51 protein-coding genes are annotated in these 50,744 nt (G+C 63.8%); 30 read left to right on the top strand and 21 right to left on the bottom strand.

Annotation, left to right across the window (positions count from 1 at the left end; all coding sequences use genetic code 11):
- From GM668_RS27925 to GM668_RS27935, 3 genes are all read right to left on the bottom strand, one after another.
- The coding region (locus GM668_RS27925) for a CHASE domain-containing protein (protein WP_155442258.1) at window positions 1-3,138 on the bottom strand (3,138 nt) is incomplete at its 3' end.
- Between the two features lie 5 nt (window positions 3,139-3,143).
- Window positions 3,144-4,079, bottom strand: a complete 936-nt coding sequence (locus GM668_RS27930) for a GGDEF domain-containing response regulator (protein WP_155442259.1) — start codon at window positions 4,077-4,079, stop codon at window positions 3,144-3,146.
- Entirely contained in the window at window positions 4,076-4,693 is a 618-nt protein-coding gene (locus tag GM668_RS27935) for an Hpt domain-containing protein (RefSeq protein ID WP_170305889.1), read from the bottom strand. The genes GM668_RS27930 and GM668_RS27935 overlap by 4 nt, the downstream gene beginning before the upstream one ends.
- A gap of 350 nt (window positions 4,694-5,043) precedes the next feature.
- Here GM668_RS27935 and GM668_RS27940 point away from each other — a divergent pair, with 350 nt between their 5' ends.
- The 6 genes from GM668_RS27940 to GM668_RS27965 all read left to right on the top strand — a co-directional run bounded on the left by GM668_RS27940 (window position 5,044) and on the right by GM668_RS27965 (window position 10,105).
- Window positions 5,044-5,400, top strand: coding sequence for a CidA/LrgA family protein (locus tag GM668_RS27940; protein ID WP_155442261.1), 357 nt, complete (start codon window positions 5,044-5,046; stop codon window positions 5,398-5,400).
- Window positions 5,393-6,136 carry an LrgB family protein gene (locus GM668_RS27945; RefSeq protein WP_155442262.1) on the top strand — a complete coding sequence of 248 codons (744 nt, stop codon included), beginning with the start codon at window positions 5,393-5,395 and terminating at the stop codon, window positions 6,134-6,136. Before GM668_RS27940 ends, GM668_RS27945 begins: the two co-directional genes overlap by 8 nt.
- A 93-nt stretch (window positions 6,137-6,229) precedes the next feature.
- Window positions 6,230-9,100 carry an insulinase family protein gene (locus GM668_RS27950; RefSeq protein ID WP_155442263.1) on the top strand — a complete coding sequence of 957 codons (2,871 nt, stop codon included), beginning with the start codon at window positions 6,230-6,232 and terminating at the stop codon, window positions 9,098-9,100.
- Between the two features lie 77 nt (window positions 9,101-9,177).
- The gene (locus GM668_RS27955) at window positions 9,178-9,567 is read left to right on the top strand and encodes a hypothetical protein (RefSeq protein WP_155442264.1); all 390 of its coding nucleotides are present in this window, start codon (window positions 9,178-9,180) and stop codon (window positions 9,565-9,567) included.
- A 2-nt stretch (window positions 9,568-9,569) separates the two neighbouring features.
- The gene (locus GM668_RS27960) at window positions 9,570-9,833 is read left to right on the top strand and encodes a DUF5985 family protein (RefSeq protein WP_155442265.1); all 264 of its coding nucleotides are present in this window, start codon (window positions 9,570-9,572) and stop codon (window positions 9,831-9,833) included.
- Window positions 9,833-10,105 carry a DUF5985 family protein gene (locus tag GM668_RS27965; protein ID WP_155442266.1) on the top strand — a complete coding sequence of 91 codons (273 nt, stop codon included), beginning with the start codon at window positions 9,833-9,835 and terminating at the stop codon, window positions 10,103-10,105. Before GM668_RS27960 ends, GM668_RS27965 begins: the two co-directional genes overlap by 1 nt.
- Window positions 10,106-10,166: 61 nt before the next feature.
- Here the strand turns inward: GM668_RS27965 and xth are convergent, their stop codons facing one another.
- Together xth and GM668_RS27975 are read right to left on the bottom strand one after the other, a co-directional pair.
- The gene (xth, locus tag GM668_RS27970; protein ID WP_155442267.1) at window positions 10,167-10,937 is read right to left on the bottom strand and encodes an exodeoxyribonuclease III; all 771 of its coding nucleotides are present in this window, start codon (window positions 10,935-10,937) and stop codon (window positions 10,167-10,169) included.
- 58 nt (window positions 10,938-10,995) lie between these two features.
- Entirely contained in the window at window positions 10,996-11,166 is a 171-nt protein-coding gene (locus GM668_RS27975; protein ID WP_155442268.1) for a hypothetical protein, read from the bottom strand.
- Between the two features lie 252 nt (window positions 11,167-11,418).
- Here GM668_RS27975 and GM668_RS27980 point away from each other — a divergent pair, with 252 nt between their 5' ends.
- From GM668_RS27980 to GM668_RS27995, 4 genes are all read left to right on the top strand, one after another.
- Window positions 11,419-11,712, top strand: coding sequence for a hypothetical protein (locus GM668_RS27980; RefSeq protein ID WP_155442269.1), 294 nt, complete (start codon window positions 11,419-11,421; stop codon window positions 11,710-11,712).
- 70 nt (window positions 11,713-11,782) lie between these two features.
- A complete protein-coding gene (locus GM668_RS27985) occupies window positions 11,783-12,178 on the top strand; it encodes a hypothetical protein (protein ID WP_155442270.1) in 396 nt (131 codons plus the stop codon).
- 1 nt (window position 12,179) lies between these two features.
- Window positions 12,180-13,535 carry a TolC family protein gene (locus GM668_RS27990; protein ID WP_155442271.1) on the top strand — a complete coding sequence of 452 codons (1,356 nt, stop codon included), beginning with the start codon at window positions 12,180-12,182 and terminating at the stop codon, window positions 13,533-13,535.
- Window positions 13,532-14,938, top strand: coding sequence for a multicopper oxidase family protein (locus GM668_RS27995; RefSeq protein WP_155442272.1), 1,407 nt, complete (start codon window positions 13,532-13,534; stop codon window positions 14,936-14,938). Before GM668_RS27990 ends, GM668_RS27995 begins: the two co-directional genes overlap by 4 nt.
- 29 nt (window positions 14,939-14,967) lie before the next feature.
- Here GM668_RS27995 and GM668_RS28000 read toward each other — a convergent pair whose 3' ends face one another.
- From GM668_RS28000 to GM668_RS28030, 7 genes are all read right to left on the bottom strand, one after another.
- The gene (locus tag GM668_RS28000; protein ID WP_155442273.1) at window positions 14,968-15,387 is read right to left on the bottom strand and encodes a cupin domain-containing protein; all 420 of its coding nucleotides are present in this window, start codon (window positions 15,385-15,387) and stop codon (window positions 14,968-14,970) included.
- Between the two features lie 92 nt (window positions 15,388-15,479).
- On the bottom strand, window positions 15,480-15,926 hold the full coding sequence (locus tag GM668_RS28005) for a hypothetical protein (RefSeq protein WP_155442274.1): 447 nt from the start codon (window positions 15,924-15,926) through the stop codon (window positions 15,480-15,482).
- Window positions 15,927-16,016: 90 nt separating this feature from the next.
- Window positions 16,017-16,841 carry a hypothetical protein gene (locus GM668_RS28010; protein ID WP_229500021.1) on the bottom strand — a complete coding sequence of 275 codons (825 nt, stop codon included), beginning with the start codon at window positions 16,839-16,841 and terminating at the stop codon, window positions 16,017-16,019.
- 5 nt (window positions 16,842-16,846) lie between these two features.
- Window positions 16,847-19,522, bottom strand: coding sequence for a TonB-dependent receptor plug domain-containing protein (locus GM668_RS28015; RefSeq protein WP_155442276.1), 2,676 nt, complete (start codon window positions 19,520-19,522; stop codon window positions 16,847-16,849).
- Between the two features lie 136 nt (window positions 19,523-19,658).
- Entirely contained in the window at window positions 19,659-20,564 is a 906-nt protein-coding gene (locus GM668_RS28020; RefSeq protein ID WP_155442277.1) for a helix-turn-helix domain-containing protein, read from the bottom strand.
- 101 nt (window positions 20,565-20,665) lie between these two features.
- Window positions 20,666-21,586, bottom strand: coding sequence for a delta(1)-pyrroline-2-carboxylate reductase family protein (locus tag GM668_RS28025; RefSeq protein ID WP_155442278.1), 921 nt, complete (start codon window positions 21,584-21,586; stop codon window positions 20,666-20,668).
- Window positions 21,573-22,388 carry an AraC family transcriptional regulator gene (locus tag GM668_RS28030; protein WP_155442279.1) on the bottom strand — a complete coding sequence of 272 codons (816 nt, stop codon included), beginning with the start codon at window positions 22,386-22,388 and terminating at the stop codon, window positions 21,573-21,575. The genes GM668_RS28025 and GM668_RS28030 overlap by 14 nt, the downstream gene beginning before the upstream one ends.
- Before the next feature lie 98 nt (window positions 22,389-22,486).
- Between GM668_RS28030 and GM668_RS28035 the strand changes: the two genes are divergently transcribed.
- The 4 genes from GM668_RS28035 (at window position 22,487) to GM668_RS28050 (ending at window position 25,639) form a co-directional block, all read left to right on the top strand.
- Window positions 22,487-23,413: a DMT family transporter gene (locus GM668_RS28035; RefSeq protein ID WP_170305890.1), complete on the top strand. Its 927-nt coding sequence runs from the start codon at window positions 22,487-22,489 to the stop codon at window positions 23,411-23,413.
- An 88-nt stretch (window positions 23,414-23,501) separates the two neighbouring features.
- Window positions 23,502-24,233 (top strand): tetratricopeptide repeat protein, encoded by a 732-nt coding sequence (locus GM668_RS28040; RefSeq protein WP_155442280.1) that lies wholly within the window; start codon window positions 23,502-23,504, stop codon window positions 24,231-24,233.
- A 9-nt stretch (window positions 24,234-24,242) separates the two neighbouring features.
- Window positions 24,243-24,809 carry a carbapenem self-resistance protein CarG family protein gene (locus GM668_RS28045; protein ID WP_155442281.1) on the top strand — a complete coding sequence of 189 codons (567 nt, stop codon included), beginning with the start codon at window positions 24,243-24,245 and terminating at the stop codon, window positions 24,807-24,809.
- 2 nt (window positions 24,810-24,811) lie between these two features.
- Complete coding sequence (locus tag GM668_RS28050; protein ID WP_155442282.1) at window positions 24,812-25,639, top strand: CHASE2 domain-containing protein; 828 nt, start codon at window positions 24,812-24,814, stop codon at window positions 25,637-25,639.
- A 55-nt stretch (window positions 25,640-25,694) separates the two neighbouring features.
- Here the strand turns inward: GM668_RS28050 and GM668_RS28055 are convergent, their stop codons facing one another.
- Complete coding sequence (locus GM668_RS28055) at window positions 25,695-26,033, bottom strand: hypothetical protein (RefSeq protein WP_155442283.1); 339 nt, start codon at window positions 26,031-26,033, stop codon at window positions 25,695-25,697.
- Window positions 26,034-26,262: 229 nt separating this feature from the next.
- Here GM668_RS28055 and GM668_RS28060 point away from each other — a divergent pair, with 229 nt between their 5' ends.
- Window positions 26,263-27,423 (top strand): zinc-dependent alcohol dehydrogenase, encoded by a 1,161-nt coding sequence (locus tag GM668_RS28060; RefSeq protein WP_155442284.1) that lies wholly within the window; start codon window positions 26,263-26,265, stop codon window positions 27,421-27,423.
- A 7-nt stretch (window positions 27,424-27,430) separates the two neighbouring features.
- Here GM668_RS28060 and GM668_RS28065 read toward each other — a convergent pair whose 3' ends face one another.
- The 4 genes from GM668_RS28065 to GM668_RS28080 are packed head-to-tail and all read right to left on the bottom strand — an operon-like array spanning window position 27,431 to window position 31,060.
- Window positions 27,431-28,063: a response regulator gene (locus GM668_RS28065; protein ID WP_155442285.1), complete on the bottom strand. Its 633-nt coding sequence runs from the start codon at window positions 28,061-28,063 to the stop codon at window positions 27,431-27,433.
- Window positions 28,060-29,160, bottom strand: a complete 1,101-nt coding sequence (locus tag GM668_RS28070; RefSeq protein WP_229500024.1) for a hybrid sensor histidine kinase/response regulator — start codon at window positions 29,158-29,160, stop codon at window positions 28,060-28,062. The genes GM668_RS28065 and GM668_RS28070 overlap by 4 nt, the downstream gene beginning before the upstream one ends.
- A complete protein-coding gene (locus GM668_RS28075) occupies window positions 29,157-29,570 on the bottom strand; it encodes a response regulator (RefSeq protein ID WP_155442286.1) in 414 nt (137 codons plus the stop codon). Before GM668_RS28075 ends, GM668_RS28070 begins: the two co-directional genes overlap by 4 nt.
- Window positions 29,567-31,060: a sensor histidine kinase gene (locus tag GM668_RS28080; RefSeq protein ID WP_155442287.1), complete on the bottom strand. Its 1,494-nt coding sequence runs from the start codon at window positions 31,058-31,060 to the stop codon at window positions 29,567-29,569. Before GM668_RS28080 ends, GM668_RS28075 begins: the two co-directional genes overlap by 4 nt.
- A gap of 226 nt (window positions 31,061-31,286) precedes the next feature.
- On the opposite strand from GM668_RS28080, the gene GM668_RS28085 reads away from it, so the two are divergent.
- On the top strand, window positions 31,287-33,890 hold the full coding sequence (locus GM668_RS28085) for a putative bifunctional diguanylate cyclase/phosphodiesterase (protein ID WP_155442288.1): 2,604 nt from the start codon (window positions 31,287-31,289) through the stop codon (window positions 33,888-33,890).
- A gap of 24 nt (window positions 33,891-33,914) precedes the next feature.
- On the opposite strand, the gene GM668_RS28090 is transcribed toward GM668_RS28085, so the two are convergent.
- Window positions 33,915-34,658 carry a helix-turn-helix domain-containing protein gene (locus GM668_RS28090; RefSeq protein ID WP_155442289.1) on the bottom strand — a complete coding sequence of 248 codons (744 nt, stop codon included), beginning with the start codon at window positions 34,656-34,658 and terminating at the stop codon, window positions 33,915-33,917.
- A 230-nt stretch (window positions 34,659-34,888) separates the two neighbouring features.
- On the opposite strand from GM668_RS28090, the gene GM668_RS28095 reads away from it, so the two are divergent.
- Window positions 34,889-35,725 (top strand): universal stress protein, encoded by an 837-nt coding sequence (locus GM668_RS28095; RefSeq protein ID WP_155442290.1) that lies wholly within the window; start codon window positions 34,889-34,891, stop codon window positions 35,723-35,725.
- A 74-nt stretch (window positions 35,726-35,799) separates the two neighbouring features.
- On the opposite strand, the gene fnr is transcribed toward GM668_RS28095, so the two are convergent.
- From fnr to chrA, 3 genes are all read right to left on the bottom strand, one after another.
- Entirely contained in the window at window positions 35,800-36,606 is an 807-nt protein-coding gene (gene fnr / locus GM668_RS28100) for a fumarate/nitrate reduction transcriptional regulator Fnr (protein WP_155442291.1), read from the bottom strand.
- 136 nt (window positions 36,607-36,742) lie between these two features.
- Window positions 36,743-38,098: an MBL fold metallo-hydrolase RNA specificity domain-containing protein gene (locus GM668_RS28105; RefSeq protein ID WP_155442292.1), complete on the bottom strand. Its 1,356-nt coding sequence runs from the start codon at window positions 38,096-38,098 to the stop codon at window positions 36,743-36,745.
- Window positions 38,099-38,198: 100 nt separating this feature from the next.
- Window positions 38,199-39,539, bottom strand: a complete 1,341-nt coding sequence (gene chrA, locus GM668_RS28110; RefSeq protein WP_155442293.1) for a chromate efflux transporter — start codon at window positions 39,537-39,539, stop codon at window positions 38,199-38,201.
- Between the two features lie 319 nt (window positions 39,540-39,858).
- Here chrA and GM668_RS28115 point away from each other — a divergent pair, with 319 nt between their 5' ends.
- The 13 genes from GM668_RS28115 to fliF all read left to right on the top strand — a co-directional run.
- Complete coding sequence (locus GM668_RS28115) at window positions 39,859-40,098, top strand: flagellar biosynthetic protein FliQ (RefSeq protein ID WP_155442294.1); 240 nt, start codon at window positions 39,859-39,861, stop codon at window positions 40,096-40,098.
- A gap of 5 nt (window positions 40,099-40,103) precedes the next feature.
- A complete protein-coding gene (fliR, locus tag GM668_RS28120) occupies window positions 40,104-40,865 on the top strand; it encodes a flagellar biosynthetic protein FliR (protein ID WP_155442295.1) in 762 nt (253 codons plus the stop codon).
- Complete coding sequence (locus GM668_RS28125) at window positions 40,865-41,944, top strand: EscU/YscU/HrcU family type III secretion system export apparatus switch protein (protein WP_155442296.1); 1,080 nt, start codon at window positions 40,865-40,867, stop codon at window positions 41,942-41,944. Before fliR ends, GM668_RS28125 begins: the two co-directional genes overlap by 1 nt.
- Window positions 41,941-44,040: a flagellar biosynthesis protein FlhA gene (locus GM668_RS28130; protein WP_155442297.1), complete on the top strand. Its 2,100-nt coding sequence runs from the start codon at window positions 41,941-41,943 to the stop codon at window positions 44,038-44,040. The genes GM668_RS28125 and GM668_RS28130 overlap by 4 nt, the downstream gene beginning before the upstream one ends.
- Entirely contained in the window at window positions 44,033-44,773 is a 741-nt protein-coding gene (locus GM668_RS28135; protein ID WP_155442298.1) for a flagellar hook-basal body protein, read from the top strand. The genes GM668_RS28130 and GM668_RS28135 overlap by 8 nt, the downstream gene beginning before the upstream one ends.
- Window positions 44,774-44,781: 8 nt before the next feature.
- Window positions 44,782-45,549, top strand: a complete 768-nt coding sequence (gene flgG / locus GM668_RS28140) for a flagellar basal-body rod protein FlgG (RefSeq protein ID WP_155442299.1) — start codon at window positions 44,782-44,784, stop codon at window positions 45,547-45,549.
- An 8-nt stretch (window positions 45,550-45,557) separates the two neighbouring features.
- Window positions 45,558-46,574 (top strand): flagellar basal body P-ring formation chaperone FlgA, encoded by a 1,017-nt coding sequence (flgA, locus tag GM668_RS28145; RefSeq protein WP_155442300.1) that lies wholly within the window; start codon window positions 45,558-45,560, stop codon window positions 46,572-46,574.
- Window positions 46,575-46,576: 2 nt separating this feature from the next.
- Complete coding sequence (locus tag GM668_RS28150; RefSeq protein WP_229500027.1) at window positions 46,577-47,185, top strand: flagellar basal body L-ring protein FlgH; 609 nt, start codon at window positions 46,577-46,579, stop codon at window positions 47,183-47,185.
- Window positions 47,185-48,324, top strand: coding sequence for a flagellar basal body P-ring protein FlgI (locus tag GM668_RS28155; protein ID WP_211923468.1), 1,140 nt, complete (start codon window positions 47,185-47,187; stop codon window positions 48,322-48,324). The genes GM668_RS28150 and GM668_RS28155 overlap by 1 nt, the downstream gene beginning before the upstream one ends.
- A gap of 17 nt (window positions 48,325-48,341) precedes the next feature.
- Entirely contained in the window at window positions 48,342-48,725 is a 384-nt protein-coding gene (locus GM668_RS28160; RefSeq protein ID WP_155442301.1) for a flagellar basal body rod protein FlgB, read from the top strand.
- Window positions 48,725-49,165: a flagellar basal body rod protein FlgC gene (gene flgC / locus GM668_RS28165; protein ID WP_155442302.1), complete on the top strand. Its 441-nt coding sequence runs from the start codon at window positions 48,725-48,727 to the stop codon at window positions 49,163-49,165. Before GM668_RS28160 ends, flgC begins: the two co-directional genes overlap by 1 nt.
- Entirely contained in the window at window positions 49,162-49,464 is a 303-nt protein-coding gene (gene fliE / locus GM668_RS28170; RefSeq protein ID WP_155442303.1) for a flagellar hook-basal body complex protein FliE, read from the top strand. Before flgC ends, fliE begins: the two co-directional genes overlap by 4 nt.
- 10 nt (window positions 49,465-49,474) lie before the next feature.
- A partial coding sequence (fliF, locus tag GM668_RS28175) for a flagellar basal-body MS-ring/collar protein FliF (protein ID WP_155442304.1) occupies window positions 49,475-50,744 on the top strand: 1,270 nt, incomplete at its 3' end.

Here is a 50,744-nt window from a genome sequence, read left to right on the forward strand (position 1 = left end):
GGCAGGACTGTGCAGCACGGCCGCGTGCTCCAGCCCGCCCGGCAGCGGCTGCGCCATGGCGCCAAAGCCCAGCACCATGCGCACGGCAAACGGCGCATGGGCCGGACCGGACGCGCGCGCCAGCAACGGCAGCAGCGGCAGCAGGCTTGAAGGGCTGAACGCCGCTCCTGCCACGAAACCTGCATAGCGCACACCGGCCGTGCCGTCGAGCAGCCGCAGCGCCTCGTCCACACTGGACGCGCGGCCAAAACGCCAGCCCCATGGCGACGCCGCATGGACCAGCGCCTGCCCTGTCTCGTCATCATCTTCGAGCAACAGCACGGCCAGCCCGCACAGGGCCGGTGGCGGATGCACGGGCGGCATCGATGCCGCAGCGAGGCCGTAGGGCACCGTCACGGTAAAAGTGCTGCCCGTGCCTGGCGTACTGTCGACGGCAATGCCGCCGCCCATTAACCTGGCGAGGCGCTGCGCAATGGCCAGTCCCAGTCCGGTGCCGCCATGGCGCCGGCTCATCGATGAATCAGCCTGCACGAACGGTGAAAACAGGCGCGGCAGCAATTCCGGCGTGATGCCCGGCCCCGTATCCGACACCGCGAAGCGCAGCGCCGGCTGTTCGCCGCCGCGCGGCGCCATGCCGATGCGCAGCGCAACCTTGCCCTGCTGCGTAAACTTCAGCGCATTGCCCGTCAAGTTGATGAGGATTTGTTCCAGCCGCATGGCATCGAGCCGCACGCAAGCTGGCACGCCCGGATCGACATCAATCACCATGCGGATCGGCTTGTCGCCGACGGCGACCGCCATCACGGCGCTGACCGCATGCGCGACGTCATCGATACTGACGTCGGTTTCCGCCAATTCCAGGCGGCCCGCTTCGACTTTGGAAAAGTCCAGGATATCGTTCAGCACAGTCAGCAGCGTGCGGCCAGACGCAGCAATCATACCCAGGTAATTCTGCTGTTCCGCTGTCAGCTCGGTACGGCCCAGTAAATTGGACAGGCCCAGTACCGCATTCATCGGCGTGCGCAATTCGTGGCTCATGTTGGCCACGAAAGCGCTTTTCGCCTGGCTGGCCGACTCCGCGCGCTCCTTCGCCCCCAGTAATTCTTCGGCAGCCTGGCGCGCTTCCCATTCCGATTTTTCCAGCACGGCATTCTTTTCATGCAATTCGTGCGTCATGCGTTCGGCCAGCGCCAGCGCTTCCAGCCGCGTGGACGACAGCGAGCGCACCATTTCAAACACGAGGATGCTGACCAGCGCCCCCAGCACCAGCACGATCAGCGCTTTTTCACGGTCGATACCCGCTTCATAGCCGGGCGTCGAGGCCACCTGCACGCGCCAGTGGCGGCCTGTCTGGCCCACGGGCACGGACTTTTCCAATACATAGCGGCGCGCGAACATCGTGTCCTGCTGTTGCGGCGGACTGCTGCGATACAGCAGCGGCCCATCGCTGTCTTCATACACATCGAGGCGCACTTCCGGCAACGTACCGAGCGCCATGCTGCCGAATAAATCCTGGATGCGGAACGCGCTGTGGATGAAGCCCATCAAGTCTTGCATGCGCTGCGCTTCCGTGCCCGGATCGCCGCCGCGGTAGACCGGGTGATACATGATAAAGCCGGGCGGCGGCGCGGCTTCGCGCTCGCTGACCAGTGTCACATGGGAAGTGGCGGCGATGCGGCCGCTGCGCGCCGCTTCCATCAGCGCGGCACGGCGCACCGGTTCAGACAGCACGTTGTAGCCCCATACGCGCCGGTTGCTGGCGTTGAACGGTTCCAGGTATTGCGCAATGGCGAAGTGGCCGTCCACGCTTTGCTTCGGCCATACGCGGAACGCAGGATCTTCGGCCCGCATGGCTTTTTCGTACGGTTCCACCATGTCGTCGTCGAGCCAGGCCACATAGCCGACACTGGCGGAACCAGGAAAGCTTTGTTCGATTTCCAGGCCCGCCACGAAACGCGCCCATTCGCTGCGCTCGACCGAGTGCGACGCGGCAAAATACGTGGCGCTGATTTTCAGCAGCCGTTCATAATCCGTCAGCCTGCCTTCGACACGCTGCCATACATTGTTGGCGATGTGGTGGAAATTGTCGGCGGCGCGCTGCTCCGTATATTCCGCCACCAGCTGCCACGAAACAGCCGTCACGCCCAGCCCGGCATACAGTACGCGCAGCGGCAGCAGCGGCGGCCACTCGATCTTGCTGCGCCGGCCATCGCGCGCATGCCGTTCCGCATCGGCGCCCGCCATCATCGTGGTGATGGCGGCCAGTCCGATATATATCCCCAGCGCCAGCACGGTACCCTGCTGCGTCCCCACGGCAAACGCGGGGACGCCGGCGGCGGACGCCAGCCAGGCAGCCAGCGTGATCAGCATGACGATGGCCGTGCTGCAGCGCTGGCCGAAACGCCAGGCGGCCCAGCCGGCGCAAGGCAGCAGCAGGAAGGCGGCAATGGGCGGCGCACCCTGCCCGGACAATGGCAAGCCAAATGCCCCGGCCAGCAGCAGCGCCGTCACCGTGGCATGCAGCACGGCTTCGCGTCCCCGGCCGGCCGGATCCAATGCGATGGGGCTATCGCAGGCAAACGCCAGCAGCAGCGGCGCCACCACCAGCAATCCCAGCACGTCGCCCATCCACCAGGCTGCCGCAACGGACGGCAAGTCAGCCGTACCGATATCGCCTCGCGCGAGCAAGGCCGCCGCCCCTGCCAGCGCGACGGGCAGCGACGCCGCGGCGGCGGCCGCACAGTACAAATAAACCTGGCGCAGGCGCCGGAACTGGTAGCTGCCGGCAAAGATGCGCTCCATCCAAGCGGCGGCCAGCATCACGGACGCCACATTGGCCACGGCAATCGCGGCGCAGGCAGCGCCGCCGGCCAGCGTCAATGCGCCATGGCGCGACTCGATGTGCAGGTTGGCCAGCAAGGCGCCCAGCAGCACCGCATAAGCCATGCGGCGGCCGCACAGCAGCACGGCCGCCAGGCCCAGGCCGGCAGGCAGCCAGACCGGTACGGCATTGCCTTTTGCGATGGCCAGCATTTGGCCCAGTGCGGCGAGCGCCGCATACAGCAGCGCACATAAAAGGATGGCTGAAATTTGCCGCGCACGCGGCTGGCTGTTGAGGTTCCAGTCGCGCCGCATCATCGCCGTCAGGGCCCGTGGCTGCCGGCCCCCTCAGCTGCGACCCGGTAGCAGTTGCGGCCCTGCTGCTTGGCCAGGTAAAGGGCGCGGTCGGCCTGGCCCAGGAACATTTCAATGGAACTCCCCGGTTCCGGCAGGATAGCGCTCAAGCCGGCGCTGATGCTGACGTGGGGCGCTGTCAGCGATGCCGCGTGCGGCAATTGCAGCGCCGCTACCCGGCCGCAGATCCACGCGCCGTAATGTTCCAGCGCAGCCCAGTCGGAATTGGGCAGCAGTACGACGAATTCTTCGCCGCCATACCGCGCGACAATTTCCGCAGGCCGCCGCGTGCCGCTGCCGATGGCTTCCGCCACGGCCTTCAGGCACGTGTCACCCATTTGGTGGCCGTAGTGGTCGTTGTACAGCTTGAAGTGGTCGACGTCAATCAGCGCTACGCCCATCAAATCGCGCTGGCGCTGGTGGCGCGCGAATTCTTCCGCCATGCGCTCGTCGAAGAAACGGCGGTTATACAAGCCGGTCAGGCCATCGCGGCTGGCCTGGCCCTGCAAGCTTTGTAACGCGGCCTGCAGGCGCAGGTGGGTACGCACGCGGGCCTGCACCACGGGAGCGATCAGCGGCTTCGTGATGAAGTCGACGGCGCCGGCTGCCAGGCCGGCCAGTTCGCTTTCGGTGCTGTCATGGGCGGTCACGAAGATCACGGGGCTGTGCGGCAAGTCGGGGTCGGCGGCAATGCGGCGGCACACTTCAAAGCCATCCATATGGTGCATTTCCACGTCCAGCAAAATCAATTGCGGGCGCTGGCGGCGCGCCATTTCCAGGCCGGCGGCGCCGTCCATGGCAAAGATGATTTTGCCCTGGTCGCGCACCATGGCGGCCAGCAGCTGGATGGTTTCCGCGTTGTCGTCGATGATGAGGATCGTGCTTTCGCCGCCTTGCGCGCTCATGGCTGTTCTCCCAGCACATGCAGCACAGCGGCGAAATCCAGCCGCGCCATCGCGACATCAATGGCGGCGGCGCGGGTTTGCCCCAGCTTCGCCAACGCGGGTTTCATTTGCTGGTATTGGGCGACTGCGTCGATGTTGCGTTCGGCCAGCAGGGTTTTCCACTCTTGCAGTGCGCTGCTATCCAGGGCAATCCCGGCGTGGCCGGCGCCCTGCGCACGCGGCTGGCGCGCCAGCCACGCCAGCGCGGCATCGACGGAAGCCAGCAATTGCTGCCTGGCCTGGTCGAACTGCGGCTGCGTGGCTCGCCCGTCCTTGACGGCCGCTTCCAGTACACGCGACGTATCCGAAAAGACCGTGGCGCCCAGGGTGCCAATGGTGCCGCGCAGCGAATGAATTCGCGCAGCCGACTCGGATAGCTGCCCTTCCCGCCACGCGACCCAGGCCGCTTCCAAATCGCGCGCCGCGACGCTGCAGACTTTATCCATCAGCGCCAGCAGCGCCTCGCGCTGGACCGGCTGGGCAGCGGCGGCCGCCATCAGGCGCTCCACATCAAATACACCGCGAATAAAACCCTGCCCATTTTCTTGCAAGCCACTAGTCGTTCCGATAGTCATTATTAGTCGCTCTCCGCTATTTGCCGGGACGCACGTCATGCTAGCGATCATACTCGCATTCAGCCCATCAGCGCAGCGCAAGTAACACGCCTGCCGTGGGGTCAGGCGTGCATTCATGCATATTCCCCGTGGGGTCAGACGTGCATTCGTGCGTCAATTACACCCCGGAGGCCGCATTACCCGTACGGGCTGGGCGCGGGCTGTCCGGCGCAGGGCCCTGGTTGATGCGTTTCGAACCGCCCTGGGCGGCCCGGCCGCCAGCGCCGCCGGCGCAACAGCGCTAGAATTGCACGATTGCACGTCTGACCCCACGGCTGGAATGCACGAATGCACGTCTGACCCCACTGTTTATGCTGACGACTTTTTCTATTTTGCTGCTGTTCCAGTGCCTGGGCGAAGGGCTGGCTTATGCGTTTGGGCTGCCGGTGCCGGGGCCTGTGATCGGGATGCTGTTGCTGCTGGCGGCGCTGGCGGCATCGCCCCGGCTGCTCGATGCGATGGAAGCTACGGCAACGGAATTGCTGCGCCACTTGTCGCTGCTGTTCGTGCCGGCCGGCGTCGGCATCATGGTGTCGGCTTCCGTGCTGCGCGGCCACTGGCTGGCCATCGTGGTGTCCGTGATTGCCAGTACCGCTCTGACGCTGGGCGTCACGGCGCTGGTCATGCGCGCCGTTGCTTCCGGCCCGAAGGACGGCCCCGATGCATGACGCCGCCCTGCCCGAATTCAACCGCATCTGGGTCTACCTGGCCGCGACGCCCCTATTGGGCCTGACCTTGACGCTGTGCGCCTATGCGCTGGCCCACCACCTGTACACGCGCTGCAAATTCTCGCCGCTGGCCAACCCCGTCGCCATCGCCGTGGCCCTGATTTGCGCTGTCCTGGCCATCAGCGGCATGCCCTACCGCGATTACTTTGCCGGCGCCCAGTTCGTGCATTTCCTGCTGGGCCCCGCCACGGTGGCGCTGGCCGTCCCGCTGGCGCGCGCCCTGCCGCGCGTCAGGAAGGCATTCATTCCCATGGCGTGCGCGCTGCTGGCCGGCAGCGTGACAGCCATCATCTCCGCCGTGGGCCTGGTGCTGGCGCTGGGCGGTACCCGGCAACTGGCCGCCAGTATCGGACCCAAATCCGCGACGTCGCCCATCGCCATGGCGGTATCGGACAAACTGGGCGGCCTGCCCGCCCTGACCGCCGTCCTCGTCATCACGACCGGCATCTTCGGCGCCGTCGCAGGCCGCGCCATTTTCAACGCCTTGCGTATTCATCAACCCGAGTGGCGCGGCTTCGCACTGGGCGTGGCGTCGCACGGCATCGGCACGGCCCGGGCCTTCCAGGTCAGCGCGGAAATGGGCGCTTTCGCGGGACTTGGCATGGGCTTGAATGGCGTCTTGACGGCTCTGCTGGCGCCACAGCTGGTGCCCTGGCTGGTGGGCTGGCTGGGCTGAATTCCCATGGATTTGTCGGCGTAACGCTACAGTCTGCATGGAAATACGGATTCCGCTTACACTGGAGTCCTGCCTGACAACCGGGGACCGCCCATGATCCAGTTTAACCACCTCCGCAGCCACACCATCCCCACCATGCAGGCCACCGTCGACGAATACGTGGAACCCGCCTCCGGCGCCGTCCATATCCACGTCGCGACGACCCAGCCCGACCTGGCATTCCTTGTCGGCTTCCCCACGGTCCCGGACACCAGCGACGGCCGCGCCCACATCCTGGAACACCTGGCGCTGTGCGGCTCCGGCCGCTACCCCGTGCGCGACCCGTTCTTTTCCATGCTGCGCCGCTCCACGGCAACGTTCATGAATGCCATGACGTATGCGGACCGCACCGTGTATCCGTTCGCCAGCACGGACCGCACCGACTTCTTCAACTTGCTGGATGTATACCTGGACGCCGCGTTTTTCCCCAACCTCGATTACCTGAATTTCCTGCAGGAAGGCTGGCGCCACACGCTGGAAGAAGGCAAGCTTGGCTACCAGGGCGTCGTGTTCAATGAAATGAAAGGCGCGTTTGCCGACCCGATGCGCGCGCTGTACAACGGCATCGGCGCCGCCATGCTGCCGGATACGACCTATGAAGTCATTTCCGGCGGCGACCCGCTGGACATCCCCGCCCTGACGCACCAGATGCTGAAGGATTTCCACGCCAGCCATTACCATCCGTCGCAAGCCGTGTTCATGACGGCCGGCCCGATCGACCCGCGCGATATCCAGCGCCACATTGCCGACAAGGTGCTGGCCCGCCTGCCCGGCGGCACGCCGCGCCGCGTGCCGCAGCTGGCCAAGCCCTTCGTGGCGCCGCGCGACCATGCGATCCGCATCCCGTCGCAATCCGGCAAACCCGATGAATACGGCTTCCAGCTGACGTGGCTGATGGGCGAATCGGCCGACGCCTTTGTCCATTACCACGCAAACCTGCTGTCGGCCGGCCTGCTGGGCGACGCTTCCGCACCGCTGAAGAAAGCCATGGAATCGGCCGGCTTCGGCCGCCCGTCGCGCCTCAACGGCCATGACCCGAGCGCGCGCCAGATGCTGTTCCACGTCGGCATGGAAGGCTTGACGGAAGACCAGTTGCCGGCCGCCCGCACCCGCATGTGGGATGCGCTGGAATATGCGGCGCAGCATGGCGTGCCGCACGATATGCTGGCGGCCGCCCTGCGCGACATCCGCTACAGCCAGCGCGACACGGCCAGCGGCCGCATGCCCAATGTGCTGGGCCGCATGCTGCACGCGCTGCCCGTCGCCATGCGCGGCGGCGACGTGATGACCGCCTTCGACAGCGACAGCGTGCTGGCGCAATTGGAACAGGACATTGCAGATCCCGCTTTCTTCAAGGGCCTGGTTAAAGACATGCTGGCCTCGCCGTCGCGCCTCGAAGTCACCGTGGTGCCTGATCCCGCCTACTTTTCCGGGCGCGCGGCGCAGGAAGAAGCCGCACTGGCCGCGCGCGAAGCAGCGCTGACGGAAAAAGAGCGCACCCGCATCCTCGATGATGCCGCCGCCCTCGACGCGCACCAGCGCCGCGTCGTCGATAACAGCGTGCTGCCCCGCATCCTGCCGTCCGACGTGGGCAAGGAACCGCGCCGCCTGCCCGACATCCCCGCTGCCGTCGATGGCGCCTACCGCTTCGATATCGCATCCAACGGCATTTCGTATGCACGCGTGCATTACGACGTGTCGGACATGCCGGCGGAAGATTGGCCATGGCTGCAGCTGTACACGGACTTGCGCCGCGACCTGGGCGTGGCCGGCATGAATTACGAACAAGCCGGTGCGTGGCGCCAGCGCATGGCCGCCACGTTTGGCGTGAACTTCGACGCCATCATGCGCGAAAACGGCAGCATGCTGCTCGACGTCAGCTTTGCCGCCAGCGGCTTGCGCGAAGAACACCAGAACCTGGGCGACGTGCTGGCGGCCCACATTGCCAGCCCCCGGTTTGACGAACATGAGCGCATTGCATTCCTCGTCGAACGCATGGTGCGCAACCGTATCAATGGCCTCGCGCAGTCGGGCAACCGCTATGCGGCCCTGACGGCTGCCGCGCCGCTGTCGGCGCTGCGCCATATTGAAGACGTGGCCAGCGGCACGTCGGTGCTGCCCTTCATGGCGCAATTGCAGCGCATGGCGCATACGCCGGAAGGCGTGGCGGCCATTGCGCTGCGCCTGTCGGCACTGCACGACCGTATCGTAGCCGGCCCCGCCTCGGTGCTGTGCGCCGGTGCGGGCGATGACGCCAACGCGCTGGCAGCGGCCATCCGCCTACCGGCCGCCACGGCGCAGGCAGCCGCACCATCCATTCCAACTGCCGTTCCCGCGCAGCCGCCGGCCAATGCGGCGCTGTTTGCGCCCGGCCAGGTCAACCACTGCAGCATTGCATGGCCGGCCCCACGCCAGGCGCATGCCGATGCCGCGCCGCTGGCCGTGGCTGCGGAACTGTTGACGCACCAGGTCTTGCACCAGGCGCTGAGGGAGCAAGGCGGCGCCTATGGCGGATCAGCCGGCTATGCGGGCAATGCCGGCGTGTTTTCCATGATGTCGTACCGCGACCCGCGCCTGGCCGGCACCTATGCGGACTTCCATGCCGCCATCGACAAAGTGCTGGCCACGGATTTCACGCAAGAGCAAATCGAGGAAGCCATTATTTGCGTCGTGCGGGGACTGGACCGCCCGGATTCGCCGTACGATGCGGTGCTGGCGGCGTGGACCTTGCACCGGCGCGGCATCACGATGGATGTGCGGCGCAACTTCCGCCATGGCGTGCTCCATTGCACGCAGGACGCCATCAAGGCTGCCGTGCGCACGTGGCTGAAAGATGTCCGGCCCAGCCGCGCCGCCTTCGTTGGCAACACGGAGCAAGACCTGGCGGGACTGGACGTGGTGGACATGCTGGCGCTGGTGTCCTGAACGCATTTCCAATCGTACACACCTGTTGTCGCTTTTCGTGGGACCATGATGGCAAGAAATTTCTTTGATTTGCCGCCATGGCCCCACATGCAATTCCCGATGACATCCGCCGCTTCATTATGCTGCGGATTCCTTCGATTCCCTACCTGGAAGCGCTGCTGCTGATGCGGGAAAATCCCAGCCAGGCGTGGAACAGCCATGGCCTGGCGCAGCGGCTATATCTGCCGATACCGGACTGCGACGCGCTGCTCGAACAGTTGCACAAGGCGGGCGTCGCGGCGCCGGCGCCGGGCATGGCCGGCAGTTGCCGCTATGCGCCGGCCGAACCCCGGCTGGCTGGCATGCTGGACCAGCTGGCGCGCGTCTATGCGCGCAACCTGGTCGAAGTCAGCACCCTCATTCACTCAAAAACCAACAAGAAGGCGCAACTGTTTGCGGACGCCTTCGTGTGGCGAAAGGACAAATAATCATGGCCACTGTGATTTATTTGCTGTGCGCCGCCACCGCCTTCGCATGCGCGTGGCTGCTGCTGCGCAGCTACCGGCGCACGCGCCACCGGCTGCTGCTATGGAGCGGGCTGTGTTTTTCCGGCCTCGTCGTCAACAATATCCTGCTGATCCTGGACCGCATCGTGTTTCCCGAACCGGAAATGGATTTGACCACGTGGCGCCTGGCCTCCGCGCTGCTGGCGCTGCTGCCGCTGCTGTATGGGCTGATTTGGGAGGATGACTGATGCCCATCAACGCCATCCTGGCCGGCGCCATCGTCATGGCGGCCGGCGTTATCGCGCTGTTTTTCCTGCGCTACTGGCGCCAGACGCGCGACCGCTTTTTCCTGTACTTCGCGCTGGCCTTTGTACTGGAAGGCAGCCAGCGCCTGCTGGCCGCCCTGCGCCCGGTTGACGCGCCCGATGAGCCCCAGTATTACGTGATCCGGCTGGCCGCCTATGGCTTGATCCTGATTGCCATCATCGGTAAAAACCGGCGCCCGCCGCCGGATACCTGACGGGCAGCTTGCCAGGCGGGCATGGCGTGGCGGCGCGCGGGGGCGTCCTGCGTAGGCCAGCTTAGGCCAGCTCGATCCACACCGGCGCATGGTCGGACGGCTTATCCCGCGCCCGCACGTCCCGGTCCACGCCCGCTGCTTTCAGCCTGCGCGCCAACGCGGGGCTGAGCAGCAAATGGTCGATACGGATCCCCGCGTCGCGCCCAAACGCATTGCGGAAATAATCCCAGAACGTGTAAATCCGTTCGCCCGGATGGGTAGCGCGCAGCGCATCAGTCCAGCCCTGCTCCATCAAACGGTGGAACGCGGCGCGGCTCTCCGGCCGGAACAGCGCATCATCGAGCCACCGTTCCGGCTTGTAGACATCGAGTTCCGTCGGCATCACGTTATAGTCGCCCGCCATGACGACCGGGGCGCCCGTCGCCATGAGTTCCGCGCCGCGCGCAATCAGCCGTTCGAACCAGCGCAATTTGTAATCGAATTTGGGGCCCGGAGCGGGATTCCCGTTGGGCAGATACAGGCACGCAATCACGATGCCATCGACCAGGGCTTCCAGGTAGCGGCTTTGCACATCGTCGTCTTCACCCGCCAGCGCGCGGCCGATTTCATGGGGCGGTTCGCCGCGCGACAAGATCGCCACGCCATTCCAGCTTTTCTGGCCATGCCACAGCGCGTGATAACCGGCCGCCTCGATGGCGGCGGCGGGGAATTTTTCCTGGGGAGCTTTGAGTTCTTGCAGGCAGGCGACGTCGGGACGCGTCTCTTCCAGCCATTGCAGCAATGCGCTCAAACGCGCATTGATACCGTTGATATTGAAGGTGGCGATCCGCATGACTTTATTGTGCAGCAGATCGTATCGGCGCGCCGCACAGCAGGCCGCGCAGCGCCTGTCAGTTCAGCACAATGCGGCGCCGGCCCTGGCCCAATACCCGCTCGATCACAGTTTCCGGCACATCGAAACTGCGCATATAAGAGATAGCCAATTGCCTGCCCATCGTATCGTTCAGCATGACGCCGTGTTCCACGATGGCCGCCATGTGCGTATTTGTTCTTCTCTGCATGGCAGAGTTACCGCCTGTCATCCGATTCCTCCCACTGTGACTTCTTGTCAGTAAAGGTATCACAATTGCGCAGAATAAACTAGTAAATTTGCAATAATATTTTCTATATGGCAAATACCTGCGGGCAGGCGCAAGGGCTGTCCGGATGCGCCGCTTGACCTTCCCCCCATGGCAAGGTTTATAGTGTCGCCCTGAACCATACCCCTTTCCGACCCGATGCGATTCTTCGTGCGCTGCCTGCTGTGGATACTGATGGCTGCCCTGCCCGTGCAAAGCGGCGCGGCAGTGTTGGCCACGTGCGCCACCCTGGCGCCGGCGGCGGCACACAACTGCCACGAGCCGTCTGCGATGGACAGCAAACAGGATGTGAAATTCCATGGCAAATGCAGCACGTGCGCCAGTTGCTGCACGGCGGCCACCGCGCCGCCCCATGCTTTCGTGATGCCCGCGCCTTTTCCCCGCGCGGCCCGCACTGCGCTGGCGCCTGAGCCGGCAATCGCCACAGTTTTCCCTGCAGGACTGGAACGCCCGCCCAGGGCTGCGTGAATCGTTTTCAATGGCCGCCGCGGCGTCATGCCGCGCCCGCCGGACTCCGGCACGTCACAAGGAACATCACATGAAATCGTTGTACGCCCTGCTGTTTGCAGCAGCCGGTGTGCCGCTGGCCGCATACGCACAATCGCCAGCGCCCACCTACCGTTCCGCCTTTGCCGGCTACCAAAGTACGCCGGAAACCACGCAGTCGCCAGACCAGGCTTGGCGGCAAGCCAACCGCGACGTGGCTGCATCGGGCCACGCCGTGGACCATATGCATCACGGCGCCATGGGACATGAAACCCAGGCCGGTGGCCCTGCGGGCCCCGGCAAGATGGAGCACGGCATGATGAAACATGGCCAGGCGCAGCAAGGAACCATGAACCACGCTGAGTCTTCCTCCGCACACAGGGACCACGGCAAGGAAGCCAAACCGGCCGCTCCGCAGCCCCAGCAGCACGAGCACAAGGACCACTGACATGGCATTACATCCCATCACCCGTACCGCCATCGCGGCGGCCATCGCGGCGGCGCTGGCCGGCTGCGCGTCCGTGCCGGCCGACGGCGGCGCCGGCAATGCTGCCGCGCTGGCGGCAGAACGCATCGGCCAACCCGCCCCGCTATCGATGGCGGCGCCGGACGATACCGCGCACAGCGAAATCCAGTCGCTGCTGGCGCAGCCATTGACGCCGGACTCCGCGGCGCGCATTGCCTTGCTCAACAGCCCGTCGTTAAAGGCATCGCTGGCAGAATTGGGCATGACGGCAGCGGAAACCGCGCAAGCCGGCCGCCTGCGCAATCCCGGCTTTTCTTTTGGCCGCGTGCGGGGCGGCGGCGAATCGGAGATCGACCGCAGCGTCACGTTCGATATCGCTGGATTGCTGACGATGCCCGTGCGCAGCGGCATCGCACGCCGCCAGCTTGAACGCGCGCAGTTTGCAGCGGCGGGACAAGCCGTGCAGCTGGTCTTTGAAACGCGCCGCGCGTGGTACACGGCCGTGGCGGCGGCGCAAAGCGCCGCCTTCGCGGAACAAGTGCGGCAAGCCGCCGAAGCAGGCGCCCTGCTGGCCGACCGCATGCGCAAGAGCGGCAACTGGAGCCGCCTGGACCAGGCCCGCGAACGGGCGTTCTATGATGACGCCATCACGCGGCAGGCGCGCACGGCCCACGATGCGCTGGCTGCGCGCGAACAGCTGGCCCGTTTGCTGGGCCTGGAGCACAGCGAAGGCTTGCAATTGCCGGAGCGCTTGCCGGACTTGCCGGCAGCGGCACAGGAACCGCAGCACGCTGAACGCGATGCGCTGGAACACCGCCTCGACGTGCTGGCTGCGCGGCGCGAAGCGGAAAGCGTTGCCGCCAACCTGGGGCTGACAAAAGCCACGCGTTTTATTAATGTGTTCGACGTGGGCTACGCCAGCAAGAGCACAACCGGCATGCCGCGCCAAAACGGTTACGAAGTGTCGCTGGAATTGCCGCTGTTTGACTGGGGCGGCGCCAACGTCGCCCGTGCCGAAGCGCTATACCTGCAGGCCGTGCACCGCACGGCGGATGCAGCGGTCAAGGCGCGGTCGGATGTCCGGGTTGCCTATTCCAGCTACCGGACTGCTTACGACATCGCGCGCCACTACCGCGACCACGTGGTGCCGCAGCGTAAAAAGATTTCCGACGAAGTTCTGCTGCGCTATAACGGCATGCTCGCTTCCGTCTTTGAATTGCTGGCTGATGCGCGCGAACAGCGCAACAGCGTCAACGAATCCATTGAAGCCCAGCGCGATTTCTGGATCGCCGATACCCAACTACAGGCCGCGCAACACGGCGCGGGAGCCCAGCCATGACCACACGCCGCCATTTCCTTTTCAATACAGGCGCCACGGCAGTTGCCGCAGCCGCCGTCAGCAAAGCCGGCGCTGCCACGCTGCCGGAAGCGCCCACGATGAACAGCGCCGAAACGCACGTGCCGCCACCGCCGCCCAATGGCCGCCCATACAGCCCCGTGGTGACGCTGAACGGATGGTCGCTGCCCTGGCGCATGCATAACGGCGTCAAGGAATTCCACCTGGTGGCCGAACCCGTGGTGCGCGAACTGGCGCCCGGCATGAAGGCCAACCTGTGGGGCTATAACGGCCAATCGCCCGGCCCCACGATAGAAGTGGTGGAAGGCGACCGTGTCCGCATCTTCGTCACGAATAAACTGCCGGAACACACGAGCATGCACTGGCACGGCCAGCGCCTGCCCAATGGCATGGATGGCGTCACGGGTTTGACGCAGCCTGGTATCGCACCCGGCAAGACGTTTGTGTATGAATTCGTGGCGCGCAGGCCCGGCACCTTCATGTACCACCCGCATGCGGATGAAATGACGCAAATGGCCATGGGCATGATGGGCTTCTGGGTCACGCACCCGAAAGACCCGTCGCTGCACGCCGTGGACCGCGACTTCGTGTTCTTGCTGAACGCGTATGACATCGAACCGGGCAGCTATACGCCGAAGACCAACACGATGCTGGACTTTAACCTGTGGACGTTCAACAGCCGCGTCTTCCCCGGCATTGAATCGCTGAATGTGCGCCAGAACGACAGGGTGCGCATTCGCGTCGGCAACCTGACGATGACGAACCACCCGATCCACATTCACGGCCATGAATTCGTTGTAGCAGGTACGGATGGCGGCTGGGTGCCGCCGTCGGCGCGCTGGCCGGAAGTCACAACCGACGTCGCTGTAGGCCAGATGCGCGCCATCGAGTTTGTCGCCAATGAGCCAGGCGACTGGGCATTCCACTGCCACAAGTCGCACCACACGATGAATGCGATGGGCCATAACGTGCCTAACCTGATCGGCGTGGACCATGGCGGCATTGCGGAAAAGATCAACAAGATCGTGCCGGGCTATATGGTCATGGGCGACAAAGGAGGTTCGATGGGCGGCATGGACATGCCGCTGCCGGAAAATACGTTGCCGATGATGACGGGCGAAGGCCCGTTTGGCGGCGTGGAAATGGGCGGCATGTTTACCGTCATGAAGGTGCGCAAGGACCAGAAGCGCGGCGATTATTCGGATCCGGGCTGGTACCAGCACCCTAAGGGGACGCTGGCTTACGAGTGGACGGGAGAATTGCCGGCGCCGGCGCGCAGCGCGGATGCGGGCAAGGCGCTGATCGTGCCGGAACATGGGCAGCATGGACAGGATGTCGAGCTGACGGTGCGCAAGCCGTCGTCAGGCAACCACGCCGGCCATTGAGCCCGCCAGCAGTCCGGCCCGCAAGGCGTTTAAGTGCAGGCTGGCGGCACACCGGGCGGATGTTCTTGGAACCAGTCGCTGATGCCTGGCATGGCTGGCTCAAATCCGCCCGGCGTGGAGAAATTCAGCACGCCGCAGCGATTTGCCGTGCGGTTTTCAAAATCATGGGTGACGCCGCCCGGCACCAGCACAAATGAACCGGCCGGGGCATCGACCCACCGGTCGCCGACCAGGAAACTCATGGTCCCTTCCAGCACATAAAACACGTCGTCTTCGGGATGCGAATGGGGACCGGGGCCGGTGCTGCGGCCCTCCAGCCACCATTCAGAAATCGAATACTGGTTGGCCGATTCGTCGCCGTCGGCTTTAAACAGCGCGGATATGCGGCCCATCGGATAGCTTCTGCCTCCACCGGGAGGCAGCACAACTGGCTGGCGTGGCATGGTCATGGCGGCTCCTTTTCCTGTCACCTGCCAGTATAAGGCCATGCTTGAAGACCTTGTACACCAGTTACGTACGAAACCCCGGACGCCAACCGTCGCTATTCTGCAAAGCTATCTTTCGTATAATTAAACCTGTTTTCGAAAAGCACGTAGATATTTTTGGGAATCTTCCCGTCCATATAAGACTTCCTCATATTTGCGTAATGCTTTTCCTGATAGTTATGCGGTGCATGTAAAACAATAAGAACAGCGGCTTCCAACAAGGAATTGAAAAATGCATCGTTATCAGGCCATCCGCATTGACTTACGATTTCGTCTAACACACGTTGATTTTCCCTGTCTTGATTGCGCAATTCCTGCTGGAAGCTTGATTCACTTCCTTTTAACTGATGCTGACTTCTCAGCAACTGGTCACGTGTAAGCAGGCTATTACCCTTTTCGTACAGCGCCTTCGAAGAACAGTCGCTGGCACCTTGGCAGGTGAACGAAAGCGCACAAAATGACAGGCCCAAAAAAACCACTGAAATTCTCTTTCCGTTTTTCATGGATTACGCTCGCCAGCCAACTATCAAAGTCCCTCATCAGGCCGATCCAATTTCTCACGCCTTATCGCAATCGTTTGAATCGGCCTACCACTACACTGGCGGCCGGCTATACTTGAGCAATTGCTCCCGCATATACTTCACCTTCGCCGCCAGCCGCGCATCCGCCAGCGCATACAAATCCAGCCGCGCGGCATAGTCCGGCGTCATCATCCACCCGAAGGTTTCCGCCTTATCTTCTTCCTGCCCATAGCCGGAATACATGCTGACCAGCCCATCCTTCACATGGCCCAGGTCTTGCAAATTCTTGCCATAGAAAGTCGAACCGCCTTTCCCGTATTGCAGCCCTTCAGGATTCATGGCCAGCCACGTGGGATCGGCATGGTAGTAATCGTTGTATTCCCGGTGGTCGATGAAGTGATAGAACTCGTGGTGCACACGCATTTCCATGCCGGCCGGGCACAAGACCTTGGCGCCATTGTCCGCATAGGCCACGCCGTCGGTTTCCGCCATCGGCATGGCCAGGCGGCGCTGGCCGCCGACTGCCAGCTCCTTCACCAGCACGATGTTTTTCAACCGCACGTTGGCAAAGAACCCGGCGGGATAACGCTCCAGCCCCGGCAAGACCACGCTGAGCAAACGCTGCAGGCGCGCCCGGTCTTCAGGGCTGTCTGTGAACGCTTCCGCCGTCACCCCCTCCTGCTCCAGCGTCCACGCGGCCGTCAGCTGCAAGGCCGCGAGGCGGCGCGTGGCCACTTCGCGCAACTGCCCGACACTGGCGTCAGCCGGCGCCACGGATGGGTACTTCAAGTCCCAGTGGCACTCCAGGCGCAGCGCGTCATTGTTATGGTCGATCGGCGGCACCGTGCTGCACGCCGACAGCAGCACGGCACCCGCTCCCGCAAATAATCGTCGCAACGGAATCATTTGAATTTATAGCTCGCGGTCAGTTGATAATAGCGGCCCAGCTGGCTGTGGTACGACGGCGAATAGCCTTGCAGGTAAGCGATCTGGCTGGCGTCGAACGGCGCTTCCTTGTTGGCGATGTTTTGCACCGAGAACGACAGCTCCAGGTTGCGGAAGCCCTTATAGCTGACGTACGCATCGGCCGTCAGTGCAGCGTGGATGTCGCAATACCACGGCGTGGCGGCCTGGAACGAGCACGTGGCGTCCGGCGACGACTTCATCGAATAGCCGCCCACATAATTCCAGTTGACGCTGGCGTCCCACGGACCGCGGTCCCACGCGACACCCAGGCGGCCACGGTTTTTCGGTACGCCGTAATAACCCGCGTATTCCGTCAGCGGATCTTCCGGCGTGCTGGCGCTCAGGTAGCTCTGCGTGCGGTTGTAGCTGGCCGTCAAGGTCAGCTTGCCCCAATTGCCCAGCGGCGCCACGCCGCGCGCATCGACGTCGAGGCCGCGCGTCTTGGTGGACGACAGGTTGGCGGTAATCAGGCTCAAATGATCCAGCTTGCCGCTGACGCGGTTACGCTCGATGCGGTCGGCAAATTTCGCTTCGTTTTCCAGCAGGTAGCTGGCGCTGATGGTCGACAGTTCATTGCGGCGCTTGATGTCGTACGCGTCCACCGACAGCGACCAGCGCGGAATCGGCTCCACCACGAAGCCCACCGTGAAGCTCTTGGATTTCTCAGCCTTGATGTCAGGGTTGGCGCCCGTCGTGTAAGCGACATAGCGTTCGCAATTGTCATTGGCCGTATCGAATACCGGGCACAGTTTCAAGTCCTGCACTTTGGTATAGCCATTCGTGTTACCCGAATGAAGTTCCGGCAGCGATGGTGCGCGGAAGCCTTCCGCATACGTGCCACGCAGCGCAAATTGCGGCATCGGGCTCCATTTCACGCCGGCCTTCGGTGTGAAGGCGGAACCGAAATCGCTGTAGCGGTCGGTGCGCGCCGCCAGGCTCAGCTCCACCGACTTCAGCACCGGCGCCGACAGCTCGCCATAAAACGCCGACACGGTACGCGAACCATTGGACCCCGTCATGCCGATCAACTGGATCGAGCCATCGGTAAAGCGCGTATCGGGATTCGCGTCAAACGCTTCGCGGCGGAATTCCGTCCCCAGCGAAATGCTGAGCGGACCGCCCGGCAATGCGAACAGTTCGCGGTTCGCGTGCAAGTCGACGCTGCTGGTGTTCGTGTCCGCGTGGTTGTTCAACATCGGATACAGCCGTGCCAGCAGCGCCGGATCATTGGCGCTGGGATTGCGCAGCGTGAAGGAATTGCGCACCATGCCGTTCGCATCCAGCACATCGTTGATCAGCACACTGTCTTGCAGATAGCCGCGATAGCGCGTATCCGTCAGCGAGCGCGAATACATGGCGGCGCCTTCCACGTCCCATTTGCCCACGGCGCCGCGCGCGCCCAGTGTATAGCGCATGTTGCGGCTTTCGCTGGCAATCGTGGTCGGCACGTCGTTGAACAGGTAGCGTACCGCCACGGTCTGGCCCCAGCGGTTTTGCGGGTGCGTTGCCGGCAGCGGCAGGTAGCTGATCGTCGTACCCGGTGCGTTGCCCCACAGCCCGTTCTTGTCGAGCAAGTCATTGGTGTACAGGCCATAGGCGTTGGTGCCATAGCTGTACATGGTCGAACCCTGGCGGCTGCGGCTCAGCGACGCGTCGCCAAACATTTCCCATCCGCCGCTCAGCGCATACGTCAGCGCGCTGTACACGTTGTCGCGCTGCGCTTTCGATTGCAAGGTCACGGACCTCGTGTTGTCGTTGATGCAGCGGCCATTGAGCGCAGGCGACGCGGGGTCATTCAGCGCCGGGCAATCGCCAACGATGCCAAGGAAGGTACCGCCATAAATGCCGCTGGCCGTGTACGCATTGCTGGAATACGGCGAACGGCGGTCCGGCAAGCCGAAACGGCGGAAGTCCGCATCCTTGGTGCGGGGACGGGAATTGACCAGTACCGGCCTGGTGTCACGGTGCGACAGGCTCACCAGCCAGTTATAGCCATCGTCTTCCACCCGGCCCTGGCCATACGTGAGGCTAACTCCGCCGGTATTCCCGTCGTGATACGTGGACGTGCCGCCATTGAGCTTGGCCTGCAAGCCTTCGAAATTCTTGCGCAAGATGATGTTGATCACACCGCCGATGGCATCGGCGCCGTAAATCGCCGAGGCGCCGTCCAGCAGCACTTCAATGCGCTCGATGGCTTCAACGGGAATCGCATTGGTATCGACAAACGAGGCGGAGCCAAAGCCAAACGGCGCCACGCGGCGGCCGTTAATCAGCGTCAGCGTCGCGCCCGCGCCCAGGCCGCGCAGCGAAATACCGGCCGAGCCGAATGACTGCGATGGCGTGCCTTCCGTCGTGTAGGCGCCGGAATTCCCGGCCGGGACGTTGCGCAGCACATCGGTGACGGTGTTGGCGCCGGAACGGGCAATCTCTTCCGCGCTGATCACTTGCACTGCCGACGCGGTTTCGGCGGCCACGCGCTTGATGCGGGAACCGGTGATTTCCACACGCACGGGCGCATCGCCCGGTGGCTGTTGCTGCGCCTCGGCGCACAGCGGCGCCACACCGGCGCACAGCAGCGCGACAGCACGAACGATAGGACGAATCTCAAACATGCAAACTCCGTATTGATGACAGGTTGATGAAATACACTGTCCGGAGTGTGGTTGTTCCGTGACTTCAGGTCACGGAACGGAATGCTGTTTTTGTACAAAACTGCTGGCTTTATATTTGCAAGCCATTACTTGTCGGTCAGACGCCACGCTGCTGGCGGAAGCGTGCAGGCGGCATGCCGTAGTGGCGGGCAAAGGTGCGGGACAAATGGCTGGCGTCGTGGAAGCCGCACGTATCGGCAATGTCGGCCATCGCATGGCCGCCGGCTTCCACCATCTCGCGGGCTTTTTCCAGGCGCATGTTCATCAGGTAGCGGTGCGGCGGCAAGCCCAGCGCGGCATGGAATTCGCGCGAAAAATGCGCGGAACTCATCAGGCACAAGTCCGCCAGTTGCTGATTCGTGATGGCGTCAGGCAGATGCTGTTCCATATACGCCAGCACACGCCGCAAACGCGCGCCGCCCAGCGTGCTGGCTTGCGCGGCTTCCAGCGGCTGGCTGTAATGTTCCAGCAAATACGTCAGCAGCGCCACCATCAAGCCATCGCAGTATTGCGCCTGCAATGGCCCTGCCATCAGGTTCGCATTGAGCATGCGCCGCACGGTTTCCATCACATAGTGGTCGGACGTGAACTGGCCGGCGCCCAGCGCCAGCGGCACCGACGTTTCACGCAGGCCGCTGAGACTGTCAACCAGCGACACGGGCACGAACAAATTCACGATGTCGCAACTGCTCAAGCGGCTCCACTGGTTCGCAGCGCTGGGCGGACAGATCCGGAACCGTTCCGCGGCAATGACGCCGCCCCACACAGGCCGCCCGTGCTGCCAGATGCGCGCATCGACCGGCTCCATCATGATGGCAATGCGGTAATCGTTCAGGTGCGGACTGACGGTCTGGATCATCGTGTCGGGCTGGTCGCTGGTCCAGCGCACAATCGATGCGCGGGAATTCGGCAGCGGGCCGATGCACGTGTGTAAAGGGTCGTGGACGCCGCTGCGGTGGAACCAGTCTTTGAGCACTTCCGGGGTGTCGATGGCGGCATTCATGGGCGGCAGCTGATGAGTTGAGGAATGTTAAATATCTTAGCATTCACTCAACGAAATTTCGTAGTCCATTTGGACTAGGTGCACAGACTTTGTATGGCGAATCAACTTAAAACACCATGAAATTTTGAAGATACGCGGGCAGCAGCCAAATCCCATGCGGCCTGGCCGACAGTCTTGAATACCGGCGTCCGCGCAGGCCGCGACACGTTTCCGGCCAGGATGTCGCCCAGCGCCCGCACGCCCGCCCAGTCCACACCGGCCTGTATCAAGTCCCCTGCTTCATGCCGCGCCCCGCCGGCGTCATCGACGACGATTTCGCGCGCATGCAATAGCGCCGGCGGGAATTCCGCCATATTGCGTTTGAATGCGCCCACGCCGATAGCCAGCGTGTTTTCCGGCAGCCGTTCCGGAATCACGGGGACGGTGGACGTTGTCAGCGCAATGACGATCGCGGTCTGCGGCGCCTGCTCCGGCGCCGCATACGCGCACGCGGCAACGCCGGGATGCCGCCCGCGCAGCGCATCAGCAAAGGCTTGCGCACGCGCGAGCGAACTGCCCGCCACGTGGAATTCGCGCACGTTGAAATGCTCGATCAGCGCTTGCGCGTGCGCCGCTGCCTGCGCGCCCGTGCCGATCAACAGGACCGATGCGGGCCGCTGCGGCGCCAGTGTCTCGATGCCCAATAACGTCATGGCGGCGGTGCGGCGCGCCGTCACGGTGGGCCCATCCAGCAGCGCGAGGCGGCGCCCCGTTGCCGTATCAAACACAATGACTTCGCCCTGGATCGCGGGCAGCCCGTGCCGCGCATTGTTGCCATGCACGGTAATGAGCTTGGTCACGCTGATATCGGCCGCCACGGCGGGCATGCACAGCAACACACTGTCGGCATCGATGGTGACGACTTTGCGCTCCGGCGCCGTGATGGCGCCGCGCGACAAGTCGATTGCAGCCTGCTTCACGGCAGGCACCAGCAGTGAATAAGGCAAGGCGGCAGCCGTGCCGGCCGCGTCAAGGATGTGCATGTTGTTTTCCTATCGAACCGGCGCGCTTGCGGTATTCGTCCGGAGTTTCGTTGGTCAGGCGGCGGAACATGGCAATAAAAGCCGATGCGCTGGCATAGCCCAGGTCCAGCGCCACGGCTTCCACGGTTTGCCCCGCTTCCAGCAAGGTCATGGCGCGCACCACGCGCAGCCGCTGGCGCCAGTCCGCCAGCGTCATGCCCAGTTCGCGCTGGCAGCGCCGCATCAGCGTGCGTTCCGTCGTATTGGCCGCCCGCGCCAGTTCCGCTACGGAACGGTTGTCCGACGGGTCGGCTTCCAGCATGCCCAGTACGATGGACAGCAAGGGGTCGTCCGACATCGGCAGATAGCTGCCGACGCTGCGCGCCGTGGCCAGCTGATCGACCAGCACTCTTAATAAACGTTCATCGCTGTCGCTGCGGGGGTTGCCAGGCGGGTGCTGGCGCAAATGTTCAAGGATCGCGCGCACCAGCGGGCTGACGGCCAGTGCACACGTGGCCGCGGGCAGCGCGCCGCACAATTCTTCCGCGATATACAGCGAACTGTGTTCCGCCGCCAGCCGGTTCTGGCCAATGTGCTCGACCCGCGCAGGCAGCCAGATGCCATATTGCGGCGGCGCCAGGTAATGGCTGTTTGCCAATTTTACTTCCATCACGCCGCTGAACGAATACACGAATTCACCCCATTGATGGCAGTGCCACGGGTAGATCGTGTCCGCAGGCAGCTGCACGGCGCGGAAAAATATCGGCGCGGGCAAGGTGTCCGTGAAGGGCGGCATCCGTACGTGCCGGGGCGTATTGGTCATGGTTGGCGGGCTGGCGCTATGGACTGTCGGTTTTAAACTATATCAAGCAAAGCAGCCAGGCGCATAATGGAACTTAGTTTATTGATGAAGGATTCGCCGTGGAAACGCGCAAAACACTGGATGGGCAGGCTATCGGCATGATGGCGCTGCTGTGCCTGACCTGGAGCTTGCAGCAGGTCGCGCTGAAAGCCACGGCGCAGGATGTGTCGCCGCTGCTGCAGATTTCACTGCGCTCCGGTACTGCGGCCGTGCTGGTGGCGGCCTTGATGTGGTGGCGGCGCGAAAAATTCACGCCAGGCGGACTGCGGCCCGGCATGCTGGCGGGCCTCCTGTTTGCGCTGGAATACCTGCTGATTGGTGAAGCGCTGCGCCACACGACGGCCGGCCACACCGTCGTGCTGCTGTATACGGGTCCGATCTTTGCAGCGCTGGGGCTGCACTGGAAGTTGCCGTCGGAACGCCTGGCGCCAGGCCAGTGGGCGGGCATCGCGCTGGCCTTTTTCGGCATCGGCATCACATTCATCGGCCGCCAGGGTCCGGCCCGCGACATGGCCGGCATGCTGGCGGGCGATTTGCTGTGCGTGGCGGCCGGTGCGGCGTGGGGCGCCACCACGGTGGTGATCCGCTGCTCCAAGCTGTCATCCGCGCCCGCCACGGAAACGCTGCTCTACCAGCTGGTGGCCGCACCTGTACTGCTGCTGCCTGCCGCGTTCGCCCTAGGCCAGTTGACGTTCACGGCCACGCCGCTGGCCATCGGCAGCCTGGCGTTCCAGTCCGTGGTGGCGTCGTTTGCCAGCTATCTCGCATGGTTCGCCATGCTGCGGCGCTACCTGGCGTCCCGCCTCGGCGTGTTTTCATTCCTGACGCCGCTGTTTGCCATCGGTTTAGGCGGCTATCTGCTGGGCGAGCACATCGAGCCGAACTTCATTATCGGCGCGCTGCTGGTCTTGGCAGGCATTGTGCTGGTCAGCGGCTACAGCTGGATTGCGCAGAGCGTTCAAACCTTGCGGCGCTTGGCCGCATGAGTTTTCGCCGCGTGCAATGTGACAATGCGCGTACTTTTCAGCCCCCTTCAGGCGCGATAATGCTGGCTTTTCATTCACCAGCATTATCATGCCTATCTTTGGTCTTGGAATTCACATCCTCATTGCACTGCTGTTCGCCGTGCACGTGGTACGGACGCACCAGCAACTGTACTGGCTGCTGATCCTTTTCTCTTTCCCGATGCTAGGCAGCATCGTCTACTTCTTCGCGATTTATTTGCCGAATTCCCGGCTCGAGCATGGGGCGCGCAAAGCCGTGGCGGCAGCGGCGCGCACCTTGGACCCGGGCCGCGAACTGCGCGAAGCACAGGCTGCATTTGAATTGACGCCGACCGCACAAAACCAGATGCGCCTGGCGTATGCGCAGCTCGACGCAGGCAACGCGCAAGAGGCGGCCGGGACGTTTGAGTCATGCCTGAATGGCGTGTTCGGTGCGGACCTGGAAGTGCGGCGCGGTGCGGCACGGGCCAATCTGGCATGCGGCCGTGTCGATGCCGCCGTGGCGCACCTGGACTTTATCCGCCGCGCCGATCCAAATTTCCGTGCTGAAGAAACCGCGATCCTGCGCGCGCAAGCACTAGGTGCTGCGGGCCGGATAGCAGACGCCAAGGCCGCATTTGCCGAAGCGCTGGAGCGGTTTAACAGTTTTGCCGTACGGGCTGAATACATTATCTGGGCGCGCTCAGCGGGCGAACAGGCGCTGGCGGACAGCCTGCGGCCGGAGCTGGAAAAGACTATGCAATACTGGAACAGGCACACGCGCGGCATGAATGCGGAGTTGCTGAAGCGGCTGGGGATGTGACGGCAAGCTATGATGAATTATGTGAAACGTATTGCTTTCCCGGTTTTGTTTTGTTGTTTCGGTTCGGCCTGGGCGACTGATGCAAAAGTCATTCATCTGCACTACGGCGTCAATCAAGTCAATTTCGCAGGCGCCGGGGCGGAAGGGCTTGCCGTTTTGGGCCGCCGCGAGAATTTCAATGCCCATGGTTTCGACGTGCTGACGCTGTATCTGAAACCGAAACAAACGAGTAACGGCGCTGAAGACTGGCAGCTGGTCAGTCTATTTGATGGCCAACAGGAGGCATTGACGGTAAACGTAGGTGGCGGCGCCGACTGTACTTTGCATGACTTCAGGCTGGTACCGGCTAACGGCAGCGTTAGCCTCATTGTTGCCGACCGCGAATTAGGAACAAGTTTCGCCGATGCAGCCCCGGTCAAATTCAAGCATTATGCGCTGCGCCATAATGCATCTTCCGAGATGGGCCATCCGCTGTACTATTTTGAATTGGTCAAGACTTCCAGGGCAAAGCGTTCCTATTGCGATGTAGGGGACGCCTTCGAAAAAGAGCTGCGTATCGGCCCGTATCGTCAATAGGCATGCACATCCACCGCCTCATTCTAACGGCATGCCTGCTATTTGCAGGTAACCTCACCGCATGGGCCGGCTCGTTTGAGCAAGACTTCGCCGTGGTCTACATCGACAAAGACACTGAGGCAAAGTATGGTGCGCTGCCCATCAATCGCAGCGTGCTGGCCAAGGGCATGGACGCCATTGCCGCTGCCGGCGCCAAAGGCCTGGTCATTAAATTTTTCGTCGACCAGCCCAAAGACGAGCAAGACGACAAACGCCTGGCCAACTCGCTGTCACGCATCCCCGTGGTACTCCAGGCCCGGCTGGACGATAGCGAGCGGACGCCGAATCCGCTAGCAGTCAAATTCACACTGGGCAGTGACCTGTATGGTACGCCGGCCGCGACGAGCGGCTGGATTCCGCTGCCGAGGTTTGCAGACCACGTGCAAGACATCGGCTTTGTCGATTTCCATTCCAACGTGGTCCCGATGGTCGAGCGGTATCAATCGCACGCCGTCAAATCGCTGGTGCTGTGCGCCATCGAACTAGCGGCAGGTAAAAAAGCGCAAATATCCGATAAGAAGCAGATCCAGGTTGGCTCACGCATCATTCCGGTTGACGATCAAAACCGTGTAACCGTTCAACTGATCACACCGCAATTCAACAAAGGCATCGCATTCAACGCCGTGCTGGATGGCACGGCCAAACTGGCGTTGCAAAACAAAATCGTCGTGCTGGCCTATGACGGGCCACATATCCCGACTGTGAGCACGCCGCTGGGGCCATTGGGGGCGCACAAGTACTTCGTCAATATCCTGCGCTCGCTATATGATGCGGCGCCAGACAGGCGTTAAGCCCATTTGCATGACGTGGCAGATCGGGGAATACCCGCCGCGCCCCGTCGCCGTGTCAGTACTGCCCGATAAACTGAAAATGCAACGCCGCCGCCTGCGCAAACCCCGCTGCTTTTAACTTCGCATCCACGTCGGCGGCAAGGCCGGCCAGCCGCTTTACGTCTGCTGCCGCATAGGTGTCATGCTCCAGCCCCATCCACGCCAACTGGCGCCCGACATACAGGAAATAATCTTCCCCGTCCGTCATGCGTCCGTTAAACGTATCGAGCCCAACCTGCTGCGCGGCAATGCATCGCGGGTCGGTATTGTCGCCGCATGCGTCAAATACTTCCTCGTCATCAGGATTCAGTGCGATCTTGACGCCATAGAATGCTACGAACGAATCCGCCCCCATCCGATCCCCCTCGTGAGTTAAGTACTGCCCCGCTCCATCGATTCAAACAATGACGCCGTGCAAATGCAATACTTTATCCCAGGCTGGACCTTCGATCCAAACCGTGCGGCTTTCGTTCGCCAAGCCGCTCTGCGCGCCCTCCTCCTACAGCATGGCTACCGGTGCGCCTACGCGTACCGGCCGGGCCCCGGCCTACCATGGCCACAAGCCCATGCCAACGGAGGAGACCATGCGCGCTCTCGTTTACCATGCGGCGCACGATGTCCGCGTCGACAACGTGCCCGACCCCGTGTTGCGGGAACCCGACGATATCATCCTGCGCGTCACCGCCACCGCCATCTGCGGCTCGGATCTGCACTTGTACCGGGGCAAGGTCCCTGCCATGCGCGAAGGCGATATCCTCGGCCATGAATTCATGGGGATCGTGGAAGAAGCCGGTCCGGCTGTCACTGAGCTGAAAAAAGGCGACCGTGTCGTGGTGCCGTTTGTCATTGCGTGCGGCGACTGCTTCTTTTGCAATATGCGGCTGTATTCCGCCTGCGAAACCACCAATCCCGACCGTGGCGCCATCCTCAACAAAAAACAGCTCCACTCCGGCGCCGCCATGTTCGGCTATACGCATTTATATGGCGGCGTGGCGGGCGGCCAGGCGGAATATGTGCGGGTGCCGAAAGCCAATGTGGGACCGATCCGCATTCCCGATGGCTTGAACGATGAGGAAGTACTGTTCCTCAGCGATATCCTGCCCACCGGCTACCAGGCCGTGCTGAACGCCGGTGTCGGCATTGGCTCCAGCCTGGCCGTATTTGGCGCCGGCCCGGTGGGGCAAATGGCTTGCGCGTGCGCGCGCATGATGGGCGTGGGCAAGCTATTCATTATCGATCACCACCCATACCGCCTGGCCTTTGCTCAGGCAACCTATGACGCCATTCCCATCAATTTCGATGAAGCCGATGCGGCCGAAGCCATCATTGAACAGACGCAGTCGCGCGGTGTCGATGGCGCCATTGACGCAGTGGGCTTTGAAGCCAAAGGCAGCGCGCTGGAAACCGCGCTGACGGCATTGAAGCTGGAAGGGTCCAGCGGCAAGGCGCTGCGCCAGTGCATTGCCGCCGTGCGGCGCGGCGGCACGGTCAGCGTGCCCGGCGTCTATGCCGGCTTTATCCACGGCTTCCTGTTTGGCGACGCCTTCGACAAAGGCATCGGCTTCCGCACGGGCCAGACCCACGTGCAGCGCTACATGCCGGAATTGCTGCACTACATCCAGGATGACAAGCTGCACCCGGACATCATCATTTCACACCGGCTGCCTTTGGCCCAGGCGGCGGAAGGCTACCGCATGTTCAACAACAAGGAAGACCATTGCCGCAAAGTGGTGCTCAAACCGTAACGGCGCTTTAAATCAAGCCGTGCTCGATCGCGTACCGCGTCAAATCCGCATTGCTGGCCATCCCCATTTTTTCCAGGATGCGGCTGCGGTACGTGGTCACCGTGTTGGGGCTGAGGTGCAGGGTTTCGCCGATCTTCACCAGCGATTCGCCGGCCGCGATCAATTTAAAGACTTCCAGTTCGCGGTTCGACAGGGCTTCCACGCCCTGCGCTCCGCCGCCGCCCACCAGGCTGGCCAGCTTTTCCAGCAAGGCGGGGCTGACATGCTTGCCGCCGCTGGCAGCCTTGCGCACGGCGTCGATCAGGGTCGATGTCGGGGCATCCTTGGTCAAATACCCCGCCGCGCCGCCTTTCAGCGCGCGCACCGCGTAAATGTCTTCCGAATACGTGCTGAGCATCAGCACGGCCATGCGCGGATAATCCGCCCGCAGCTGGCGCAGCAAGTCCAGGCCGTTCTTGCCCGGCATCTGGATATCGACGACGGCCACGTCATATTCCTGTTCGCTCAGGCGTTGCAGCGCTTCCGTGGCATTGCACGCTTCGCCGCCCACTTCAATACCTTCGGCCGTGCCCAGCATCAGGCGCACGCCGTTGCGGGCAATCGCATGGTCATCGACCAGCAGCACGCGGATAGTGCTCATGCCGTACCCTCCAGTCCATCCAGCGGCAACTGCAAGCGCAGCGTCGTGCCACCCGCTTCACCCGGCACAATTTGCAATTCACCGCCGAAATGGCGTACCCGTTCCTGCATTCCAATAATCCCCCACGACGCGCCATTGCGCAGCCGTTCTTCTGTAATGCCAATCCCATCGTCGGCCACGGTGATGCGCAAGCCGGCGGCGTCCCGCCACGCGTCGATCAGCACAGCCGAAGCGTGCGCGTGCCGCACCACATTGGTCAACCCTTCCTGCACGACGCGGAACAGCATCGTGCTGCGCCCCGCGTCCAGTTCCAGTTCCGCCGCGTCGGGCTCGATGCGGCAACTGCAGCGCAGGCCGGAGCGCTGCGCCACCTGTTCCGCGTGCCATTCCAGCGCAGCCCACAAGCCTAATTGATCCAGCACGCTGGGACGCAAATCCGTGATCACGCGCCGCACGGTGGCAATCGCATCCTGCGCCAGCCCCGCCGCTTCCGACAGCAGTGGATCGGCTTTGCCGCCGGCCCGCTCGATGGCCACGCCGATATACGCTTTAATGCCCGTCAGCAGGCCGCCCAGTTCATCGTGGATTTCCTGCGCGATGCGCTTGCGTTCATCTTCCCGTATGCTTTCCTGGTGCGCCGCCAGCTTGCGCAATTCCGCCTCCGCGCGGCGCTTGCCATCAAGCAGGCGCTGTTCGCGCAGCATGCGCAATATCGCCGCCGGCAATTGCGTCAGGTAGCGCCCCTCGCCATCCTTGACCATGTAATCACGCGCCCCGCGCCGCATGGCTTCGGCCGCCACCATGGCGCTGTCGGCGCCGGTCAGCATCATGACGGGCGGGCCGGACTGGGGCAACTGGCTGAGAAATTCCAGGCCACTCATGTCGGGCAAGCCATAGTCAAGCAGGATGCAATCGAGCTGGCCCTGCTGCGCCACGGCCAGGCCATGCTGGCCGCTGTCCGCTTCCAGCAAGGTGAACGCCGCGTCCTGCGACGACGCAAACGTGCGGCGGCACGCCATGCGGTCCACCACATCATCTTCCACGATCAGCACATTTAACGCAGGGCGTTCCATCGTCATGCTTTCAGGGCCGGTCAAGGCATCTCGCTCAGCGTCCAGTACATATCGATCGAACGCATGATGTCCACGAAGCGGCGGTAATCAACCGGTTTTGCCATATAGCCTGCCACGCCGAGGTCGAAGCTGCGCACCTTGTCTTCCTGCTCCTCCGACGTGGTCAGCACCACCACGGGTATGCGGCGCAAGCGTTGGTCTTGCTTGACCAGCCGCAGGAACTCGATGCCGTTCATGATGGGCATGTTCAAGTCCAGCAAGATGATGCACGGCAATTCATTGTCCGGCTGCGACAGCCATTCCAGTGCCACTTCACCGTTTTCCATGCTGACCACGGGGTTGCACACATGGATTTCCTTCAATGCGCGAAGGATGGTCATGATATCGACCTGGTCGTCTTCGACCAGCAAGATCGCCTTGTTTTCTACTTTCATGCGGTTTCCTGAAGTTGTGCACCTGCGGGCGGGCGGCCGCCGGCCGGCAAGGTGAACCAGAACGTGCTGCCCTGGCCCTTGACCGACTCGACGCCCACCCTCCCCTGGTACATTTCCACAATTTTTTTCACCAGCGCCAGCCCGACACCTGTGCTTTCCACGCGGTCGCGCGGCGCCAGCGTCTGGAACAGCTGGAAGATCCTTTCGAAATGCCGCGCTTCGATGCCGGGACCGTTGTCCGACACGGTAAAGCGCCATTCGCCATCCTGCTGCGAGCAGCCCACCACGACTTTGCCGTCAGGCTTGTCCATGTACTTGATCGCGTTGGAAATCAGGTTATGGAACACTTGCTGCAAGCGCGTAGGCTCCAGCACCAGCGTGGGCAAGCCCGGCTGCACTTCCACCGTGATATGGGCGGGCGGCGCCAGCAAATCCACTACATCGGCCAGCATGCGGTTCAAGTCCACCGCCACCCGCGCCTCCTTCACACGGCCGACCCGCGAATACTGCAGGATGCCGTCGATCAGCGCGCCCATGCGGTGCACGCGGTTGATCAACAGCCGCATATGTTCGCGCCCTTCGTCATTGAAGTGCGGCGCATAGTCCGTGGCCAGCCAGTCGGCCAGCGAACCAATGCCGCGCAGGGGCGCTTTCAAATCGTGCGATACGACGTACGCAAAATTCGTCAATTCTTCATTGGCGCTGGTCAGTTCCTGCAACAGCTGGCGGTTTTCGCGCTCGGCTTCCTTGCGCTGCGAGATATCGCGCACGACGCCGGTAAACATGCGGCGCGTGCCCAGCCACATTTCCGTCACTGTCAATTCCATCGGGAAGATGGCTCCATCCTTGCGCTGCCCTTCCACTTCGCGGCCAATACCAATGATCTTGCGCTCACCCGTGGCGCGGTAGTGGCGCAGGTAGCCGTCATGGCGGTCACGGTCCCCGGGCGGCATCAGCAGCGACACGTTTCGCCCCACGGCTTCCGCTTCCGTGTAGCCAAACAGCGTTTCCGCCGCGGGATTCAAGCGCTCAATGGCGCCAAATTCATCGATGGTGATAATCGCATCCGTCACCGATTCAAACACGGCGCGCATGCGCGCTTCGCTTTCCTGCAGTGCGGCTTCGGCCTGCTTGCGGCGCGTAATGTCATGCACAATGGCCAGCACCAGCGGCGGATCGGCGCTCATCGGCGACAGGCTCACTTCAACGGGGAATTCGCGGCCATCGCGGTGCACGCCGGACAATTCCGCCCCCGCACCCATGGCGCGCGGCCGCGGATGGGCGCTGAAGCCGCTGCGCAAGCCCGCATGGGCGGCGCGCAGCCGGGCCGGCACCAGGGTTTCCACCGGCTGGCCGCGCAGCTCGGCCGCCTCATAGCCGAACAGGCTGCATAACGCAGGATTGGCCAGCAAAATATTGCCGCTGTGGTCAGCAATCAGCATGGCATCGCTGGCGGCGGCCAGCAGCCACTCCAGGTTCCGGCCTTCCATGACAAAATTTTCCAACCGTACTCCCCTCTGGCCCAGGCGCTCGCCTGTATTTTCGCGCAGAATAGCACGGGAACGCCGTCCAGTTAAGGGTTAGCGCCTTATCGGCGGCTTATCAGCGTCTGAAATTGCCAGATTTGATCTGCATCAAATTTTTTCACTGGTATTTACTCTAGACTGCATTCTCATTGCCGATTCGCAACTTTCACTCACTACGCGAAAGCGCAACATGGGAAGCAGAAACACATTTATCAATGCCGCCACGGCGGCTTACGTGGCTGGCGCCACGACCTGGATCCTGCTGTCGGACGCGCTGCTGCCGTCCGCCGCCGACCCGCATGCCGCCGCCGCACTGAGTACCGTCAAAGGCATGTTCTTTGTCTGCGCCTCTGCCGCCGGCCTGTACGTTGCGCTGCGCGCCGTGCCGCACCAGGACGCCAATACGTCGATGGTCGGCGTGGCGGGCGCCGCCTTGCAGCCGCTATCCGGCCGCTGGCTGCTGCAGACACTGTTTGCCGCAGCTTTTACACTGGCGGCGGTGCCGCTGCAACGCTATCTGCCCACGGCGGGCCTGATGCTGTTCATGCCTTGCATTATCGTCAGCGCCGCCATTGGCGGGCTGGGGCCGGGCGCGCTGGCCACCTTGCTGGCCGCCGTGCTGGGCAAGCACCCGGCGGCCAGCGACTATCCGCTGCATGTCGGGATGCTGGTATTGAGCGGCTTGCTGATCAGCGCACTGTGCGCGGTGTTGCGCGCGTCGCTGCGCGATGCGGAAATCAACGGACAGCGGTTGCAAACCACCATCGACGCCACCAGCGATGGCTTGTGGGACTGGGACCTGGAAAACCGCATCCTGTTCCAGACCGGCGGCGTTGCCCGCCTCAGCGGCTTACCTGAGAAAAACCCGTCGCTGCGCCGCCTGCTGCACGCTGTCCACCGCGACGACCGGCCGTCATTGCTGGCGCAGTTGCGCCTGCACCTGGCTGGCAAAAAGCGTACGATCGGCATGTCATTCCGTTTCGTCCAGCGCGACGGCAGCACGGTCTGGGTGCGTGTCTCCGGCCGCGTGGTGGCGCAGGCGGACAATGGCGCCGCCACGCGCATGGTCGGCACGCTGTCCGACATCTCTGAATGGCGCGAACTGGAACAAATGCAGCGCGACGCCGATACCGTATTTGCCGGCACCCATGAAGGCATCATGGTGGTCGATACCCACTTGCGCATCGAGCGCGTCAACCCCGCGTTTGAACGCATCACCGGCTACCGGGCCGACGAAGTCGTGGGCCAGACACCGGGGCTGCTGGCGTCCGGCCGCCACAGCAAGGCGTTTTACCGCGACATGTGGACGTCGGTCCAGCGCGACGGCTTCTGGCGCGGCGAAATCTGGAATGCCCGTAAAAATGGCTCGGTCTATCCGGAACTGCTGACGATTTCCGCCGTGCGCGATGACAAGGGCAAAGCCGACCACTACATCGGCGTGTTTTCCGACATCAGCCATATCAAAGCGCACGCGGCGGAACTGGACCGCGCGGCGAATTTCGATGCGCTGACCGGCCTGCCGAACCGGCGCCTGCTGACGGACCGCTTTGAACATGCGATCCAGCGTTCGAACCGCACTGGCAAGCCGCTGACGGTTTGCATGCTGGACCTCGATGATTTCAAGGATGTCAATCAATGCCATGGCAAGCAGGCGGGCGACCGGCTGCTGGTGGAAATCGCCAAATCGCTGGCATCCGTGGTGCGGGCAGACGATACGCTGGCCCGTACCGGCGGTGATGAATTCGTGCTGCTGATGGCCGATATCGGTACGCTGGAAGAATGCGCGCAGGCGCTGGACCGGGTGCTGTCTGCCGCCAGCGTGGCGTTGCAGTTGGGGTCGGAAACCATCCGCGTCACGGCCAGCGTGGGCGTGTGCCGCTATCCTGACGATAACGGCAATGCCGACACCTTGCTGCGGCATGCGGAGCAGGCCATGTACCAGGCCAAGGATGATGGACGGGGACGGTATCAGCTGTTCGACCCGGTCAGCGACCGCCAAGCGCAGGCGCACCGTCAAGCCATGCACCGTTTGCGGCACGCGCTGGAGCAGGAAGAATTCCGCCTGCACTATCAGCCCAAGGTGGATTTGCATACCGGCGTACTGGTCGGCGTGGAAGCGCTGATCCGCTGGCAGCATCCGGAACGCGGCCTGCTGCCGCCGGGCGACTTCCTGCCGCATGTCATCGGCACGCAGCTGGAAACCGATATCGGCGACTGGGTCATCCGCACGGCGCTGGCGCAAAGCGCGCAATGGCGCCGCCAGGGCTTGCAAGTGCAAGTCAGTGTCAACGTGGGCGCCGCGCAGCTGCTGGCGCCGGGCTTCAGCGACAGCCTGGAAGCGGCGCTGGCGGCGTGCCCCGGCTCGGCGCCGGGCGACCTGGAACTGGAAGTGCTGGAGACCGCCGCGATTGAAGACGTGTCGCATGCGATGGACGTGCTGCACCGCTGCCATGACATGGGCGTGCATTTTGCGCTCGATGATTTCGGCACCGGGTATTCGTCGCTGACCTACTTGCGCAAGCTGCCGGTCGATACGCTGAAAGTCGACCAGAGCTTCGTGCGCAACATGCTGTCCGACCCTGCGGATTGCGGCATCGTCGCCGGCGTCTTGCGCATGGCGCACGCCATGGGATTGCAGGTGGTGGCGGAAGGCGTGGAAACGGCGGAACACTGCGCCCTGCTGAGCGACATGGGCTGCGAACTGGCGCAGGGCTATGGTATTGCGCGGCCGATGGCGCCGGAACTGCTGCCGGCGTGGGCCGCGTCGCGGCAGGTGGCCGCCGCCGCGGCGTAATTAACCGGCAGGCTGCTGGGCGGCTTAGCCCAGCGCCTCGTAGCAGACGCCTTCCGCCACGGCCGCCAGGCTGGCGCCATCGATAAACGTCAGGCGCCGTCCCGTCAGCGTTATCCAGCCGGCCTTGCGGAAGCGCGCCAGCAGGCGGCATACGCATTCCATCGTCAAGCCCAGGTAGGCGCCGATTTCCTCACGCGACATGCGCAGCTGGATATTGATCGAAGGCTTGCCGCGCGCCGCATAGCGCGCGCGCAATCCCACCAGGAATAGCGCCAGGCGCTGCTCGGCGCGGGCATTCCCCAGCAAAAACAGCGACGCCTGCTGGCGCTGGATTTCCCGGCTTAACGTGCGGTGGAACTGGTCCATCAGTGAGGGCACGTCCGCCAGCAAGTGGTGCAGGCGGTCGAACGGGATTTCACAGATTTCGCACGTATCGAGCGCCACGGCGTCACAGTCATGGCGTCCATCGGCAATCGCATCGAGTCCCAGCAGTTCGCCATCCATCGGGAAACCCGTGACCTGGCAGGCGCCGTGCGCGTGGCGCAGGGTTTTCAGGTAGCCGCTACGCACGGCAAACAGGCTGGCAAAGGCGTCGCCGGCGCGGAACAGGTATTCACCCCGCATCAGCGTGCGCCGTCCGCCCACGATATTTTCCAGCCGCTGCATATCGCACGGCGGCAAACCGCCCGCAAGGCAAAAGCTGCCCATGCCGCATTGCGAACACATGGGGCCCGCACAGTTGGCGGGCGCGACGGTTTCCACTTCCATGACTGCCTTTCATTGCAACCACGCCGCGACGGGCGGCGCTACCCTGCCAGTATCGCCGCCCACCACGGTTGCCGCTATCGGTGATGCCAGCCAGTTCACTGTAGTGCTTCCCCTACCCGGCTGGCGGCGCAAGTGTCTTGCCTGCCAATGTCACTGGAATTTGATCTGCGTCATGGCTGCCTGCCCCACACGCGCCCACACTGGCTGTGAACCAACCAATGGAGGCTCACATGACTTACCGCACCATCCTGGTCCACGCAGACCGCACACGCCAGTCCCCGGCCCGCATACTCACGGCTGCCACGCTGGCTAAGCAATTCGACGCCCATTTGGTGGGCGTTGCGTTGACGGGGGTTTCACGCTTTCTTCTGCCGGGTAGTATTGAAATGGGCGGCATGATGCTGGCCGAACAAATCGCCATCATGCGCGACGATGCGCAAACCGCACTGGCGCAATTTGGCGAAATGGCGTCCGCTGCCGGTGTGCTGTCGGTGGAACAGCTGCTCGTCAACGACGATGTCGATGGCGGCATGGCGCTGGTGGCGCGCTATGCGGACTTGGCCATCGTCAGCGTGCCCGATCCCGATGAAGCCGCCATCGGCAGCCTCAATGATTTGCCGGAATTCCTGCTGCTCAATTCCGGCCGGCCCGTACTGGCGCTGCCGTCAGCCGGCTGGAAAGACCCGGTGGGCACCAACGCCATCGTCGCCTGGGATGCCAGCATCGAAGCGACGCATGCCGTCGCGGCGGCGCTGCCGCTGTTGAAACAGGCCGGACGCGTGACGGTCATGGTGTTCAACCCCGACCACCGGCCCGGCGCCCACGGCGAATTGCCGGGCGCGGACATGGGACTGTATTTGAGCCGGCACGGCGTCAAGGTTGAAGTCCAGGCGCTGCCGTCGACTATCGATACCGGCAACGCGCTGCTGTCGTCCGCTGCCGACGTGGGCGCGGATTTGCTGGTGATGGGCGGCTATGGCCACAGCCGCTTCCAGGAAATGATGCTGGGCGGCGTGACGCGCACGGTGTTGCGCACCACGACGCTGCCGGTGCTGATGGCGCATTGAAGCCGCATTGAAGCATAAACCGCGCGGCTCAGGCCGCGCGGTTTTTCTGCAACGGCGGTGAAATCCGGGCGGACTCAGGCCGCGCAAGCTTCCGCGCCGCTCTCCGCACCACTGTCCGCGCCAGGTTCGCGCCCCGTGGACAGCGCTTCCAGGCTGTCGCGGTCGAGAATGCGGATGTCGCGGTTATCCAGCTTGATCCAGCCCTGCTTGCGGAAGCGGGCCAGCAGGCGGCTGACGCTTTCAATGGTCAGGCCCAGGTAGCCGCCGATATCTTCACGCGACATGCGCAACTGGTAGCTGGCGGCCGAATAGCCGCGCGCCGAATAGCGCGCGCCCATATTCAACAGGAACAGCGCCATGCGCTGGTCGGCCCGCATGCTGCCACGGAACAGCATGATGGCTTGTTCACGCTGGATTTCACGGCCCAGTACACGGTGGAATTGCTGCATCAACGTGGGTGTCTGCATGACCAGTTCCTGCAGGCGGCCAAACGGGATTTCACACACTTCGCTGTCTTCCAGCGCCGTTGCACTGCAGTTATGGGAGCCGGAGCCGATCGCATCCATGCCCAGCAAGTCGCCGGCCATATGGAACCCCGTCACTTGCTGTTCGCCATGGATATTGACTTGCGCCGTCTTGAAATGGCCCAGGCGCACGGCGTACAGGCTGCCAAACGACGCGCCCATGCTGAACAATTGCTCATCGCGGGCCACGCGGCGGCGGCGGGCAATGATCTGGTCCAGGCGCGCCACGTCGCTGTCCGCCAGACCCTGCGGCAGGCAAAAACGGTTGAAACTGCACAGTGTGCAATTGACTTTACCTGGCTTGGCTGCGGCGGCATTGGCCGGGGCGGCGTTGGCGATGGGGATCACGGTATGCATTTGTTGCTCCTTTGCGGCGTGCGTTACACGTCCTCGATGAACAACAGTATCGCGCTGCCGGCGCTGTCACGGTATCGGGCATTGCAATGAGTTAACGTAGGGGATCCGTGACATGCCCCTGCAGTCCCCCTGCTCTCTACGTCAATTCGACGGCCGCACCGTGCTGCGGCACTTCCGCCTGCCAGCCCAGCGTGTCGGCAATGCGGCGGCGCAGCGTATCAGACGCTTGCGGCTCGCCGTGGGTGACAAACACGCGCTGCGGCTTGCCGCAGGCGCCCAGCCAGGCCAGCAATTCTCCCTGGTCCGCATGGGCTGACAAATTGTCAATTTGTATGACCCGTGCCCGTACCGGCACGTACTCGCCGTGGATTTTAACTTCGGTGGCGCCGCCCACCAGTGCTGCGCCGCGGGTCCCGCCCGCCTGGAAGCCTGCAAACAGGATGGTATTGCGGCGGTCCGGCGCGAAAGCTTTGATGTGGTGCAGCACCCGTCCTCCGGTCGCCATGCCGCTGGCGGCAATGATCACCATGGGCACGCGCCGCTGGTTCAGTGCGATGGACTCTTCCGGCGTATTGATGATGGTGACAGCGCGGCACATGGCTTGGACTTGCTCCGCGCTCAAGCGGTGGTCGTGCCGGTGCTTGCGGTACAGCGCCGTCACGTCGGCCGCCATCGGGCTGTTCAGGTAAACCGGCACGGGCGGAATCGCGCCCTGCACTTTCATCTGTTGCAAATAATGCATCAGCGCCTGGGCCCGGCCCACGGCAAACGAAGGAATCACGGTGACGCCGCCCCGCGCTGCGGTTTCGCAGATGGTTTGCGCCAGTCGTTGCGCGGGGTCGGCCGGGTCGTGCATTTTGTCGCCATAGGTGGATTCCATGACGATGTAATCCGCATGGATGGCCGGCTCGGGCGGCGCCAGCAACGGGTCGGAAGTGCGGCCCAGGTCGCCCGAGAAATGCAGGCGCTTGCCGTCCGCATCGACGGTCACGCCGGCCGCGCCCAGGATATGTCCCGCGCGGCGCAATTCAACGTGAAACTGTTTGCCGATGGCGATGCGGTGGCTGAATGGCACGGGCGCCAGGTATTCCAGCGCCGCCAGCGCTTCCTTTTCCGTGTACAGCGGCAGCGCCGGCGCATGCTTGCTGAACGCATGGCGGTTGGCATAGGCCGCCTCTTCTTCCAGCAAGCGGCCACTGTCTGGCAACAGGATGTGGCACAGGTCGCGCGTCGCGGCAGTGCAATAGACCGGCCCCCGGTATCCATCGCGCACCAGCAGCGGCAACGCGCCCGCATGGTCCAGGTGTGCGTGCGTCAGCACCACGGCGGTCAATGTGGCGGGATCGACGGGCTGCGCATCGCGGTTGCGCAAGCGCAGCGCCTTGTAGCCCTGGAACAGGCCGCAATCGACGAGGATGCGTTCGCCGCCGCTTTCCACCAGATAGCGCGAGCCGGTAACCGTGCCTGCCGCGCCCAAGAATGTGAGTTTCATGTTGCCTCCCGTTGCATGGCGCTAAAGATAGCGCCGTCAGGGAAGCCGGTCACGCATGTGATTTGACCTTGATCAAATCACTGTTAAATATTGCGATTTATCAATACCATACTAATTTAATGGCCAGCCCCGCCACAGCACAGGCGGCAATGACGTGGATGACATTGCGCTGATAGCGCAGCAGTGCGATGGCGGCGCCAATGGCAATCACGGCCGACCATGGATCGAACGGTCCTTTTGCGCCTTGCGGCCACAATACGTGGTAGCCAAAGAACAAGGCCAGGTTCAGGATGACGCCGACCACGCACGCAGTAATCGCCGTCAGCGGCGCCGTGAATTTGATGTCGCCATGGGTGGATTCCACCAGCGGACCGCCGGCCAGGATAAACAGGAACGATGGCAGGAACGTAAACCACGTGACCAGCGCGGCGGCCGTGGCGCCGGCCACGAATTGCGCCTCTGGCCCGAACACGGCTTTCACATAGCCGCCGACAAACCCGACAAACGCCACCACCATGATCAGCGGGCCGGGCGTCGTTTCGCCCAGCGCCAGGCCATCGATCATTTGCCGCGGCGTCAGCCAGCCATAGTGTTCGACGGCGCCTTGGTACACGTAGGGCAGCACCGCATACGCACCGCCAAAGGTCAGCAAGGCTGCCTTGGTAAAGAACCAGCCCATTTGCGTCAGCGTATGGTCCCAGCCAAACACCATTGCCAGCGCCCCCATCGGCAAGGCCCACAGCACCGCGCCAGCGCCGATCACCAGCGCCAGCGCACTCCAGCGGAAGCGCGCATGGGGCGGCGTGGGCGTATCGTCATCGATCAATGCCGCACCATACGACTTATCCGCGCCGCCATGCCCGCCGCCGGCAGTAAATGTCGCCGGCGACAGGCGCCCGCCCACGTAGCCAGTCAGCGCCGCGGCTGCCACGATCAGCGGAAATGGCACGTCCCATGCAAAGATCGCGGCAAACGCCGCGGCGGCGATGGCCCACAACACCTTGTTCTTTAAGGCACGCGAAGCAATGCGGTGCGCCGCCTGCAAAACGATCGCCGTCACGGCAGGCTTGATGCCATAAAACAGCCCGGCCACCACGGACATGCCGCCAAACGCGATATACACCCACGACAGCACGACAAGAATCAACAGCGACGGCAAGACAAACAAGCCGCCCGCCACGACGCCGCCCCACGTGCGGTGCATCAGCCAGCCGATGTACGTGGCCAGCTGCTGCGCTTCCGGCCCCGGCAGCACCATGCAGTAGTTCAGCGCGTGCAAGAAGCGGCGCTCGGATAGCCAGCGGCGTTTTTCCACCAGCTCTTCGTGCATGATGGCGATTTGCCCGGCAGGGCCGCCAAAGCTGATGAAACCCAGCTTCAGCCAAAAGACGAAGGCTTGCCAAAAAGTTACGGGAGCGGGCTTGACGTGGGACGGCTGCATGGAATCCATAAAGTTGGTTACATTACTTTCATTTTACAATCTTGTTCTTGTTGCATTATTACAACTAAACAACTCCGGCTGACTAGCATCTTCCCAGTGACTCTGCAAATGTATAGATCAATTCTTCGTTAAATTATTGACAAACAAGTCGCGGGAAATTAGTATTATTTCCCTTCGGAAACAAACTGTTACATAATTCTAATTCCGAAATAAGCAACATAGTGAATTTCGTTGTGTGACTTTCTAAATCATCCCCGTCATACAGGCCGGCGTGTCTAACAGTAGGTTCAGCGTGGAATCTGATATTGCATTACAGCTTATGTCACAAGTCTTGTGGGGCGCCATTGTCGTGTGTGCGCCCGTGCTGGCTTGCACGCTGGTGGTGGGCCTGCTGGTGAGCGTGCTGCAAGTGGTCACGCAAATCCAGGACATGTCGCTGACCTTCATTCCCAAACTGGTCGCCACGGTGGTGGCCCTGACGGTGTGCGGCCCGTGGATGCTGCGCAAGCTGCTGCGTCTGGCCAGCGAACTGATTTCCGGCATCCCTAATTACTTCTGATACGCATGAGACTAGATTTCAATGCGGCCTGGATTGCCGCCGTGCTGCTGTGTTCCCTGCGCCTGTCGGCCGTGCTGATGCTGGCGCCGCCGTTGCAGGTCATGGGCTTGCCGGTGCGCGTACGCATGCTGTTCATCCTGGCCCTGTCGGTGGCGCTGGTCGCCGCGCTGCCGCCGGGCCCGGCGCCGTCGCCGCACGATGCACCGGCCCTGTTGCGCGCTGCGGCAGGTGAACTGTGCACGGGCGCGCTGATGGGCTTCGGCATCCATGCCGCCTTTGCCGCCTTCGGGTTTGCCGGCAATGCGCTGGACTTGCAGACCGGCTTCAATATCGCCAACCTGTTCGATCCCGTCACCCACAGCCAAAGCCCGCTGTTGGCGACGCTGCTGGGCATGGTGGCCGTCATGCTGTTCTTCACGCTGGACATGCACCATACGCTGCTGCGCGGTTTTGCGTGGTCCCTGCAGCGCCTGCCGCTGGGCGCACCGCTGCCCCCGCCCGCACCGGACGCCATCGTGCGGCAATTCGGCACGCTGTTCACGCTGGGCCTGATGCTGGCGGCGCCCGTGCTGTTTTGCCTGTTCTTGCTGGAACTGGCGTTGGCGGTCCTGTCCCGCAACTTACCGCAAATGAATATTTTTGTACTGGGCGCACCGGTGAAAATCGCTGCCGGACTGGCCCTGCTGGCCGCCATGTCCGGACACATCGGCACCGTGGCGCGCCGCGTCTTTGACGGCGTATTCGATTTTTGGGAAGCGGTACTGTAATGTCGGACGAAGGCCAGGAAAAAAGCCAGGAAGCCACCCCGCACAAATTGCGCGAAGCGCGCAAGCGCGGCCAGGTGGCAAAGAGCCTGGAAGCCAATTACGCCGCCATCCTGGCTGCGCTGGTCGCCATTTGCCTGGCCGCCGGGCCGGGGATGGCGCAGCGCGTGCTGGACATTGCGCGCCGCGCGCTGGAACAGGCCGGCCGTGCCGACTGGGCTGACGGCAGCATCGCCGGCTGGCTGGCCGCGCTGGCGGCGGAAGGCTTGTCCGCACTGGCGCCGCTGCTGGGCGCCGTGGCGCTGGCTGCGATCGTGGCCAACGTCGCGCAAGTGGGCGGCATCTTCAGCGCCCACCCCGTCACGCCGGATTTCACCCGGCTCGACCCTGCCGCGGGCCTGCAAAAACTGTTTTCCAAACGCCTGCTGTATGAAGCGCTGCGCAGCGTACTCAAGCTTGTACTGCTGGGCTACGTGGCCTGGCTGGCGCTGCGCGCCGCCGCGCCAGGCATGTTCCGGCTGGCGCACCTCGATGCCCGTTCCAACGCTGTGCTGGCGCTGGGCCAGGTGGGGCCATTGCTGTTCAAACTGCTGTTGGCGGTGTTGCTGATTGCCCTGATCGACGTGGTCTACACCCGCCGCGATTTCGCAAAAAAAATGCGCATGAGCCACCGCGACGTCACGGAAGAGCACAAGCAGCGCGAAGGCGATCCGCGCATCCGCAGCCGCCTGCGCCAGCTGCGCAACGAAATGCTGAAGCAGGCGCAATCGATGCGCAAACTGCCGCAGGCCGACGTGCTGCTGACCAATCCCACGCATATCGCTGTTGCCATCTCGTACCGCCACGGTGAAATGCCTGCGCCCAAACTGCTGGCCAAGGGCAGCGGCAAGCTGGCGGCCCGCATGCGCCAGGCGGCGCGCGACCACCACATCCCCATCGTGGAAAATCCGCCGCTGGCGCGCGCACTGTTCAAGCGCACGGCGGCCGACCAGTACGTGCCGGAAGACTTGTACCCCACCATTGCAAAAATCCTGCTGTGGGTCTATGCCATGCGCCGCAACGCGCAGGGAGCCGCACGATGAATGCACTGCGCCGTGTCCTGGGCGCCAACACCGACATCGCCATGGTGGCGCTGGTGCTGGGCGTGCTGTTCATGCTGTTTGCGCCGATTCCGCCGGAATTGCTGGACTTCTTCATTCTGGCCAACTTCAGTTTTGCGCTGCTGATCCTGCTGCTGACGTTCTACATGGGCAAGCCCGTGGAATTTTCCACCTTCCCGTCGCTGCTGCTGGTGGCCACGCTGTTCCGGCTGGCGCTGAACGTGTCCGCCACGCGCCTGATTTTGCGCGACGGCGACGCCGGCCACGTGATTGGCGCCATCGGTTCCTACGTTGTGGGCGGCAACTTCGTGATCGGCCTGATCGTGTTCCTGATCCTCGTCGTGGTGCAGTACGTGGTCGTCACCAACGGCGCACAGCGGGTGTCCGAAGTCGCGGCCCGCTTTACGCTGGACAGCATGCCGGGCCAGCAAATGAGTATCGATGCGGACCTCAACATGGGCTTCATCGACCAGGACGAGGCCCAGCGCCGCCGCAAGAACCTCAGCAAGGAAGCCGCGTTTTATGGCGCCATGGACGGCGCCAGCAAATTCGTCAAGGGCGACGCCATTGCCGGCATCATCATCATGCTGATCAACAGCGTGGGCGGCCTGGTCATCGGCATGATGCAGCATGGCCTGCCATGGGACCAGGCGCTGCAAACCTACACGCTGCTGACCATCGGCGACGGCATCGTAACCCAGGTGCCGGCGCTGGTGATTTCCGTCGGCACCGGCCTGATCGTGACCCGCTCGTCGGCCGATGACAGCCTGGGCGACGAAGCATTCCGTCAAATCACGTCATTCGGCAAGCCGCTGCTGCTGGTAGCGTTCGCACTGGCGGGCCTGACGCTGTTGCCGGGCATGCCAGTGTGGCCGGCCCTGGCGCTAGTGTCCGTCTACCTGGCGGCCGCGCTGCTGCGCCGCAACGCGCAGCGATCGGGAGCCGATGCGGGCGCCGATGCGGATGCCGGCGCCGCGGGCAACGGCGCAACCGGCCCTGCCGTGGCGGGCAAGGAAGACGATCCCTATGCGCTGCTGCCGCTGGAAGCCGTCGAAGTGCAGCTGGGCGTGAACCTGGTGGCCATGCTCGATACGGAACAGGCCGTCTTCATGGAGCGCATTGCCACGTTCCGCAAGCAGTATGCCGCGGAATCGGGCCTGGTGCTGCCCAGCGTGCGGTTCCGCCCCGGCTCGCGCCTGGCTGCCGACGCCTATGAAATCCACGTATTCGGCGTGTCCGCAGCCAAAGGCGAACTGATGCGGGGCCGCCTGCTGGCCATCCATCCCGGCGGCGACGCCCCCAAGCTGGCGGGAGTGGAAACGCGCGAGCCGACCTTCGGCCTGCCCGCGCTGTGGATCGCAGAAGAATTGCGCGACGAAGCGGCAGCCGGCCGGTACACGCTGGTTGATGCACCGACGGCCTTCATGACGCATTTGTGCGAAGTGCTGCGCCAGCATGCGTCGACTTTGCTGACACGCCAGGAAACAGAGCGCCTGCTCAAGCGCGTGCGCGAGGGCCAGCCCGGCTTGGTCGAGGAAATCGTGCCGACCGTGCTGGGTGTCGGCGACGTGCAGCGCGTGCTGCAAAACTTGCTGAAAGAAAAAGTCTCGATCCGCAACCTCGATGCGGTGATGGAAACCCTGGTGGACCAGGCCCGCCACAGCAAGGACACGGCCTGGCTGACGGAAATGGTGCGCCAGCGCCTCGGGCCGCTGATTTGCCAGGCCATGTCCGGCGGCGCCGGCACTTTGCAAGTGATGACGCTCGATCCCGCCATCGAGCATACGCTGATGGAAAACATCCGCGCCGTGGAAAGCGGCGGCGCGCTGGCAGTCGAACCGAAATTCGCGGAACAGGTGGTCAGCCGCGTCGCCCACCACGCGGAAAAAATGATGAAAGCCGGCCTGACGCCGGTACTGCTGTGCGCGCCAGAGCTGCGGCGCCACGTGCGTGTGCTGTCGGAACGCATGGCGCCGCAATTGCGCGTGCTGTCCATGGCCGAAGTGCCAGGCACGCTGGAACTGCGCGCTTACGCCACCGTCACCTTACAACAAACCAAGGAGCCTGCTCTTGCCTAACGCCCTCGCCACCGCCGCCGTCAGCATGCAGAACGACATGCGCTACATGCAGACCGTGGCCCAGAACATGGCCAACATCGCCACGCCCGGCTATAAGCGCGCGATCCCCGTGGCGCAAGCGTTTGACGCCGCCCTCATGGCCGCCGCGCCCGGTCCGCAGCAGGCCACGCCCGGCGCCGTGCCGGAGCTGCCGCAACCGCCGGTAAGCAGCGTGCCGGACTTGTCGGCAGGCGCCGTCAAACAGACGGGGCGCCTGTGGGACCTCGCCATCACCGGCGACGGCTACTTCGAGCTGGCCACGCCGGAAGGCCCGGCCTATACACGGGCGGGCGACTTCCGCCTTGATGGGCAGGGCCGCCTGGTGTCGCAGCACGGCTATCCCGTGCAGGGCCTGGACGGACCGCTGCAGCTCAATGGCAGCGCCGCCGTCGCCATCGGCCATGACGGCCGCATCACGCAGGACGGCGCTGCCGTGGGCCAGATCAAGCTGGTGCGCTTTGCCGATACCCGCGCGCTGCACAAGAATGGCGCCGGCCTGCTGCAAGGCGCCGAAGGCACGCCTGACCCGCGGCCCGAACTGCAATCGGGCTACCTGGAAAACTCGAACGTATCGCCGCTGCGCGAAATGGTGGCCATGATGGAAACCACGCGCCGTTTCGAAGCGGCGCAAAAGCTGTACCAGGGCTATGACGAAGCCTTGGGCAGCGCCATCCAGAAACTCGGCCAGTTTTAAGGACATCCATGAACGAATCACTGTACATCGCTGCCACCGGCATGCAGGCGCAGCAACTGAGCATCGACGCCACGGCCAACAACCTGGCCAATGTCAGCACGGCCGGCTTCAAAAAGGGACGTGTGAACTTCCAGGAAATGATGCACGTGGAACCGGCCGCCGCCGGAACCGGCAAACCCGCGCCGCTGGGACTGGGCATCAGCGTGGGCGGCATTGCGCGCGACTTCGCCCCGGGCCCACTGACCCAGACTGGCGCTGCCATGGACCTGGCCATCGATGGCAACGGTTTCCTGGAAGTGGTGCTGGCCGACGGCAGCCGTGGCTATAGCCGCGGCGGCACGCTGCAGGTCAGCAAGGATGGCTACCTGGCCGATGCGGGCGGCCACGTGCTGCGTCCCGCCATCGCCATGCCGGCCGGCGCGGACCAGCTGCAAATCAGCGCCGACGGCAAGGTCAGCGTCCGCATGGCGGGCCAGGACAGCCGGCGGCTTGAACTGGGCCAGCTGGAACTGGCGCACTTTGCCAATCCCGGCGCACTGCAACAGGTGGCGGGCGGCGTTTATGTGCCGGGCGAGGGATCGGGCGACGCTGTCTACGGCAAGGCTGGCGTGCAGGGGCTGGGCCGGTTTGCCCAGGGTGCGCTGGAAAACTCCAACGTGACGCTGGTCGATGAAATGGTGACCCTGATGGTGGCGCAGCGCGCCTATGAAATGGGTTCCAAGGTCATCCAGGCATCGGACGAACTGATGTCGATGACCAATAACCTGCGCCGCTGATCCCGTCCATGCGCCCCGCCCTGCTCCCCATACTCCCGCTGCTGCCGCGCATAGCGCTGGCCGCCTGCCTGTGGCCGCACGGCGCCGCCGCGCAGGCTGTCTTGACGCTGCGGCCGCAAGCGCTGGTGGCCGGCGCCCGCATCACGCTGGGCGACGTGGCCGCACCCGCCGATACTGCCGATACTGCCGATACTGCCGATACTGCCGATACCGCCGCTGCCGCGTGGCGCGAAGCCGCTTCCACCGACATCGGCGCGGCGCCGCTGCCCGGCTACACGCAGCGGCTGGGACGGGCCGAGATCGAGCGCCTGCTGCGCATGCGGGGCCAGGGGCAGCAGTGGCGCCTGCAGGGTGCAAACGCGGTCGCGGTCGAACGCCGCGCGCGCCAGGTGGACGGCGCCGAACTGGCCGCCACGGCGGAACGCCACTTGCGCGCCGCGCTGGCAGGCCAGGCCGACCGCGTCGAACTGCAATTGGAAACCCTGCCGCCTGACGTCGCGGCGGCTGACGGCCAGCTGGAATTGCGAGCCCGCGCACTGTCGCCGCAGTCCGCGCTGCGGCCGCGCGCCACGGTCTGGCTTGACGTACTGGCCGATGGCGTGTTCCAGCGCAGCGCGGCTGTCACGTTCCAGGTCAAGGCTTACCGCACCGTGCTGGTGGCGCGCCATCCGCTGGCGGCCGGCAGCGCCCCCGATTGCACGGCATTGGCGCAGCAGGAAGCCGACGTGGCGCCGCTGGGCGGCGCCGTCCCCAACGTCCCCTGCAGCGCGCTGCGGGGCCGCCTGAAACGCGCACTGGCAGCGGGCGAAGCCTTGCCGGAAGCCTGGCTGGATACGGCGGCCGTTGCCCAGGGCGACGACGTGACACTGCAAGTGCGCGACGGCGCAATCGTGCTGGAATCGCGCGCCGTGGCGCTCGATGGCGGACAGGTCGGCCAGCGCATTGCCGTGCGCCCAGCCGGCGCCACGCAAGCGATACATGCGCACATTGCCGGCCCTGGGCTGGTGACACTGAGTGGAAAATAATCATGCATAGAACATCCCGTCCGATCAAGACCGCCACATCGATGGCCGCGCTGGCCCTGCTTGCGCTGTGCTCCGCGCTGGCGGCGCCGCCGGCTGCCGCCGTGGACTTGTACAGTGAAAAAACCTTCCGTCCGCTGGCCTCGGACAAGCGCGCGCATTTGCCGGGCGACGTACTGACCATCCTGATCGTCGAAAGTTCCAGCGCCGTCACCAGCGCCGACACGTCGCTGAACCGCCGCACGGATGCGTCGGTCCAGGTGCGCGCGGACCGCCACGAACACAGCGCCGGTGTTGCTGCCGGCAGCACGTACGATGGCGGCGGCACCGTGCAGCGCGCCGGCAAGCTGCTGGCGCAAATGAGCGTGACGATTGCCGCCGTGGCGGACAACGGCGACTTGCTGGTGGCGGGCGAACAGCTGCTGGAAATCAATGCAGACAAACAGAAAATCCGCGTCGAAGGCCGCGTGCGGCCGCTCGACATTTCCGACACCAACACGGTGCTGTCGTTCCGCCTGGCCGATGCGAAGATCAGCTACCTGGGCGACGGCGAACTGGCGTCGCGCCAGCGCCCGGGGTTCTGGTCGAAACTGTTCAACTGGGCGGGGTTCTGATGCGCATCCTGACCCGCCCCGCTGTAATTGCCGCCATGGCCGCCATGGCCGCCACATTCTGCTGTGCGCCGCTGGCAGCCCATGCCGACCCCGTGCGCCTGAAAGAAATCGGCAAATTCGCCGGCTGGCGCGATAACGCGCTGGTGGGCTATGGCCTCGTCACCGGCCTGGCCGGCACGGGCGACAGCGCCGCCAACAAAGCCACCCGCCAGTCGATCGCCAACGTGCTGGCGCAATTCGACGTGGCGGCGGGCCCGGACGATATCGCCAGCCGCAATGCCGCCGCCGTCATGGTCACGGCGCGCCTGCCTGCCGTCGCCCGCCCCGGCGATACGCTGGACGTCACTGTCACGTCGATCGGCGACGCGCGCAGCCTGGCGGGCGGCGCGCTGTTGCTGGCCCCGCTGAAAGGACCGAACGGCAAAGTGTATGCGCTGGCGCAGGGCGCGCTGTTCGTGGGCGGCTACAAGTACGACATGAATGGCAACGTGGCGCAAAAAAACCATCCGACCGTGGGTGCGATTCCCGCCGGCGCCACCGTGGAAGTGGGTGTGCAAGCGCAGTTGCTGGCGGCAGACGGCAGCATGACGTTTACGTTGGCCGAAGCGGATTTCACCACGTCGTCCCGTATTGCCGCCGCCATCAACAGCGCGTTCGGCCAGACGCTGGCGCACGCGGCCGATGCCGAAGGCGTGCAGATCGCCGTGCCGGAAGCCATGCGGGGACAGCTGGTGGACTTCGTCACGCGCATCGAGCGCCTGACAGTCGAGCCGGACAACCGGGCCCGCGTCGTCGTGGACGAACGCACCGGCACCGTGGTCTCCGGAGGCAACGTCCGCATTGCAAAAGTCGTCATTTCGCATGGCGACTTGAAATTGTCCATCGTGACGGACAACACGGTATCGCAGCCGCTGCTGGTGCGCCAGACAGGCCCCGAAGTGCGCACCGAAGTGGTGTCCAATTCGCGCATCAGCGTGGCTGAACGGGATGAGACGGGCTATGTCAGCGCGTCCAACAACACGGTGGCGGACCTGATCCAGGCGCTGACCCGCATCAAGACCAGTACCCGCGACATCATTTCCATCTTGCGCGCCGTAAAAGCTGCCGGGGCGCTGCACGCCGACCTGGTAATCCAATAATGACAGGAGCAATCAACATGCCGTATTCCACCGCAGTGGTGACCGTGGACATGGCGCGGCTGGCGCTCGATGCCGCCAGCCTGCGCCACCAGGCCATCGCCAACAATATCGCCAACGTCAACAGCGCCGGCTACACGCCGCTGCGGGTCGACTTCGAACAGCAGATGGGCGCCGCCCGTGCGGCGCTGGCGCAGGGCACAGCGCCGGCCCCCGCCATGCTGCGCGGCGTCACGCCCGTGCTGGTGCGGGACGCCGCGCCCGCCGCAGGCGACCGCAGCGCGCTGCTGGACATGGAAGTGTCGGCGCTGGCGCAAAACACCGTGCAATACGAGGCGCTGGCCAAGGCGCTGGGCAAGCACCTGGGCATCATGGCCGCCGTCATTTCGGAAGGAAAACGCTGATGGATTACCGTAACGCATTCGCCATCAGCGCCACCGGCATGACGGTGGAAAAGACCCGGCTCGACACGACGGCCGTCAACCTCGCCAACGTGCACAGCACGCGCGGCCCGGACGGCAAGCTGTTCCAGCCGCTCACGGTGCGCGTTGCCGAAGGCCAGGCTGCATTCGCGGCCGGCTTCGAGCGCCTGGCCGGCAGCCACCAGTTGCGCGGCGCGCGCGTGCTGGCCATCGAGCCGACCGCCGTCGCGCCGCACAAGGTCTATGAGCCCGGCAATCCGGATGCCGATGAGCGCGGGTATGTTGCCCTGCCCGGCGTCAACCAGGTGACGGAAATGGTCAACCTGGCGGGCGCACTGCGCGCTTACGAGGCCAACGTGGTGGCCATGAATGCCGCCAAAACCATGGCGCTGAAAGCACTGGAACTGGGAGGCGGGCAATGACGGTCGATGCCATCCAGTTCCTGCCGCCGCTGCTGATGCCGGCCGCACCCGGCCCTGCCGCTGCGGCGCCCGCGCCGTCCGGCCAGTTTGCCGCATGGTTCGGCACGCAGCTGGCAGACGCCAACGCCCAGCTGGAAAAAGCCGACCTGGGCATCCAGCGCCTGGCGGCCGGCGATGCCGGCAACCTGCACCAGGTCATGATCGACCTGGAACAGGCCAAGCTGTCGGTCCAGCTGGTCATGCAGGTACGTAATCACATGCTCGACGCTTATCGCGAGCTGATGCAGATGCAAATGTAAAGGAAGTAACGTGACTGTATTGCAGGATTTCTGGCAGCGCCTGGACCGGCGCGCCCGCATCGGCTTCGGCGCCGGAGTGGTGGCCATTGCCGCCGCCACGGCGGTGGCGGGCGGCGCGCTGCTGCGCACGGATTACCAGGTGCTGTTTGCCGACCTGGCGCCGCAGGACGCCGCCACGATGACGGCGGAACTGGACAAGATGAAGACGCCTTACCGCCTGGCAGGCGACGGCAACACCATCCTCGTGCCCGCCGAGCAAGTGCACAAGACCCGTTTGAAACTGGTTGGCAAGGAATTGCCGCTGCGCGGCGCCGTGGGCCTGGAACTGTTCAATTCCAGCGAAGTGGGCATGACGGAATTCACGCAGAAAGTCAATTACCAGCGCGCCCTGCAAGGCGAACTGACACGCACCATCCAGGCGCTCGATGAAGTGCAGTCGGTGCGGGTGCACCTGGTGATGGCGGAGCAGGCGCTGTTCCGCAAGCAGGCGCGCCAGGCCAAAGCTTCCGTCTCGCTGGCGCTCAAGCCGGGGCGCACGCTGGAAGCGGCCCAGGTGCAGGGTATCCAGCGCCTCGTCAGCGCCGCCGTGCCGGACATCCGCCCGGCCGACGTCACCATTACCGACCAGCGCGGCCTGGCGCTGACGCGCGCTGCCGCGCCGGCCGGCGACGACGTGGTCTCCGGCGGCGACGGCCTGGATGACAAGCGCGCCATGGAAACTTACCTGAACAAAAAAGTCATGGAAGTGCTGGAGCGGGCGTTCGGCCCCGGCCAGGGCATCGCCAGCGTCGACGTCACGCTCAAGCGCGACCATACGAAAACCACGACGGAGAGCGTGCTGGGCGGCGCTAACGGCGCAGTCGTGCGCGAACGCCTGACTACCCGCGACAACGGCGGCCAGGCCGAACCGGTGGCTGCTTCCGGTGCACAAGGCACCGTCAGCCGCGAAGCGGATTACCAGGTGGGCCGCAAGGTCGAGCAAGTGGTGTCCGGCGCGGGCGGTATCGCCCGCATCAACGTCGCTGTCATGCTGCGCGGCGGCCGCGGCCAGGACCAGCTTGACCGCATCCGCGACCTGGTGGCGCTGGCGGCCGGCGCCGACAAGGCGCGCGGCGACGCGGTCTCCGTCTATTCGATGGACCAGGTGGCCGGCCTGCCGCTTGATCCCGCCACGCTGACCGGGACGCACGGCGAACCGGCAGCGGGCGCACCGGCGGCCGGCATGACCGCCACGGCAGTGCAAGCCGCCGCGCCGCAGCTTCCCGCGTTTGGTTCGGCAG

Origin of the sequence: Pseudoduganella ginsengisoli, assembly GCF_009720865.1 — a bacterium.
In the GTDB taxonomy this organism is placed as follows: Bacteria; Pseudomonadota; Gammaproteobacteria; order Burkholderiales; family Burkholderiaceae_D; genus Rugamonas; species Rugamonas ginsengisoli.

Bases quoted from the DNA above. Each gene is read 5' to 3' on its own strand.
- GM668_RS27930 (WP_155442259.1), bottom strand. From the start codon at position 4,079: ATGAGCGCGCAAGGCGGCGAAAGCACGATCCTCATCATCGACGACAAC.
- GM668_RS27935 (WP_170305889.1), bottom strand. From the start codon at position 4,693: ATGACTATCGGAACGACTAGTGGCTTGCAAGAAAATGGGCAGGGTTTT.
- GM668_RS27940 (WP_155442261.1), top strand. From the start codon at position 5,044: ATGCTGACGACTTTTTCTATTTTGCTGCTGTTCCAGTGCCTGGGCGAA.
- GM668_RS27945 (WP_155442262.1), top strand. From the start codon at position 5,393: ATGCATGACGCCGCCCTGCCCGAATTCAACCGCATCTGGGTCTACCTG.
- GM668_RS27950 (WP_155442263.1), top strand. From the start codon at position 6,230: ATGATCCAGTTTAACCACCTCCGCAGCCACACCATCCCCACCATGCAG.
- GM668_RS27955 (WP_155442264.1), top strand. From the start codon at position 9,178: ATGGCCCCACATGCAATTCCCGATGACATCCGCCGCTTCATTATGCTG.
- GM668_RS27960 (WP_155442265.1), top strand. From the start codon at position 9,570: ATGGCCACTGTGATTTATTTGCTGTGCGCCGCCACCGCCTTCGCATGC.
- GM668_RS27965 (WP_155442266.1), top strand. From the start codon at position 9,833: ATGCCCATCAACGCCATCCTGGCCGGCGCCATCGTCATGGCGGCCGGC.
- xth (WP_155442267.1), bottom strand. From the start codon at position 10,937: ATGCGGATCGCCACCTTCAATATCAACGGTATCAATGCGCGTTTGAGC.
- GM668_RS27975 (WP_155442268.1), bottom strand. From the start codon at position 11,166: ATGCAGAGAAGAACAAATACGCACATGGCGGCCATCGTGGAACACGGC.
- GM668_RS27980 (WP_155442269.1), top strand. From the start codon at position 11,419: ATGGCTGCCCTGCCCGTGCAAAGCGGCGCGGCAGTGTTGGCCACGTGC.
- GM668_RS27985 (WP_155442270.1), top strand. From the start codon at position 11,783: ATGAAATCGTTGTACGCCCTGCTGTTTGCAGCAGCCGGTGTGCCGCTG.
- GM668_RS27990 (WP_155442271.1), top strand. From the start codon at position 12,180: ATGGCATTACATCCCATCACCCGTACCGCCATCGCGGCGGCCATCGCG.
- GM668_RS27995 (WP_155442272.1), top strand. From the start codon at position 13,532: ATGACCACACGCCGCCATTTCCTTTTCAATACAGGCGCCACGGCAGTT.
- GM668_RS28000 (WP_155442273.1), bottom strand. From the start codon at position 15,387: ATGACCATGCCACGCCAGCCAGTTGTGCTGCCTCCCGGTGGAGGCAGA.
- GM668_RS28005 (WP_155442274.1), bottom strand. From the start codon at position 15,926: ATGAAAAACGGAAAGAGAATTTCAGTGGTTTTTTTGGGCCTGTCATTT.
- GM668_RS28015 (WP_155442276.1), bottom strand. From the start codon at position 19,522: ATGTTTGAGATTCGTCCTATCGTTCGTGCTGTCGCGCTGCTGTGCGCC.
- GM668_RS28020 (WP_155442277.1), bottom strand. From the start codon at position 20,564: ATGAATGCCGCCATCGACACCCCGGAAGTGCTCAAAGACTGGTTCCAC.
- GM668_RS28025 (WP_155442278.1), bottom strand. From the start codon at position 21,586: ATGCACATCCTTGACGCGGCCGGCACGGCTGCCGCCTTGCCTTATTCA.
- GM668_RS28030 (WP_155442279.1), bottom strand. From the start codon at position 22,388: ATGACCAATACGCCCCGGCACGTACGGATGCCGCCCTTCACGGACACC.
- GM668_RS28040 (WP_155442280.1), top strand. From the start codon at position 23,502: ATGCCTATCTTTGGTCTTGGAATTCACATCCTCATTGCACTGCTGTTC.
- GM668_RS28045 (WP_155442281.1), top strand. From the start codon at position 24,243: ATGATGAATTATGTGAAACGTATTGCTTTCCCGGTTTTGTTTTGTTGT.
- GM668_RS28050 (WP_155442282.1), top strand. From the start codon at position 24,812: ATGCACATCCACCGCCTCATTCTAACGGCATGCCTGCTATTTGCAGGT.
- GM668_RS28055 (WP_155442283.1), bottom strand. From the start codon at position 26,033: ATGGGGGCGGATTCGTTCGTAGCATTCTATGGCGTCAAGATCGCACTG.
- GM668_RS28060 (WP_155442284.1), top strand. From the start codon at position 26,263: ATGCGCGCTCTCGTTTACCATGCGGCGCACGATGTCCGCGTCGACAAC.
- GM668_RS28065 (WP_155442285.1), bottom strand. From the start codon at position 28,063: ATGAGCACTATCCGCGTGCTGCTGGTCGATGACCATGCGATTGCCCGC.
- GM668_RS28075 (WP_155442286.1), bottom strand. From the start codon at position 29,570: ATGAAAGTAGAAAACAAGGCGATCTTGCTGGTCGAAGACGACCAGGTC.
- GM668_RS28080 (WP_155442287.1), bottom strand. From the start codon at position 31,060: ATGGAAGGCCGGAACCTGGAGTGGCTGCTGGCCGCCGCCAGCGATGCC.
- GM668_RS28085 (WP_155442288.1), top strand. From the start codon at position 31,287: ATGGGAAGCAGAAACACATTTATCAATGCCGCCACGGCGGCTTACGTG.
- GM668_RS28090 (WP_155442289.1), bottom strand. From the start codon at position 34,658: ATGGAAGTGGAAACCGTCGCGCCCGCCAACTGTGCGGGCCCCATGTGT.
- GM668_RS28095 (WP_155442290.1), top strand. From the start codon at position 34,889: ATGACTTACCGCACCATCCTGGTCCACGCAGACCGCACACGCCAGTCC.
- fnr (WP_155442291.1), bottom strand. From the start codon at position 36,606: ATGCATACCGTGATCCCCATCGCCAACGCCGCCCCGGCCAATGCCGCC.
- GM668_RS28105 (WP_155442292.1), bottom strand. From the start codon at position 38,098: ATGAAACTCACATTCTTGGGCGCGGCAGGCACGGTTACCGGCTCGCGC.
- chrA (WP_155442293.1), bottom strand. From the start codon at position 39,539: ATGCAGCCGTCCCACGTCAAGCCCGCTCCCGTAACTTTTTGGCAAGCC.
- GM668_RS28115 (WP_155442294.1), top strand. From the start codon at position 39,859: ATGTCACAAGTCTTGTGGGGCGCCATTGTCGTGTGTGCGCCCGTGCTG.
- fliR (WP_155442295.1), top strand. From the start codon at position 40,104: ATGAGACTAGATTTCAATGCGGCCTGGATTGCCGCCGTGCTGCTGTGT.
- GM668_RS28125 (WP_155442296.1), top strand. From the start codon at position 40,865: ATGTCGGACGAAGGCCAGGAAAAAAGCCAGGAAGCCACCCCGCACAAA.
- GM668_RS28130 (WP_155442297.1), top strand. From the start codon at position 41,941: ATGAATGCACTGCGCCGTGTCCTGGGCGCCAACACCGACATCGCCATG.
- flgG (WP_155442299.1), top strand. From the start codon at position 44,782: ATGAACGAATCACTGTACATCGCTGCCACCGGCATGCAGGCGCAGCAA.
- flgA (WP_155442300.1), top strand. From the start codon at position 45,558: ATGCGCCCCGCCCTGCTCCCCATACTCCCGCTGCTGCCGCGCATAGCG.
- GM668_RS28150 (WP_229500027.1), top strand. From the start codon at position 46,577: ATGCATAGAACATCCCGTCCGATCAAGACCGCCACATCGATGGCCGCG.
- GM668_RS28155 (WP_211923468.1), top strand. From the start codon at position 47,185: ATGCGCATCCTGACCCGCCCCGCTGTAATTGCCGCCATGGCCGCCATG.
- GM668_RS28160 (WP_155442301.1), top strand. From the start codon at position 48,342: ATGCCGTATTCCACCGCAGTGGTGACCGTGGACATGGCGCGGCTGGCG.
- flgC (WP_155442302.1), top strand. From the start codon at position 48,725: ATGGATTACCGTAACGCATTCGCCATCAGCGCCACCGGCATGACGGTG.
- fliE (WP_155442303.1), top strand. From the start codon at position 49,162: ATGACGGTCGATGCCATCCAGTTCCTGCCGCCGCTGCTGATGCCGGCC.